Below are 57445 nucleotides of genomic sequence, written 5' to 3'. Positions count from 1 at the left end.
TCACCAGCTCGAAGGGCGCCGGCAGCGTGACCCCCTCGCCGAACTTGCCTGCCGTGAGCGTTCGGTAGACGTCCCCCCTGGGCTCGCCGTACAGAGTGAAGGTGGGCCCGCCGGGCGCCCACCGGTCGATCAACAAATAAAGCGGTACGCCCGCCTGCGCGTACCCGGCGGCCTTCGTGATGCGGTCGTGGCTCGCGTTGGACTGCGAGGTGATCTCGACCACCAATTCGACGGCTTCGGCAGGGATGAAGTTGCTGCCGCCGGACAACGCGTCCCGGGGAACCACCGCCAGGTCCGGGATGTACATCCCCCGCCGGGACGGGACCGCGACCGCAAGCGTCTGGTAGATACCCCAGTCCGCGGGGATCACGGAATAGAGCTGCCGCTGCACGGTGTCAGCGATGTCGTTGTGATCGTTCGATGGCGTTGGTGACAAGGTGACGATCCCCTCGATGATCTCCACCTTGCAGCCCTCGGGTGCGTCCGTCTCCTCCCAGAGACGGACGAGGTCGTCCCAGCCCTGACCGGGCTCGTGGCCAACCGTGAGTGCGCTCATGGCGGTCTCCCTACGTCGGTTCGTCACGCAGTCCAGCATGCCGAACGGGACCGGCGGAGGTCCACCGGTCCCGTTCACCCATACGAGGGCGTCGCCCAAAAGCGCAGGTCAGGCGATACGTTCCCGCACGATCGGCGTCGCCGAGAACGCCGTCCCGGCCGGCGCCACGTCGTAGGAGGCGGCCAGCGACTCCAGCGCGTACGCGAACTTCTCCGGCGTGTCCGTGTGCAGGGTCAGCAGGGGCTGGCCCGCGGTCACCGTGTCGCCGGGCTTGGCGTGGAGCTCGACGCCCGCGCCCGCCTGCACCGGGTCCTCCTTGCGGGCGCGGCCCGCGCCGAGGCGCCAGGCGGCAACGCCGATGTCGTACGCGTCGAGGCGGGTCAGGACGCCCGAGGAGGGGGCGGTGATGACGTGCTGCTCGCGGGCGACCGGCAGGGCCGCGTCCGGGTCGCCGCCCTGCGCCGCGATCATCCGGCGCCACACGTCCATCGCGGAGCCGTCCGCGAGGGCCTTCGCCGGGTCGGCGTCCTTGATGGCCGCCGCGTCCAGCATCTCGCGGGCCAGCGCGATGGTGAGCTCGACGACGTCGGAGGGGCCGCCGCCCGCCAACACCTCGACGGATTCCCGGACTTCGAGGGCGTTGCCGGCGGTCAGGCCGAGCGGGGTGGACATGTCGGTGAGCAGCGCCACCGTCTTCACGCCGCTGTCCGTGCCCAACGCGACCATCGTGGACGCCAGTTCACGCGCGTCCTCGATGTTCTTCATGAACGCGCCGGTGCCGACCTTCACGTCCAGGACGAGGGAGCCGGTGCCCTCGGCGATCTTCTTCGACATGATGGACGAGGCGATCAGGGGGATCGCCTCCACCGTGCCGGTCACGTCGCGCAGCGCGTACAGCTTCTTGTCGGCGGGGGCCAGGCCGTCGCCCGCCGCGCAGATGACCGCGCCGGTGGTGTCGAGGACGTTCAGCATCTCCTCGTTGGAGAGCAGCGCGCGCCAGCCGGGGATGGACTCCAGCTTGTCCAGGGTGCCGCCGGTGTGGCCGAGGCCCCGGCCCGAGAGCTGCGGCACGGCCGCGCCGCACGCGGCGACCAGCGGGGCGAGCGGCAGGGTGATCTTGTCGCCGACGCCGCCGGTGGAGTGCTTGTCGGCGGTCGGGCGGGAGAGCGCGTCGAAGTTCATGCGCTCGCCGGAGGCGATCATGGCGGCGGTCCAGCGGGCGATCTCCGTGCGGTTCATGCCGTTGAGGAGGATCGCCATGGCGAGGGCGGACATCTGCTCGTCGGCGACCACGCCGCGCGTGTACGCGTCGATGACCCAGTCGATCTGCTCGGGAGACAGCTCGCCCCGGTCTCGCTTGGTGCGGATGACGGAGATGACGTCCATGGCATTCCTTCCGGCTTGGTGCACGTTACGTGCGCGACTCTACGCGCATAGAGAGGTGAGGACAGTGCGGCCCCCGCACCGGGGTGCGGGGGCCGGAGAGGTTACTTCAGGTGGTCCGGGCCGAAGGCCTGGGGCAGCATCTCGGACAGCGTGAGGATGCCCGCCGGGGTCTCCAACAGGAGCTCGGGGCCGCCGAATTCGAAGAGCAGCTGACGGCAGCGCCCGCACGGCACGAGCACGTCGCCGTGGCCGTCGACGCAGGTGAAGTGCGTCAGGCGGCCGCCGCCGGAGAGCTGGAGCGCCGAGACGAGCCCGCACTCGGCGCACAGGCCGATGCCGTACGAGGCGTTCTCGACGTTGCAGCCGGTCACCGTGCGGCCGTCGTCGACCAGGGCGGCCGCGCCGACCGGGTAGCCCGAGTACGGCGCGTACGCGCGGGACATGGCCTCGCGCGCGGCCGTGCGCAGGGCGTCCCAGTCGAGTGTCGGCGTCACTTGCCCTGGCCCTTCCGGTAGCGCATGCCGTCCGCCTTGGGCATCCGCAGCCGCTGGGCGGAGAGCGAGAGGACAAGGAGCGTCACGACGTACGGGGTCGCGCCGACGAAGTCGCCGGGCACGTCGTCGGTGACCAGGTACCAGACCAGGATGAGCACGGCCATCACCGCGCTGACCGCGGCCTGGATCATCGCCTTCTTGTACGCCTTCCAGCCGGCCAGCGCCGCGAGGAGCACGACGAGCAGGAGCAGCAGGGCGTGCACGGTGGTGCCGCCGTTGCGCAGCTGGAGGGCGTCGGAGAAGCCGAACAGGCCCGCGCCCATGGCGAGTCCGCCCGGACGCCAGTTGCCGAAGATCATCGCGGCGAGGCCGATGTAGCCGCGGCCGCCGGTCTGGTTCTCCAGGTAGATGTGCGAGGTGACCAGCGCGAGGAACGCGCCGCCGAGGCCCGCGAGGCCACCGGAGACGGCGACCGCCGCGTACTTGTAGGAGTAGACGTTGACGCCCAGCGACTCGGCCGCGATCGGGTTCTCGCCGCAGGAACGCAGGCGCAGTCCGAAGGCGGTCTTCCACAGCAGCCACCAGGTGCCGACGAACAGCGCCACGACGATGACGGTGACCCAGGAGACCTCGGTGACCAGGCCGCCGATGATGCCCGCGACGTCGGAGATCAGGAACCAGTGGTGGTTCTGGATCGATTCGAGGCCCGAGGACAGGCCCGGGATGCTGAAGCTGGGCAGCGGGTCGGCGGGCGGCGACTGCTTGGGGTTGCCGCCCTTGACCTGGGCCTCGCCGCCGTTGAAGAACAGCTTGGCGAGGTACTGCGTGACGCCGAGCGCGAGCAGGTTGACCGCGACACCGGAGACGATGTGGTCGACGCCGAAGGTGATGGTGGCGACGGCGTGGATCAGGCCGCCGAGTACACCGAAGCCGATGCCCGCGAGCAGGCCGAGCCAGGGGCTGGACTGCCAGCCGACCCAGCCGGCGCCGAAGGTGCCGAGGATCATCATGCCTTCGAGGCCGATGTTGACCACGCCGGCCCGCTCGGACCACAGACCGGCCAGGCCCGCGAGCCCGATCGGCACGGCGAGGCCGAGCGCGGCGCTGATCTGGCCCTCGCTGGTGAGCTGGTCGGCGCCGGTGATGATGCGTACGGCGGAGACGAGGATCAGCGCACCCGCGATGATCATCAGGACCTGTGCGAGGGAGAACTTGCGCGTGGCGTTGCCCCGCTTGACTCCGGCCGGAGGCGGTGGGGTCGTGGTCGTATCGGTCGTGACGCTCATGCCGTCACCTCCGTCTCGGTCTTGGCGGCCAGCGCCGCGAGCTCGGCGCCGACACGCTGCTGCTGGCGCTTGAGGCCGTAACGGCGGACGAGTTCGTAGGCGATCACGACGCACAGGACGATGACGCCCTGGATCACGCCGAGGATCTCCTTGTCGTAGCCGATCACTTCGAAGTGTCCTGTGGTGCGCTCCAGGTAGCCCCAGAGCAGCGCGGCGAGCGCGACGCCCACCGGGTGGTTGCGGCCGAGCAGCGCGATCGCGATGCCCGTGAAGCCGAGGCCGAGCGGGAAGCTGTTGTCGAACTGGTGGCTGTCGTTGAGCAGCGTCGGCATGCCGACGAGGCCGGCCACCGCACCCGAGATGATCATGCTGGTGACGATCATCTTCTTGACGTTGGCACCGCTCGCCGCGGCCGCCGACTCGGACTGGCCGACGGCCCGCAGGTCGAAGCCGAAGCGGGTGCGGCCGAGCGTGAACCAGTACGCCACGCCGACCAGGACCGCGACGACGATGAAGCCCCACAGCTGTCCTGCCGGGCCCATGTCCAGGGTGAAGAACCACGACGAGCTGGGCAGCGGCTTGGTGGAGACCAACGTGCCGGCCTCGTCGAGCTGGCCGAGCCGGTCGGGCTGGAGGAGGTAGGCGATGATCGCGGTCGCGATGGCGTTCAGCATGATGGTCGAGATGACCTCGCTGACGCCCCGGGTGACCTTCAGGATGCCCGCGACCGCCGACCACATCGCGCCGACCAGCATGGCGACGATGATGATGACCGGGATCTGCACGATGCCCGGCAGGCTCATCGCGCCGCCGACGACGGCCGCGAGGAACGCCGCGAGGCGGTACTGGCCGTCGACGCCGATGTTGAAGAGGTTCATGCGGAAGCCGATGGCCACCGCGATGCCCGCGAGGTAGTACGTCGTCGCCTTGTTGAGGATGTAGACCTGGCTGTCGCTCGCCGAGCCGTACGACAGCATGTCGTTGAAGGCCGGGAACGGGTTCTTGCCGGTGGCCAGGATGATCAGGGCGGTGACGACAAGGGCCGCGACGAGCGCGAGCACGGGGGCCGCGATCGCGAGGAGCAGCTTCTCCTTGTCGATCCGGGAGGTGAGCTTCTTCATCGGTCCTCTCCCCCAGTGTTCTGCTGGTGCTCCAGGTGGCCGCTGGCGGCACCGGTCATGGCGGAGCCCAGTTCCTCGGGGGTGATCGTGGCGGGGTCGGCGTCGGCGACCAGTCGGCCCCGGTACATCACCCGCAGGGTGTCGGACAGGCCGATCAGCTCGTCCAGGTCGGCGGAGATCAGGAGCACGGCGAGGCCCTCACGGCGGGCCTCGCGGATCTGGTCCCAGATCTGCGCCTGGGCGCCGACGTCCACACCCCGGGTGGGGTGCGCGGCGATCAGCAGCTTGGGGTTGTGGCTCATCTCGCGGCCGACGATCAGCTTCTGCTGGTTGCCGCCGGACAGGGACGCCGCGGTGACCTCGATGCCGGGGGTGCGCACGTCGTACTCGCGCACGATCCGCTCGGTGTCCTTGCGGGCCGCCCCGTTGTCGAGGAGGGCGCCCTTGGAGTTGGGCTTCTCGGTGACGTGGCCGAGGATGCGGTTCTCCCACAGCGGCGCTTCCAGGAGCAGGCCGTGGCGGTGGCGGTCCTCGGGGATGTAGCCGATGCCGCCCTCGCGGCGCTTGCGCGTCGGGGCGGTCGAGATGTCGCTGGTGTCCAGGGTGATGACGCCGCCGTCGGGCAGGCGCATGCCCATGATGGCCTCGACCAGTTCGGCCTGGCCGTTGCCCTCGACGCCCGCGATGCCGAGCACTTCGCCCTTGTGGATGGTGAAGGACACCGAGGACAGCACCTCGCGCACCACACCGTCGGGGTCGGTGGCCGCCAGGCGCAGGTCGGCGACCTGGAGCATGGGGACCGTGGTGACCGTCGACTCGCGGGTCTCGGGCGAGGGCAGCTCGCTGCCCACCATCAGCTCGGCGAGCTGCTTGGTGGTGGTGGTGCGGGGGTCGGCGGTGCCGACGGTGGTGCCGCGCCGGATCACCGTGATCTCGTCGGCGACCGACAGCACCTCGCCGAGCTTGTGCGAGATGAAGATGACGGTCAGGCCCTCGGCCTTGAGCTCGCGCAGGTTGTCGAAGAGGGCTTCGACCTCCTGGGGGACCAGGACCGCGGTCGGCTCGTCGAGGATGAGGGTGCGTGCGCCGCGGTAGAGGACCTTCAGGATCTCCACGCGCTGGCGGTCGGCGACGCCCAGGTCCTCGACGAGGGCGTCGGGGCGCACCCCGAGGCCGTACGCGTCCGAGATCTCCTGGATCTTGTTGCGGGCCTTGGCGCCGATGCCGTACAGCTTCTCGCCGCCGAGGACGACGTTCTCCAGGACGGTCAGGTTGTCGGCCAGCATGAAGTGCTGGTGGACCATGCCGATGCCGAGCGCGATGGCGTCCGCGGGGCTGGAGAAGGAGGCCTCGGTGCCGTCGATGGTGATGGTGCCCTCGTCCGGCTTCTGCATGCCGTAGAGGATCTTCATCAGGGTCGACTTGCCGGCGCCGTTCTCACCGCACAGGGCGTGCACGGTGCCCATGCGTACGGTGATGTCGATGTCCTTGTTGGCGACGACACCGGGGAATCGTTTGGTGATGCCGCGCAGTTCGACGGCGGGAGGGCTGGACGCGTTGATGGCGCACTCTCCTCGTGGGCAGGAGCAGGGGGGCGGGGAGCTTCCGGGGAAGCCGGGAAGCGTACTGATGTGCCAAGCCGGGCTCCCGGCTGAGTAGTTCAGCACACTCACGGCGCGCCAACTTCGGCCTACGCGCGTAGAGTTGACACTTCGTTACGGCCCGGTGAGCAGGGTGGTCCCTGCTCACCGGGCCGAGGTACGACAGGGCGGTCAGTGACCGCCACGGGTCACGGGGTCGTCTTGACCTTGATGGTGCCGTCGACGATCTTCTTCTGGGCCGCGTCGAGCTGCGGCTTCAGGTCGTCGATGAAGCCACCGCTGGTGGCGAGCGAAACGCCGCCCTTGGCCAGCGGGTAGCTGTTGGTGCCGACCAGCGGCTTGCCGTCCTTGATCGACTTGATCAGGTCGTAGACGCCGATGTCGACGTTCTTGACGACCGAGGTCAGGATCGAGTTCTTGTACTTGGACAGCGAGGCCTGCTGGTACTGGTCGGAGTCGACACCGATCGCCCAGGCGCCCTTCTTGCCCGCGACGGCCTCGATCGCACCGGTGCCGGAGGAGCCAGCCGCCGTGTAGATGACATCGGCGCCGTTGTCGAGCATGCCCTGCGCGGCTTCCTTGCCCTTGTCGGGGCTGGCGAAGCCGGAGGTGTCCGAGCCGTGCGACAGGTACTGGTTGTCGATCTTGACGTCGGGCTTGGTGTCCTTGACGCCCTGGTTGAAGCCCGCCTCGAACTTCTTGATGAGGGGGACGTCGACGCCGCCGATGAAGCCGACGTGGCCGGACTTGGTCTTCAGCGCCGCGGCGACACCCGCGAGGTAGGAGCCCTGCTCCTCGGTGAAGACGATGTTGTCGATGTTCTTGGGGCCCTCGACCACGGAGTCGACGATGCCGAAGGTGACGTTCGGGTACTTGCCCGCCACCTTCTTCATCGAGTTCGCGTAGGCGTAGCCGATGCCGATGACCGGGTTGTAGCCCGCGCCCGCGAGGTCGGTCAGACGCTGCTCGCGGTCCGCCTCGGTGTCGGTGGTCTTGGCCGTCAGCTCCTTGACGGAGCCGCCGAACTCGGACTTGGCCTTGTCGATGCCGCGCGCGGCGGAGTCGTTGAACGAGTGGTCACCACGGCCACCGACGTCGTACGCGACACCGATCTTGACGCCCTTGCCGCCCGCGGAGGACGACGAAGAGGTGCCCGAGTCCTTCTGGGAGGACGTGGAGCCACAGGCGGTGGCGGAAAGCGCGAGCGCGGCGGTGGCGATACCTGCCGCAGCGATCTTGGATACCCGGCGCAAGAGGAGGTCCCTTCAAACCTGAACCGAGGCGCCCCTACCGGCGCTGGTTTCGCGTCGGATCGTAACGCGCGTAGATGTCGCGTAAAGCCCTGTTCGGAAGCCGTTATCGAATCGCCGCGAACAGGGGATGAAGTGTCCGGTTACGCGCGGTTGCCATCGAGCAGCGCAGCGGCGGTGAAGAGCTCCACGCCCACCTTGATGGCCGCCTCGTCCGCGTCGAAATCACCCCGATGGAGGTCAAGCCGGGCGTTCGAGCCGGGCGTGCGCACCCCGAGGCGGGCCATCGCCCCTGGTACGTGCTCCAGGTACCACGAAAAGTCCTCGCCACCCAGTGACTGCTCCGTGTCCTCGACGGCGAACGGGCCCCGGCGCGCCGCCATCGCGTCGCGCAGCAGCTCGGTCACGGCCGGATCGTTGACGACCGGGGGCACCCCGCGCACGTAGTTGATCTCCGATTTGGCCCCGTGCAGGGTGGCCACTTCGTCGATCGCGGCGTGTACGAGGTCGGGCGCGTCGCGCCAGGCGTCGAGGTCGAGGCAGCGCACGGTTCCAGCCAGCTCGGCGTGCATCGGGATCACGTTGCATGCGTGGCCCGACTCGATGCGGCCCCAGGTGAGGGCGAGCCCGGCGCGGGCGTCGATGCGGCGGGCGAGGAGCGCCGGCACGTCGGAGGCGACGCGCGCGACGGCCGTCACCAGGTCGGTGGTCAGGTGCGGGCGCGCGGTGTGGCCGCCGGGGCCGTCGAGGGCGACTTCGAGGCGGTCGCAGGCGGAGGTGATGGCGCCGGGGCGAAGACCGATCCGGCCCGCGTCGACGCGCGGGTCGCAGTGGACCGCGATGATCCGTCCCACGCCGTCCAGGACGCCCGCCACGATCGCGTCCGCCGCGCCGCCGGGCAGGACTTCCTCCGCGGGCTGGAAGAGCAGCCGTACGGGAGCGGGGAGCAGGCCCTCGCGGTGCAGCGCGGCCAGGACGAGGCCGGCGCCGAGGACGGTGGTGGTGTGCACGTCGTGCCCGCAGGCGTGCGCGCGGTCCGGCACGGTGGAGCGGTAGGGGACGCCCGCCTTCGCGTCGGGGATGGGCAGTGCGTCGATGTCCGCGCGCAGGGCGAGCATCGCGCGGGCGCCGGCCCGCCGCCCGCCGCTCCTGGCCGCGCTCCGCTCCCCCGCCGGTGCCCCGATGTCGCAGATGAGCCCGGTGCCGCCCGGCAGGACGCGCGGTTCGAGGCCGGCCGCTTCGAGCCGGGCTCTGATCGCGGCGGTGGTCCTGAACTCCTGATTGCCCAGCTCCGGGTGCATGTGCAAGTCCCGCCGGAAGGCGATGAGTTCGGCACACAGGGCCTCGCTCAGCTCGCCGGGCAGCGGTGCGTCACCGGGCAGATCGGCTTCGGACGAGTCACGGGACATCAACTGGTTCACTCGTTGAGGGTAGGCCTTTTTGAGGCTCAACTCGCTCGCGATCAACAAAAGTTCAGCCGCATAGGGGAAAGAAAGCTGGTCGCCTGGCGCATGTCGATCGCGTCGGCTGGGTAAAGTATTTCGTCCTTCTGCCCGATGTGGTGGAACGGGCGTTCCCCCGCGGGAGGAGGCGCCGCGCTTCAGGGAGCGGGCTCGGGCCCGCTAGGGGGTGTCTGGTGGATCAGGGTCGGTCAGGGTGCGGCGCCTGGTGCGGTGCATCGCAAGGCGCCGGAACGTCGTGATAGCGGAGCTATCGGGGCGTTTCGGCAACGCCGCGAGGTGCCGTGCCAGGCGCCGCACCCCCGGCCATGATCCACCAGACACCCCCTAGGCGGCCACCGTCGCGAGCCCGTGGGCCTTGCGGGCCGTCCCGGTCACCCCGTCGAGGAAGCCCTGCGCACGGGGGGAAGCCCGCTCGGTGAGCCACCGCGGGTCGATGTCGCACACCACCACGGACACGCCCGTGCCCGCGAGCGCGAGCGGGAGCGTGTGGACGACGGTGGAGGGGAAACTCAGGACCGTGCGGCCCACCGGCCCGCGCCGCGCGATGAGTTCGAGCGGCAGATCGGGCCGGACGATCTCCAGGCCGGTACGGGCGTGCAGGGTGTGCAGTTTGTCCGCCGACTCGCGGCGGTGCGCGAAATAGCGGGTCACACCGTGCGTACGGGCGAGGACGCCGACCGCTTCGAGGTAGCTGACGGGATCGACGACACCGGTCTCGACCAGCGAGGTCCCCACCAGGTCGGCGCCCTTGGTCAGCCGGGGAGGGCCGAAGCGCGCCCGGGTCCAGCCGAAGGTGTTGGGGGCGACCATGACGCCCTCGGGTGCCTCGATGGGCATCGCGCTGAACACGGTCACCGCGCGGCGCCGCGCGGGGCTGAGCCGGCGGCGGGCCGCGGCGGAGACCGGCGCGAACAGGAGCTCGCGCGCCCCGGCCCTGCTGCCGCGCCGGTGCCAGCGCACCAGCCGTTCCCCGCGCGCGAGTTGGGAGACGAACTCCATGGTCGCGGTGCCGTCGTCCACGACCACCAGATCACGCGCGCGGGCCGCGGTCAGGAGCAGCTGTACGTAGCGCGAGAACGGGTCGCCGATGACGATCCGCTCCGCCCGCCGCAGCATCGGGGCGAGCCCGCCCACCGTCTGGAGCGGGGCCGTGAGCCCGGCCCGTGCCTCCTCCCACCGCACCTTCGCCCCCGCGTCACGGGCGAGTTCGGCCATCCGGCGCAGCTGGCCGCGCGACATGGGGTCGGTCGGCGAGAGCACCACGACGGTCAGGTCCGACAGGTCCGGCGTCTCGGCGCGCTGCTGTGCGGGCACGCCGTCGAGCAGCGGGCCGGGCGCGTGCGCCCACTCCAGGACGTTGAGCAGCTGGACCGGGCTCTCCACGAACGCGACGGTGGCGCGGGGGTCCCGAGGCACGGCGGGCACGCCCTCTCAGACCGTGGCCGCGGTGCGGTCCCCGGCGGCGCGGCCGGCGTGGCCCGCGCCGGTGTCCGCTTCCGCCTGGGCGACGACTCCGGCGACGCGGCGGAGCTTCTTCATCGGCGCGAGCTCGGATTCGTAGACCTTCTTGACGCCGTCGCCGAGCGCCGCCTCGATGGTGCGGATGTCGCGGACCAGGCGGACCAGGCCGCCGGGCTCGACGGACGCGGCCTGGTCGGAGCCCCACATGGCGCGGTCGAGGGTGATGTGGCGTTCGACGAAGGCGGCGCCGAGCGCGACGGCGGCGAGCGTGGTCTGGAGCCCGGTCTCGTGGCCGCTGTAGCCGATGGGCACGTTCGGGTACTCGGCCATCAGGCTGTTGATCACCCGCAGGTTGAGCTCTTCGGCCTTGGCCGGGTACGTCGAAGTGGCGTGGCAGAGAAGGATGTTGGCGCTGCCCAGCACCTCCACCGCGTGCCGGATCTGGTGCGGCGTGGACATGCCGGTGGAGAGGATGACCGTCCGTCCGGTGGCGCGCAGGGCGCGCAGCAGCTCGTCGTCGGTGAGCGAGGCGGAGGCCACCTTGTGGGCCGGCACGTCGAACTTCTCCAGGAAGGCGACGGCCTCGGTGTCCCACGGGGAGGCGAACCAGTCGATGCCGCGGCGCGTGCAGTGGGCGTCGATGGCACGGTACTCGTCCTCGCCGAACTCCACGCGGTGGCGGTAGTCGATGTACGTCATCCGGCCCCACGGGGTGTCCCGCTCGATGTCCCACTGGTCGCGCGGGGTGCAGATCTCGGGGGTGCGCTTTTGGAACTTGACCGCGTCGCAGCCGGCGTCGGCCGCGGCGTCGATCAGGGCGAGCGCCGTGTCGAGGTCGCCGTTGTGGTTGATGCCGATCTCGCCGGTGACGTACACGGGACGGCCCGGGCCTGCGGTGCGGCTGCCGAGGGTGCGCAGACGGTTGCTCATGAGGAGGTTCCTTCGTGTGCGGGGGTGTGGTGGGGCTGGGGGGTGGGGTGGGGCCGGGAGGTGTGGTGGGGCCGGGTCGGTGGGGTGCGGTCGAGTCCGGGTCCGAGGAGCCAGGCGGCGATCTCGCGGACCGCTCCTTCGCCGCCGGGGGTGCTGGTGACGGCGCGCGCGGCGGCGCGCACCGTGTCGTGGGCGCTCGCGACGGCGACGGGCCAGCCGGCGAGCGCGAAGCAGGGCAGGTCGTTGACGTCGTTGCCGGCGTAGAGCACGCGCTGGGGGTCGACGCCCTCGTCCTCGCACCACTGCTTGAGGGCGAGGTCCTTGCGGTCGATGCCGTGCAGCACGGGGATCTTGAGCTTGCGTGCGCGGGCGGCGACGACCGGGTTCTGTTCGGTGGACAGGACGAGCAGCTTCAGTCCTGCCCGGCGCAGGGCGGCGATGCCGAGGCCGTCACCCCGGTGCACGGCGACGAGTTCGCGGCCCTCGGAGTCGATGAGCACCTTGTCGTCGGTCTGGGTGCCGTCGAAGTCGAGGACGACCGCGTCGATGTCGTCGAGGGTGGGGAGCGCCGGGCGGTCCATGAGGGGGGCGAGCGCGCGGGCGCGTTCCAGGTCGTGCGGCTCGTCGATCTCCAGGACCCGGGCCGGGTCGGTGCGCACGAGCGCGGTGCGGCCGAAGAAGCGGTGCCGGTGGGTGCGGAAGCCCGCCGCGTCCATGGCGTAGGCGGCGCCCGTCTCCAGGAAGTCCTGGGGCCGGTCCTGACGGCGCGGCCGGACCGCCTTGTCGTGGCCCATGCCCTGGCCGTGAGCCGCCCCGTCCTCGATGGACTCGCGCCACAGGAATCCGTGGAAGGGGGCGACGGTGACGGCCGTGTCGGCGCCGTCCTCGATCACCGCCGCCGCCACCCCCTCGATGTCCTCGCGGGTCAGGAACGGGCTGGTGCACTGGACGAGCAGCACCGCGTCGGTGTCCGGGTACGCGTCCAGGGCGTGCAGCACGGCGGCCTCGCTGGTGGCGGTGTCGCCCGCGATGGCGGCCGGGCGGGTCACCACGTCGGCGCCGGCGGCGCGGGCCGCCGCGGCGATCGCGGGGTCGTCGGTGGAGACGGCGACATCGCTCACGTGGCGCGCGGCCCGGCAGGCGAGCACGGCCCGGACGACGAGCGGCACTCCGGCGATGCTGGCGAGGTTCTTGCCGGGTACGCCCTTGGAGCCGCCCCGGGCGGGGATCACCGCGAGGACTTTCCTCACGGGGGCGGCCTTCGCTGTGCTCATCAGAGTTCTCCCATCCGGCGGATCACGGGCGCGATCCGCTGTACGCCGTGGCGGTAGGCGCCCCGCGCCGCGTCGCGCACGGCGTCCCTGAGCACGCGGCGCAGCCCGGACGGCTCGCGCGCGGGGGCCGCGCCGGGCAGCGGGGCGCCGTCGGGGGCCAGGTGGTGGCGGGCGAGGATGCCCGGCAGATAGCCCGGCGCGGTGGTGGCGGTGTAGTACGGCGTGATCGGCGGCAGCGCCTCCCGCGCGAGCAGGTCGCCCAGGCGCTCGCGTACGTGGTCGAAGGCGCGGTGGTGGGCCGCGCCCGGCGCGATGCCCTGGGCGGCGAGCCACGCGGGGTCGGGCGCGGGACGGTGTCCGGCGTCGAGCCGGTCCCAGGAGGTGAGGCAGCCGGAACCGATGAAGTGGTGGTTGCCCAGGACTTCGCGTACACCGAGGTCGGTCAGGACGGCGGTGGGGACCGAACGGTGCAGGGATTCCAGGGCGGCGGTCGAGGAGACGGTCACCAGGAGGTCGGCGTGGTCCAGGACATCGCCCATGTTCCCGTACGCCATACGGAAGTTGGGCGGCGTGTCCAGGCCGCGGGCGAGTCGCTGGAAGGGGTGTTCCTCGATGTGCGTGGTGTGTTCGCCCGGCTTGGAGCGGAGCTTGAGCACGACCTCGCGCCCGGGGTGGCGCCCGGCGTGCCCGATCAGACGCCGCAGCAGGTACTCCCGGTCGGCGCGGCTCTCCGGGACGGAGGGCTGGGCGGCGAAGACGACCGTGTCGCGACCGGGTTCCACCCGGTGGGCGGCGCCGCCGAGGAAGGGCAGCGCCGCCTGAGTGACCGCCCGGGCGTCCGCGCCCACCCCCTCGTACACCGCGCGGAAGCGCTCGGCGTCGTGGCGGGAGTTGGCGAGCACGATGTCCGCGCCGTGCCGCAGGAGCAGGCCGTCGGCGAGCTTCTCGTAGACCACGCCGACGTAGCCGGTGACGACCACGGGCCGCCGGGCGCGCCCACGCCAGCGGGCGGCGAGCCCGTGCAGCGCCGCCTGGGCGGCGCCGCCGACGAGCGCGAGCACGATCACGTCGTACGCCGCCCGGCGCGTTCCGTCCGTCGCCCCTTCCTCCGTGGCGGCGAGGAACTGCGCCAGCGTCACCTCCCGTGCGGTGTCGGTCGCGATCCCGGCCTCGTCGAGCTGACGGGGCGTGGGGGTGGCGCGGCCGCGCAGCAGGAAGCCGTCGGGGGCGGGGGCGGCGGTCCTGGGCTCGGCGGGCTCGGTCCCGGACGCCTGCTCGGCGAGGCGGCGCGCGGTGAGCGCGCCCCATTTCCACCGGGTGTCCGAATCCGCGAGAACCGCGATCCGAAGCCGCGAATCGGTACGTGATGGCACGCCGTAGAAACTAGGAAGCCCGGCGGATTCGCGGCCCAACTCGGCTGCAACAAAGGGTTAACAGCGTGACTACGGACGGCGTGCGGGGCGGCGGGGCGGGCCGGTTAACGGTCCCGCCGTGCGTCGTTCATCCGGCATCCCCGCGCCGGACAGGACGAAGGACACGCGGCGCCCTAGCGTCGGGGCCGTGGTCAAGCTCTCCGTCATCGTGCCGTTCTACAACGTGCGCGCCTACGCACCCGACACCCTGCGAAGTCTGCGCGCGAACGCCCGCGACGACTTCGAGTTCCTGCTCGTCGACGACTGTTCGTCGGACGGCACGGCCGACCTGCTCGACCGTGCCAGGCGCGAGCTGCCCGGGGCGGTGGTGCTGAGACACGCACGCAACGGCGGCCTCGCGACGGCCCGCAACACCGGTCTGGACGCGGCGCGCGGCACCTATCTGACGTTCCTGGACGGCGACGACTGGACGGCCCCCGGCCACTTCGCCCAACTCCTGGCCTCCATGGAGGAGTTGGGGTGCGATTTCATCCGCACCGACCACGTCCAGGTGACCGGCCAGGAACGCACGGTGCACCGTGTGCCGCACGGCCGGCGCGGCGAGGTGATGTCGCCACGGGACGCCATCCTGCCCGCGACCCGCTCCACCTCGGTGGACTACGCGTACGCCTGGGCCGGGATGTACCACCGCAGGCTCGCCGACCGCGGCCTTCTGCACTTCACCGACGGCCTGCGCACCGCCGAGGACCGGCCGTGGATATGGCGGCTGCACCGCGAGGCGGAGTCGTTCGCCGTGACGGGGCAGCTGGGCGTCTTCTACCGGCGCGGCGTGGCCTCCTCGCTGACCCAGATCGGCGATGTGCGGCAACTCGACTTCCTCCGCGCGTTCGACCAGGTGATCGAGGAGACGGCGCGGGACCGGGACGCCGCCGCCCTGCTCCCGAAGGCGGTACGGACGTACTGCGCGATCATTTCCCACCACCTGAGCAGCATCGAAAGGTTCGAACCTGCCGTGGCCAGAAAATTGCGGACCCTGAGCGCGAGCGCCCTGCGGCGGCTGCCGCAGGACCACCTCAGGGACGCGCTGGACTCGATGGACGCCCGCCGCGCCTCCCGGCTGCGCCGGCTGTACCGCCGCCCGGCCCGGTCCTCGGCGGGGGCGGTCGCCTGATGCGTACGGCACCGGCTCCGCGCACCACACAGATCTTCGCCGCGTCCACGCTGTACGGGGTGGCCACGCTGGCCGCCGCGCTCGACAGCGGCTGCTTCCCCGCGGCGGACCGGCGACTGCTGCTCATCAGCGACAACGCGCCCGCGCCGGAGACCTCGGCGCCGCTCGACACCATGCCGGGCTTCGAGCGACTGCGGGGACGCTTCGACGGGGTGCTCTCCTGGAACGACACCATCGCCCCGTTCCATCCCGGCGGCTGGTCCCCGCGCCCGGACGATGTCCCGTTGTGGGAACGGCAGTTGAGGACGGTGTGGGGACTCGGCGACGACCGGATCGAGCTCGCCGTCGAATCCATCCAGGTGAACCCCGCGCAGGCGGTGGCCCAGCTCTTCCCCGACGCGCCGATCACGGTGTACGCGGACGGCCTGATGACGTACGGCCCGACCCGCAACAAACTCGACCCGCTCATCGGCACACGGATACGCAGGGTGCTCCACCTCGACCTGGTACCGGGCCTCAAGCCTCTGCTCCTCGGCGAGTTCGGGGTGCCGTGCGAGCCGGTGGCGACGGAGGACTTCCGCAAGACGGTCAACGAACTGGCGCTCGCAGAGAGCGAGTTGAGGATCACCGACGATCTCGCCGACGACACCGAGCCGGTGGCGATCCTGCTCGGCCAGTATCTGTCCGCGCTGTCCATCCTCACCGTGCAGCAGGAGGAGGAGCTGCATCTGCGGATGCTGCGGGGCGCGGCGGCGCGCGGGCATCGTCGCATCGTGTTCAAGCCGCACCCCTCGGCGCCGGACGCCGCATCGCAGCGGCTCCTGAGCGAGGCGGCGAAGCTGGGCGTCCACCTGACCGTCGTCGACCGGCCGTTGCTCGCCGAGGTGCTGTACGAACGACTCTCCCCCGCGCTCGTGGTGGGCTGCTTCTCGACGGCGTTGCTCACGGCGTCGTCCTTCTACGGCATTCCGGTCGCCCGGGTCGGCACCGAGCTGCTGCTTGACCGGCTCGCGCCCTACCAGAACAGCAACCGGGTGCCGGTGACCATCGCGGACGCACTGCTCCCACCCCTGGAGCGCGGCCCGCTCGCGCCGCCCGTCGACCTTCCGGGGCTGCTGAGCGCGGTGGGGTACGCGATGCGGTCCGAGCTGCGGCCGGATCTGCGCGACGCGGCCGAGCGGTACCTCGCGGGGTCGCTCGACGCGTACACCTGGCGCTACTTCAAGCGGCGGCGGCTGACCTCGCTGGGACTGCCGGGCGCGGTCCCGGCCCGGCTCGGCTTCGTGCCGCGCAACGCGACGGTCCGCCGCATCGCCCGCCGCGCCCGCGCCCTGGCCCGCGCCCGCGGCCTGGCCCGCAGCCGCGCCCTGGTCCGCACACTGGCCCGCCGCTGAGGCGACCCGCGAGACCCCGCTTTCGCCTGCGGACGGCGCGCTGGCTGCTCGCGCAGTTCGTTTCGGGAGGCGCGGGGGTGCCTCCCCGGGTCTGGGGCGGAGCCCCGGCGGGGTCGGCTTTCGACTACAGGCCGTGCTGGGCCACCGGCGCAGTTCCCCGCGCCCCTGGCGGGGCCGATCTTGGCAGAATGCCCGGCGTCGGCATCTCCGGCCCGCCATGGGGCCCCTGGCCCCCAAGGCCTCGGGGTGATTGAGGAAGAGCGTTCTTGAGGCGCGGGGCGGGGTGGGGTACCCCCCGGGGTCTGGGGCGGAGCCCCGGCGGGGTCGGCTTTCGACTACAGGCCGTGCTGGGTCACCGGCGCAGTTCCCCGCGCCCCTGGCGGGGCCGATCTTGGCAGAATGCCCGGCGTCGGCATCCCCGGCCCGCCATGGGGCCCCTGGCCCCCAAGGCCTCGGGGTGATTGAGGAAGAGCGTTCTTGAGGCGCGGAGCGGGGTGGGGTACCCCCCGGGGTCCGGGGTGGAGCCCCGGCGGGTCGGCTTTCGACTACAGGCCGTGCTGGGCCACCGGCGCAGTTCCCCGCGCCCCCAGTAGGGCACCCATCTCGGTGGAGCCGCGCCCGTGTCACCGCACGGCCCGAAGGGAGCGGGACGCGCGCGGTTCAGGCGCCGGGCCGCCGGTAGGTGGCCTCGATGCCGGCGACCAGGACGGTCAGGCCCTCCTCGAAGCGCTCGTCGTACGAGGCGAAGATCTCCGGGCCCGCGGCCGCCGCGAGCGGATGGGCGGCGAGGCGCCGCGCGCGGGCGGCGATGTCGAAGGGCGCGTCCTTCTCGTCGGGCCGGGGCGCGCTGCCCTGCTCCTCGGCGACAAAGCCCATCGTGTAGGCGTAGACCAGCGTGCCCGCCCGTACCGCGTCGCGCAGGTTCCAGCCCTCCTGGCACATCCGGCCGAGGTAGACCTCAAGGGACTCGGCGTGGTCGGTGCCGGTGAAGCGGGCGCCGCCGTACACCTTCGCGCCGTCGCGGTAGCTGAGCAGCATCGAGCGCAGCGCGCGGTTGACGGCGCGCAGCTGGTCCTGCCAGGTGGGCTCGTCGGCGCCGGGCGGCCCGTCGGCGGCCATCCGCCGGTACATCACGGTCGCCATCTCGTCGAGCAGCGCCTGCTTGTTCTTGAAGTGCCAGTACAGCGCGGGCGCCTGGACGCCGAGCTCCTTGGCGATCGCGCGCAGGGTGAGGCCGTCGAGGCCCACGTCGTTCAGGAGCCGCAGCGCGGTGTCGGCGACCTGCGCCCGGTCGATCTTCGTCGTAGCCACCCCGTCAATTTATCGTCGCCCCCACCTTGACAACTTAACACCGTTAAGCGCACGCTTCCGAGCATGGAACTTAACGCCGTTAAGGAAACCGTCCCGGCTGTGCCTCCGGCCACCGACGTCCTCATCGTCGGCGCGGGCCCCACCGGTCTCGTGCTCGCCATCGACCTGGCGCGCCGAGGCATCACCGCCCTGCTCGTGGAGAAGTCCGACCGCCTCTTCCCCGGCTCGCGCGGCAAGGGAATCCAGCCCCGCACCCTGGAAGTGCTCGACGACCTCGGCCTCGTCGGCGCCGTGCAGCGGGCCGGCCGCGACTATCCCCGGATGCTCAGCTGGGAGGGCCAGGACGGCACCGTGCGCGGTCGCGAGTGGGACATGGTCGAGCGCTCCGAACCCACCGAGCAGGAGCCCTACGCCAACGCCCTGCTCATCGGCCAGTCCCGCTTCCAGGACGTGCTCCACGCCCACCTGCGCGGTCTCGGCGGCGAGGTCGCCTTCGGCTGCGAGGTGAGCGGGATCGCCCAGGACCCCGAGGGCGTGACCGCCACGTTCACCGACGGGCGCACCGTCCGCGCGCGTCACGTCGTCGCCGCCGACGGCGGCCGCTCCGCGATCCGGCGCGCACTCGGCATCACCATGGAGGGCGAGAGCGTCGACCCCAGACCGCTGCTCGTCGCGGACGTCCTGCTCACCCCCGACGTGATCATCGACGACCGCAACTGGCACGTGTGGCAGGGCCGCGGGGACGGCGGCGCCGTGCTCTGCCCGCTGCCGGGCGAGCCCGGTCTCTTCCAGCTGATCGTCCGGTTCGACGAGGAGCACGCGGTCCCCGACACCAGCCACGCCGGCGTCGTGGACCGCCTCACCTCGCTCACCCCGATCACCGACGACCAGATCACCAAGGTCCTCTGGGCCTCCGATTTCAGACCGCGCGCGGCGCTCGCCACCCGCTACCGCGACGGCCGGGTCTTCCTCGCGGGCGACGCCGCGCACATCCACTCGCCGGCCGGCGCCCAGGGGCTCAACACCAGCGTCCAGGACGCCTACAACCTCGGCTGGAAGCTCGCCCAGGTGCTGCGCCACGGCGCGCCCGCCGCGCTCCTCGACACGTACGAGGACGAGCGGCGTCCCATCGCGGCGGGCGTGCTCGGCATGTCCACCCGGCTGCACCGCCATCGCATACTCGGCGAGAGGAGCCCGGCCCAGGGCGAGACCCGCCAACTGGACCTCGGCTACCACGGCGGCCCCCTCGCCCGCGGCCGCGCGGGAGCTCTGGAGGCGGGCATGCGCGCCCCCGACGGCCCGCTCCCCGACGGCAGGATCTTCGACCTGCTGCGCGGCCCGCACTTCACCCTCCTCGCCTTCGCCACCGCTGCTCCCGCCATCGCCTGCGAGCAGGTCCGGGTGCACGAGCTCGGCGCGTACGACGCGTATGGGCGCGGGCTGTTCCTGGTGCGCCCCGACGGCTACATCGGCTGGGCGGGCGAGAACACCACCGGGCTCGACGACTACCTCACCGCGCTGGGAGTGCGTCAACAGCACTGATTACAGGTGGGGTTGGGCCCTCGGGCTCCCATCGGGCCCCCGCGCCCGCATCCGCGTCCGGCCCCACCCGCGCCCCCACCCTCGCCCCGCCCTCACTCCCGCCGCGCCGAAATCGACGCCCGGGCGAACCCGTCGCGGCGGGAGATGAACATGCCGCGTCGAGCGGGGGAACTCCGGCGCCGCGGGCTCTCTTGCGCCCCGCCGCGGACCTACTCTGTCGACGCCGAGGGCCCGCCGGGCCGCAGCGGAGCCGCCGGAAGAGGATGCCGTGACGAACACCCTGCCGCGTGTACGAGGACCCGTGGAGCGGCAGCCGGATGCGCCGCGGCGCGACCCCGTGCCGGCCCCGGTCTCCCGGCTCCGCGCGCTGGACGGGCTGCGGCTCGTCGCCGCCCTGATGGTCGCGCTCTACCACTACGGCGGGCGCTCCGGCGACATCAGCCGGGGCTGGGGCGCCTCACCCAAGAAGCTGTTCCCCGGGGCCCACGAGTGGTTCTCCTACGGCTGCCTCGGGGTGCAGATCTTCTTCGTCATCAGCGGCTTCGTCATCTGCATGAGCGGCTGGGGCCGTCCGCTGCGGTCCTTCTTCGCCTCGCGCGTCTCCCGGCTCTACCCGGCGTACTGGGCGGCGCTGATCATCGTCACCGCGGTGTTCGCGCTGCCCTGGGTGGTCTACAGGACGGTCACGCCCAGCGAGTTCGTGGTGAACCTGACCATGCTCCAGATGCCGGTCGGCGCCCCCCGGGTGCTCGGGGTGTGCTGGACGCTCTGGGCCGAGCTGCGCTTCTACGCGCTTTTCGCCCTCTGTGTCGTGCTGCCCGGCACGACCCGGCGCCGGGTCGTGCTGTTCTGCGCCGGGTGGACCCTGGCGGCCGCGATCACGGCGACGGCCCACCAGCCGTTCCTGGACGCCGTGTTCATGCCCCAGTACGCCCCGTTCTTCATCGGCGGCATGGGCCTGTACCTGCTGCACCGCGACCGGCGCGACGTCACGGCCTGGGGCATCGTCGCCGTCAGCTGGGCCATCGGCCAGCACTGGGCGGTCGTGGGCCTGTGGCACAAGCCGAACCCGGCGGCCTTCTCCAACCGGCACGCCTCGGTGATCATCCTCATCATCACGCTGGGCTTCCTGCTGGTCGGCGCGATCGCGCTCGGCCACCTGCGCTGGGCGAACTGGCGCTGGCTCACCGTGGCGGGCGCCCTCACCTACCCGTTCTACCTGGTGCACGAGCACCTGGGCTGGGTGGTGGTCGGCGTACTGCACCGGGGCCTGCACATCCCGGCCCCGGCCACGTTCGTCCTCACCATCGCGGCGATGCTGGGGCTCGCCTGGCTGCTCCATCGGTACGTGGAGCGCTGGGCCACGCCGCTGCTGCGCCGGGCACTGACCAACCGGCCCGTCACACCCCGCTGAGCGACAGCTTCACCGCGAAGCCGAGGAAGAGCACGCCCGCCGCCGAGGAGGCGCCCGCCGAGAGCCGCTTGCGGCGACGGAACGCGGCCGCCAGGCGCGTGCCGCTGAATATCAGCGTCGACAGGTACAGGAAGCTGCCGATCTGGAGCAGGGTGCCGAGCACCAGGAACGACAAGGCGGGATAGGCGTAGTCGGGCCGCACGAACTGCACGAAGAAGGAGATCATGAACAGGATCGCCTTCGGGTTGAACAGGCTGAGCATGAGCGCCCGCCGGTAGGGGCGCTCGGCCGTCGCCTCCGGCGCCGTCGCCCGCTCCTCGGCCTGCTCGTTCCGCGCGCGCCACATGGCCACCGCTTGGCGCAGCATGCCGATCGCCATCCAGGTCAGATAGCCGGCGCCCGCGTACTTGACGGCCGCGAACAGCACCGGCGTCGTCTGGAGCAGCGAGGCCGCTCCGACCGCGGACAGCGTCATGAGCACCGTGTCGCCGGTGAAGACTCCGGCGGCGGCCGCATAGCCGGGGCGCACCCCGCGCCGGGCCGCGACGGACAGCACGTACAGCGAATTGGGCCCCGGCAGCAGAATGATCAGCACGAGGCCGGCGAGATAGGTCGGAAGATCGGTCACACCCAGCATGCGGCCGAGTGTCGCACGCGGGTACGACACCGGGCACCCGCGTTTCAGAGAGCGGAACAGCCCGTTCCGCCGGGCCCAGGACGTGCCGGCCCGGCCTGGCCGTCCGGGCCGGCCGGCACGCCTGCGGCGAGAACCGTCAGAACGCGTCCGTCGGCACGTACGTCCCCCACACCTCGCGCAGCGCGTTGCACACCTCGCCCACCGTGGCGCGGGCCTTCAGCGCGTCCTTCATCGGGTACAGGACGTTGTCCTCGCCCGCGGCCGCCTTCCTCAGCTCGGACAGGGCCGCGTCCACCGCCGCCTGGTCGCGTTCGGCGCGCAGGGTGGCGAGGCGGGCGGCCTGCTGGGCCTCGATCGCCGGGTCGACGCGCAGCGGCTCGTACGGGTCCTCGGTCTCGACCTGGAAGCGGTTGACCCCGACCACGACGCGCTCGCCCGAGTCGGTCTCCTGGGCGATGCGGTAGGCGGAGCGCTCGATCTCGCCCTTCTGGAAGCCGTGCTCGATCGCGCTGACCGCGCCCCCCAAGTCCTCGACGCGCTCCATGAGTCGGAGGGCGGCAGCCTCCACCTCGTCGGTCATCCTCTCGACCACGTACGACCCGGCGAAGGGGTCGACGGTGGCGGTCACGTCGGTCTCGTACGCGAGGACCTGCTGGGTGCGCAGGGCGAGCCGGGCGCTCTTGTCCGTCGGCAGGGCGATCGCCTCGTCGAAGGAGTTGGTGTGCAGCGACTGGGTGCCGCCGAGCACGGCCGCGAGGCCCTGGACGGCGACGCGCACCAGATTGACCTCGGGCTGCTGGGCGGTGAGCTGCACACCCGCGGTCTGGGTGTGGAAGCGCAGCATCAGCGACTTGGGGTTCTTCGCGCCGAACTCGTCCCGCATCACCCGGGCCCAAATGCGGCGCGCGGCACGGAACTTGGCGACCTCTTCGAGGATCGTCGTACGGGAGACGAAGAAGAAGGACAGGCGCGGCGCGAAGTCGTCGACGTCCATCCCGGCCGCGACCGCGGTGCGTACGTACTCGATGCCGTCGGCCAGCGTGAACGCGACCTCCTGCGCGGGCGATGCGCCGGCCTCGGCCATGTGGTAGCCGGAGATCGAGATGGTGTTCCACTTGGGGATCTCGGCCCTGCAGTACCTGAAGATGTCCGCGATCAGCCGCAGCGAGGGCTTCGGCGGGAAGATGTAGGTGCCGCGCGCGATGTACTCCTTCAGGACGTCGTTCTGGATCGTGCCGGTGAGCCGGTCGGCGCTCACCCCCTGCTCCTCGCCCACCAGTTGGTACATCAGGAGCAGCAGCGCGGCCGGGGCGTTGATCGTCATGGACGTCGACACCTTGTCGAGCGGGATGCCGTCGAACAGGATGCGCATGTCGTCGACCGAGTCGATGGCGACGCCCACCTTGCCGACCTCGCCCGAGGCGATCGCGGCGTCGGAGTCGTGGCCCATCTGGGTCGGCAGGTCGAAGGCGACCGAGAGACCCATGGTGCCGTTGGCGATGAGCTGCTTGTAGCGCGCGTTGGACTCGACGGCGGTGCCGAAGCCGGCGTACTGCCGCATGGTCCAGGGGCGGCCGGTGTACATCGACGGATACACGCCACGGGTGAACGGGTACGCGCCGGGCTCGCCGAGTTTTTCGGCGGGATCCCATCCGGCGAGGGTGTCCGGGCCGTAGACCGGCTCGATGGGCAGACCGGATTCAGACTCGCGCGCCATGTGCTGTGCCTCCCGTTGAAGCTCTGTTACTCGCTGGTACCCAACCCTCGCGACGGACTGTAGCGGCGAGCGTGCGGCGGGTGGACAGGCGCGCGCTGGGAGCTTGCTCACAACGTCCGCGATGCGATTGCCTGCTTTTGCAACCGTTCGGCGCGGGAATCTGTCTTGGGGGACACCAGAGAATCAGGGGGCGACCGATGCGCCGGAACCACCGCACCACTCTCATAGCCAACACCCTCGCCGTGACCGCCGTCATCGCCGTGGCCGCGGGGTGCGGTCCGCAGAGCGGCAAGGCCGGCGCGGGCGCTCCGGCCGCTCCCGGCTCGCCCTCGGCCTCATCATCGACGGCCCCCTCGCCATCCGCATCCGGGGCCACGCGTCCCTCCGCGCCCGCCGCCGCGTCCGCATCCGCCGCCGACGACAAGCCGGGCGGCGCGCCCGCCGCGTCCAGGGCGTCGGCCACTCCGGCCGCCAAGCCCGCGCCGAAGGTCTTGATGGCGAACGGGTCCAAGGGCGACCGGGTCAAGGAGCTCCAGGCCAGGCTCGCCCAGATCGGCTGGTTCGACGACACCCCGACGGGCACGTACGGGGCCGTCACCACCGCGGCCGTCAAGGGCTTCCAGGGCAGGCGCGGGCTCCCTGCGACGGGCGCCACGGACAGCGTGACCTGGGACCGGCTGCTCGGCATGACGTCCAAGCCGACGGCTCAGGAACTGGCGGGCAGGGGCGTCAACAAGCCGGCCGCCAAGCTCGACGCCCGCTGCATGACGGGCCGCGCGATGTGCATCGACAAGACGAGCCGCACGCTGTCCTGGGTGGTCAACGGCACGGTGCAGTCGACGATGGACGTGCGCTTCGGGTCGCAGTACACGCCGACTCGCGAGGGTGTCTTCAAGGTCTTCGAGAAGAGCCGCGACCACGTCTCGACGATCTACCACACGGCCATGCCCTACGCGATGTTCTTCAGCGGCGGTCAGGCCGTGCACTACTCGTCGGACTTCGCCGCCCGCGGCTACAACGGCGCTTCGCACGGCTGTGTCAACGTCCGGGACAAGGCCAAGGTGGCGGCCCTCTTCGACCAGGTGCACATCGGCGACAAGGTCGTCGTCTACTGGTGAGGCCCCGCGGCCGGGCGGCCGCACGGGAAGGGGGGCGCGGGCGGGACCGGGGGAACGTGTCCCGCCCGCGCCATTCGCGCAGAGCCGTAGGTACGGGGGGAACCCCGGCTCATCTGCGCCGCCGATGACCAGTCGGCTCACTCAGTACTGCGCCGCCGTCTCAAAAAACGTTACTGCCCGTTCCGAGCAGCGCCGGGACGAGCCGTTTTTGGGGTCGCTCAGGAGGTCGCGGGCGTGCTGGACGCGCCGGGCCTGAGCCAGTCGAGTATCCGGTCGGGCCGGGTCACCGAGTTCGGCTTGCCACCGCCGCCGGTCTTGTTCCCTGCGCCGTCACCCTTGCCCTTGCCCGCGCCGCCACCCGCGCCGCCGCCGTCCGAGCCGCCGGGCTTTCCGCCCTTGCCACCGGCTCCGCCGCTGCCGCCCTTGCCGTCGAGCAGCAGGTCGCAGAACGTCTTCACGGCGGCCGGCCCGTGGGCGGCGGACTCCAGGCTGCGGCGCTTGTCCTGGTCGAGCCGGCCCGCGCGGTAGTCACGGCAGTCGTCGGCCGTCTTCGCGAACCACTGGGCGCTGCCCGCGCCCTCGGTACCGCCGGACGGACCGCCCTGCCGGGTGCCGTCATTCGCCCCGGGGCCCGTGCCGGTGCCGGCGGTCGGGCCGCCCGAGGCGGCCGGGCGCGACGGGTCGCCGCCGGACGGGGTCGCGTCGGCGGACGGCTCGGACCGGCCGGGCGTCGGGGAGCCGGGCGGCAGCGACTGCGAGGGCGAGGTGACGACGGGACCCGGGGTCATGTCGGCGGAGACGGTCGATGCGGGCGTGGGGTCCTCCTGGTCGGAGGCGAACGGACCCGGCAGCACGCCGGTGCCCGCGGCCACGGCCACCCCGCCGAGCGCACAGCAGGCCAGCGCGGCGGCCAGGCCGAGCCGCACCGGCGCGAAGCGGCGGCGCCGGGGGGCAGCGGGCACGTCGGCGACGCGTCCGACCCGTACGACGCCGAGGGCTTCGCCTGCGGCCGCGGTCTCGGCGCGCGCCGCGCGGAAGGCGGCGAGGGCGGCCGCCTCGCCGGGGAGTTCGGTGGTGGCGGGCCCGGTGGCGAGCCCGGCGGCGGGTTCGGTGGCGGCGAGGGAACGCAGCAGGGCGGCGAGCTCTGCGGCTTCGGCGCGGGCCCGCTCGTCACCGGGCTCGATGCCGTCGCCGCGCAGCAGTCGCTCGGCGGCATCCCCGTCAAGCCACTCGTGCCGCTCGTCAGCCATCACATGTCCTTCTGCGTCCGGGCGCGCGATTGCGTCACACCGCGTTCCGGCGCACGCTGCGACGGCACGGCGCCCAGCTCCTCCGCATCCTGGGCCACGTCCCCCTGGGGGCCGTCCGCGCCGAGCAGTTCAGCAAGCCGCTTCAGGCCCCGGTGCGCGGCGGTCCGCACCGCGCCGGGCCGTTTGCCCAGGGTCTGCGCCGCGCTCTTCGCGTCGAGGCCGACCACCACGCGCAACACCACGGCCTCGGCCTGGTCCTGCGGGAGCTGGGCTATGAGCGCCATCGTACGTCCGGTGCCGAGCGCCTCGATCGCCTCGTCGGCGGTGTCCGCATCGGCGGGGCGGGCCACCAGCTCGCTCTCGTCGCCGCCGGTGGCGGGCCTGCGGCCGCGCATCCGGATGTGGTCGAGCGCCCGGTTGCGGGCTATGCGGGCGGCCCAGCCGCGGAACCGGTCGGCGTCCCCGGTGAAACGTCCGAGGTCGCGCGCGATCTGGAGCCAGGCCTCGGAGGCCACGTCCTCGGTGTCGGGCTCGCCGACCAGCGTGCGGATGTAGCCGAGCAGGCGTGGGTGCACGGCGCGGTAGACAGCACGGAAGGCCTCCTCGTCCCCGTCCTGCGCCTTGAGCACCGCGGCGGTCAGCTCCGCGTCGTCCCCCAGCAATCCCTGCACCCTGTCCTGGCTGACTGTCTCGATGTCACCGCTGGTCATCACGGCCGCATCCCCGTACGGGAATCTGCACGCTACGGCCTCGGTGCCCCATAAGTCCACGGCTTGTACAACCTGCAACAACCTCTTGACGCAGCGCGGTGTGACACAAAACGCACGCCCGGCGCTGAAGAGAGTACGGGGCCGCCACAACGGCCCCGCCGGACGACGACCGGGGCCTCTCCTGTGGGGGGTGGCGGCCCCGGTCGTCCTCTGGGATTACCTGCTCTGACCTGGGGCGATGCGTGGCAGTGGTGACCAACGCGGCCAACGCGTGACCAACCGGCCAGGCAACTCAGGCGATCCCGTTCAGCACCGAACCGAGTCGCCCGTGGCGTCGACCGGCCCTCGTCGACTTTGCGCTTACCAGGCCGGGCCGTGATGCGCCGTCGAGCGGTGACCTCACATTGGCCGAGTCCTCCGAGGGATCCCCCCGCTGTCCCGCGCGCCGTGGCACCACCGGGCACTGGCCCGGTTCACCGCATGGAATCAGCGGGAGACGTACGCCGCCTATCTGGCAGCAGTCACCACTCAGGTTCGAGTCCAAGGGGGCTGTAGCTCCGGGTGAGCCGCATCAGGGGCATGCTCATCGTCAACTTCAATGTTTCCTGAGTGTCCGTCAGCTTGCTGTAGTGAATCCAGTCGGCCTGCCCCGGTAGCAGCGATCTGTGTCGACGCGGCTCGAATCGAGCCACCACGGCCTGGTCCAATACAGGCCGCCGCCAGCCACCCAGTACAACGCCTGGCTCGAAGCCTGGCCGCGGCGTCAGCCACCGTAGAGGGTGGGCAGATCGACCAGAAGGAGGTCGTCGCGACGGCCCGACAGTTCGATCAGGTCGGGGTAGAACCCGTGCAGGGAGTACAGGGCCAGAGTGGTGGCAGCGGTGTCGTACCCCTGGTCTGCGAGCAGGGCACGAATGCGCTCCAAGCGCTCCAGGTCACCGGTCCCCCGGCGGGCGGCGGTCGCCTTGGCCTCGCCCAGGAGCGCGATCCTCGCGCGGGGAGCCTGCGGGCGCTCGCCGGCGGCCAGGGCGATGACGTCGACCTCGTGCTTCGTCCGGGCGGCCTGGTCGGCGACCTCGGTGGTGCCGACCGGGCCGGGCAGTCCCCCCGGCAACAGGGGATGGGCGTACCGACGGGTGAAGTCGCGGGCCAGGTCCTCGAAGTGCGGCCCGAGGATCTTGGAGTTGAAGGTCGGAGCTGCCTGCTGCCATACCTGCTCGGCGAAGCCTTGCTCCACGGCGGCGGCCTGCGGGATGGTGATGAGCTGGTTGAAGCGGATGACGGGATCGGCGAGGGTGATGACGGGGTGCCGGGAGCGGAGGATGTCCTGTTCCCGCCGGATGTAGCCGGTGGATTCCAGCACTCTGAGCGGGTGGGCGACGGCGTTGCGCGGGCGCTCCAGGGCGGCACCGATCTTGCTGGGGGTGGTGGCGCCCTGCGCGATCGCGGTGAGGATGTCGTAGTACAGCGTGTGTTGCGTGATCCTCGGGTCCTCACGCAGCAGGTATTCGGTCTCGGTACGGGAGTACACCGCCCGGCCCGGGTCGAGCAGCGTCCGGCTGAGCCAGGTGTCGAAGCCGTCGTCCGGGTGCGGCCGGGCAGCCACCGGTCGGTAGCCCGGGGCGCCACCCAGAACCGCGTGCACCTTCAGCGCGGTCAGGGGATCGGCAATCCCCCAGAAGGCCCGGCTGTTCCGGTAGTCGAAGGCGCCCAGCCGCAGATCCACCACGGCGCGTCCCCGCAGCGGCTTGGTCCCCGAGAGCAGTTCGTGCATGACACTCATCGCGGAGCCGCACAGGATCAGCCGCGGTCCAGGCCCGGCACCGGGGCGGGCGCCCCGCTGGCGTTCGTCGTAGAGCTGTTGCAGCAGCCCCGGGATCTCGGGCGAGTGCTGGAGCAGGTAGGGCAACTCGTCGATCACCAGGAGCGGATGCGCCGAGCGGGCCGTCACATCAAGGGCATTGGACAACACGTCACGCCAGTCGGTCAGGCGCAGACTGCCCGGCCTCAGACCGGCATGCGCGGCGACCGCGTCACTGAACCGCTGGATCGCGGGCAGTCGCCCCTCCTCCCGGACGGCTGTGACGTACAGGCCGCCGACCTGCTCGGACAGCGCCTGCAGAAGATAGGACTTCCCATGCCGCCGCCGCCCCGACACGATGCCGAGCCGCATCGCCGGATCCGGATCAGTGAGGAACTCCGCGAGCAGATCCCACTCCGGGTCCCGGTCGATCACATCGCCCGGCTTGGCCAGCAGGCCCTTCTTCACTCGCCCTCCCACACATCGGCTGCGACGAAACTCGTCTAAGTCTACTTCGACAGAAAATGTCGCACTGGACTTTACGCCTCGGGCTGCGGCATCCGGATTTAAAAGATCAGCCACCCGCCCCACCCCGTGATGGCAACTTCCAGCACGACAGCCCGCAGAGGCCGATCCGATGTTGGCCACATGGCCAACGCGTGACCAACAGCGGCCAGGAACAGTCAGAAACACCTGGATGGGGGCCGATCCGGGCGGTAAACGAGAACCTGCACCCGGATACCAAAGCGCCAGGTCAGAGGCCCTTTATGGCTCGGCCGGACCGGGGGTGGCGGCCCCGGTCGTCCTCCGTACGTGTGCCACGGGGCCGGGCAGGGTTCCTCCCCGTTCGCCCCAAGCTCACCTTCACCCCAGCCGGTCCGCCAGCGACTTGAACTCTTCCCAGGCCATGGCCGGGGTCCGCGCGTCCCACAGTTTCTGGGCCGTCGCGCGCAGTGGCAGCCGGATGCCGCGCGCCACCTGCTCCTCGGTCTGGGCGCCCGGGATGTCCGACCAGACGGCGAAGCGCCCGCCGAGGATCTGCCCGGCGTACTTGGCGTCCACCGGCTTGGTGGAGCGCAGCACCAGCGGCGTCCACTCCTCGTAGATGCGCTTGCCCGTCGGGTACTTGAAGGTGCCGGGCTGGCCGAGCACGTAGTACAGGTACTCGTCGTTGAGGTTGACCACCTGGCGGCCCTCGGCGAGATAGTCCTCGGGCGGGCGCGCCCCGATCTCCTTGCCCGTCCAGTACTCGACCTCGCGGCCCGGGTCGGCGGCCACCTCGCCCCCGGCGAAGAAGCCGTCGTTCCAGGCCTTGAAGGTCAGGCCCGCGTTCTGCGCCCGCAGCACATCGGCGCGGTCGTTGAGCCAGCCCGTCGCCAGGTCCTTGATGTCCGCCTTGGCCCCGTACTTGACGTGCGCGGCGTCCGCGAGGCCCGGAAAGGTGGATTCGGGGGTGGCCGGGGCCTTCACCACCAGCGCCTGGTACTCGTCGCCGCCCAGGTGCCAGTACGGCCCGGGGAACAGGTCGGCGTACTCGCGCAGCAGGTCGTCGACGATGCGCGCGGAGTCGGGGTTGGCGATGTCGATGGCGCCCTTGACCGCGTTGCCGTCCTTGTCGCGCAGCTGGAGGTCGGGGTGGGCGGCGATCACCGCCCCGAGGTGTCCCGGCGAGTCGATCTCGGGGATCACCGTGATGTGCAGCTTGGTGGCGAGCTCCACGATCCGCTGGACGTCGCGCTTGGTGAGGTGGTCGCGCGAGACGATCTCGGGGTGGCTCTCCGATTCGATGCGGAAGGCCTGGTCGTCGGAGAAGTGCAGGCCGAGCTGGTTCAGCTTCAGGTCGGCCATCTGCCGCAGCTGGCCCTCGATCCACGTCTCGCTGTACGGCTTGCGCGCGATGTCGAGGTTGAGCCCGCGCTGCGGCTTGTCCGGCCGGTCGTTCACGACGCCTTCCGGCATCACCCCGCCGCCCTTGAGCGCCTGCTTGAGCGTGCGGGTGCCGTAGAAGACCCCGGCGTCGTCGGGCCCGGTGATCGACACCCGGCGGTCGCGGGTGGTGAGCGTGTACGACTCGGGCACGGCCTGGCGGCCCGCGGGCGGCGGGCTCAGGGCCAGCGTGATGTCGCCCGCACGGGGCTGCCCGCCCAGGGCGTACGTCGCGCCGATCTCCTGCGCGAACAGCTTCCCCTCGTCGGCCAGGCTCTCGCTGCCGACGGCCACGATCACCCGGGTCGAGCCGCCCGGCCTGAAACCGGGCCCGCGGGCGGGCCGGTGTTCGCGCACGGAGGGAATCGTGCGGGGCGGCGACGAGATCGGGTAAATGGGTGAAGGGGAGACCGACGCGGATACGGCGCGCCCGCTGTCGGCCGGGCCACCGTGACCGCCGTCGGTGTCGTCGTCCGGCCAGACCGCGATGATCAGCGCCAGTACCGCCAGACAGGGCAGGGCGACCTTGAGGACCAGGGCCGGCCGGCCGCGCGGCCTGTGCAGCCAGGCGGGGCGTGACCACGGCGTGCGGAACCAGGGGCCTTGCGCCCCGGACGACGGCGAGGACGGCCCGTCGGACTTGCCGGACCACGGCAGCCGGGCCCGTGACATCCTGAAACGCGACATCACTCAGTACCTCCCGTCCGTCCTGCAAGGGTAAGGGCGGATCCGGTTCTCCCGCGTGCCGTCCGGGCTGCCGGGCAGCGATGCGGCGACGTACCCGGGAGTCCGTCCATCACGCGTGCCCCGGCTCTCACGTCCGGGTGAAATTCGCGCAACAGTCGGGCGCCCTTCATCCCACGTGGATAGCGTGGCGGCACTCCCACCTCTTCTGCCACTCCAGTCTCCGTGCTCCGCAGCCCGTCCGTCCCGCACTGCACCGTCCCGCGCGGTGTTTCGAGGAGCCCACGCTGTCCAGCGATTCCCACGCCGGCCCCCGGAAGCGACCGCCGACACTCCATCACACTCCTCGTGCCCAGGGGCGGGCGGCCATACCGAATCAGGCCCGGGGCACATCCGTTCCGCAGGGCCCGCAGCGGCCCGGCGGGCTCGACCGGTTCAACGCCGCCTCCGACGGCGCCGCCCAGGCCGCCCTGCTCGCCTGCTGCGCCAGCCGCCGCTGGGCGCTGCGGATCGCCGCCCACCGCCCCTACCCCGATCTGGGCTCGCTGCTCGCCGCGGCAGACGAGGCCAGCTACGACCTGAGCGTCGGCGACCTCGCCGAGGCGCTGGCCGCCGAGTCCTCGCCCGGCCTGCACGACAGTGCTCCCCGGGCCGCCCACACGGCGCTGGCCGCCGCCCACGCGGCGTACGAGAGCAGCTTCCGGCACGCCTTCGTGATCTGCCTCGACGGGGTCGACCCGGCCGAGCACCTGGACCGGGTGCTGACCGGGATCCGGGTGCGGATGACCAACGAGGCCGACGAGGAGCGGTCGATCGCCGCCGACGAGCTGCGCAGGCTCGCCCGCGCCCGGCTCGCCCATCTCGTGGCAACCCGTACCGAACCCGACGCGTGGAGCGCCGCACCCCGGGTTCTCTAGGCCGTACGAGGCTGTTTGATTGCCTGTTTGATCACACCTATGGACCCGGCGCGAGGGAACCGACATCGCGTCGCTACGATGACCGGGGCCGGTGGACCGTACCCGGCCGGGTCAGACCGACACTGAAGCCGGCCGGCCCTCGCACACCGCTCCCGGAGGGTTCTTCCGTGCCGGCTGGAACGCTGTACCGCGGCCGGGAAGGAATGTGGTCCTGGGTGGCTCATCGAGTCACCGGCGTCCTCATTTTCTTCTTCCTGTTCGTCCACGTCCTCGACACCGCTCTCGTGCGTGTCTCCCCCGAGGCGTACGACAAGGTCGTGGCCACCTACAAGACGCCCATCGTCGCGTGTCTGGAATACGGCCTCGTAGCCGCGATCCTGTTCCACGCGCTGAACGGCCTGCGCATCATCGCCGTCGACTTCTGGGCCAAGGGCCCGCGCTACCAGAAGCAGATGCTCTGGACCGTCGTCGGCGTCTGGGTCGTGCTGATGGTGGGCGCGCTCTACCCGGTGCTCGGCCACGCCGTCCGTGAACTGTTCGGGAGCTGAGGACTGAGATGTCTGCCGAAACCTCTTCCGCCGCGATCGGCGAAGTCGAGGGCGCGAGCCTGTACGACACCGATCACCCGGCCCCGCTCATCGAGGCCCCGCGCCGGCGCACCAGGAAGACCCCGAAGTCGACCCGTACGAACTTCGAGCTGTACGGCTGGATGTTCATGCGGCTGTCCGGCATCGTGCTGGTCGTCCTCGTGCTTGGCCACCTGCTGATCCAGCTCATCCTCGACGGTGGCGTCACCAAGATCGGCTTCGCCTTCGTGGCGGGCCGCTGGGCGTCCCCGTTCTGGCAGGTCTGGGACCTGACCATGCTGTGGCTGGCCATGCTGCACGGCGCCAACGGCCTGCGCACCGTCATCAACGACTACGCGCAGCGGGACAACACCCGCTTCTGGCTGAAGATGCTGCTCTACACCGCCACGGTGTTCACCGTCCTGCTGGGCACGCTGGTGATCTTCACCTTCGACCCGAACATCCGCTAGGCCACGGGCTGAGGGACTGAGGAATTCTCTGATGAAGATCCACAAGTACGACACCGTCATCGTCGGCGCCGGCGGCGCCGGCATGCGCGCGGCCATCGAGTCGACCAAGCGCAGCCGCACCGCCGTGCTGACCAAGCTCTACCCCACTCGCTCCCACACGGGCGCGGCGCAGGGCGGCATGGCCGCAGCGCTCGCCAACGTGGAGGAGGACAACTGGGAGTGGCACACCTTCGACACGATCAAGGGCGGCGACTACCTGGTCGACCAGGACGCCGCCGAGATCCTGGCGAAGGAGGCCATCGACGCCGTCCTCGACCTGGAGAAGATGGGCCTGCCCTTCGGCCGTACGCCCAAGGGTGAGATCGACCAGCGCCGGTTCGGCGGTCACTCCCGCAACCACGGCGAGGCCCCGGTCCGCCGTGCCTGCTACTCGGGCGACCGCACCGGCCACATGATCCTCCAGACCCTCTACCAGAACTGCATCAAGGAGGGCGTGGAGTTCTTCAACGAGTTCTACGTGCTCGATCAGCTCCTGGTCGAGGAGGACGGCGTCAAGAAGTCCGCGGGCGTCGTCGCCTACGAGCTGGCCACCGGCGAGATCCACGTCTTCCAGGCGAAGTCGGTCATCTACGCCTCCGGCGGCACCGGCAAGTTCTTCAAGGTGACGTCCAACGCGCACACCCTGACCGGTGACGGCCAGGCCGCGTGCTACCGCCGCGGGCTGCCCCTGGAGGACATGGAGTTCTTCCAGTTCCACCCGACGGGCATCTGGCGCATGGGCATCCTGCTGACGGAGGGCGCCCGCGGTGAGGGCGGCATCCTGCGCAACAAGGACGGCGAGCGCTTCATGGAGAAGTACGCGCCGGTCATGAAGGACCTCGCGTCCCGTGACGTCGTCTCGCGCTCCATCTACACGGAGATCCGTGAGGGCCGCGGCTGCGGTCCCGAGGGCGACCACGTCTACCTCGACCTCACGCACCTGCCGCCGGAGCAGCTGGACGCCAAGCTCCCGGACATCACGGAGTTCGCGCGCACCTACCTGGGCATCGAGCCGTACACGGACCCGATCCCGATCCAGCCCACCGCGCACTACGCCATGGGCGGCATCCCGACCAACGTCCAGGGTGAGGTCCTCAGCGACAACACCACGGTCGTGCCGGGTCTGTACGCGGCCGGCGAGGTCGCCTGTGTCTCCGTGCACGGCGCCAACCGTCTGGGCACCAACTCGCTCCTGGACATCAACGTGTTCGGCAAGCGCGCGGGCATCGCCGCCGCCGACTACGCGCACACCACGGAGTTCGCCGAGCTCCCGGAGAACCCGGCGGCCATGGTCGAGGCGCAGGTCGCGAACCTGCTGTCGGCGACCGGCACCGAGCGGGTCGCGGTCATCCGCAAGGAGCTCCAGGAGACCATGGACGCCAACGTCATGGTCTTCCGCACCGAGCAGACGATCAAGACGGCGGTCGAGAAGATCGCCGAGCTGCGCGAGCGCTACAAGAACGTGTCCGTCCAGGACAAGGGCAAGCGGTTCAACACCGACCTCCTTGAGGCCATCGAGCTGGGCAACCTGCTCGACCTGGCCGAGGTCATGGCCGTCTCGGCCCTGGCGCGCAAGGAGTCCCGCGGCGGTCACTACCGCGAGGACTACCCCAACCGCGACGACGTCAACTTCATGCGCCACACCATGGCGTACCGCGAGGTCGCGGACGGCGGCAAGGACTCGATCCGCCTCGACTACAAGCCCGTCGTCCAGACCCGCTACCAGCCGATGGAGCGTAAGTACTGATGGCAACCCCGACGATGGACAAGCCCGGCACGGCCGGAGCGCCGGAGCCCGGCTTCGCCGACTCGCCGTACATCACCGTCACCTTCCGCATCCGCCGCTTCAACCCGGAGATCTCCGAGGAAGCGACGTGGGAGGACTTCCAGCTGGAGATCGACCCGAAGGAGCGTGTGCTCGACGGTCTCCACAAGATCAAGTGGGAGCTGGACGGTTCGCTGACCTTCCGTCGCTCCTGCGCCCACGGCATCTGCGGTTCCGACGCCATGCGCATCAACGGCAAGAACCGGCTCGCCTGCAAGACGCTGATCAAGGACATCAACCCCTCCAAGCCCATCACCATCGAGGCCATCAAGGGCCTCACGGTCCAGAAGGACCTGGTTGTGGACATGGAGCCGTTCTTCCAGGCGTACCGCGACGTGATGCCCTTCCTCATCACGAAGGGCAACGAGCCGACGCGTGAGCGTCTTCAGTCCCCCGAGGACCGCGAGCGCTTCGACGACACCACCAAGTGCATCCTGTGCGCGGCGTGCACGTCGTCCTGCCCGGTCTTCTGGAACGACGGCCAGTACTTCGGCCCGGCCGCGATCGTGAACGCGCACCGCTTCATCTTCGACAGCCGTGACGAGGCGGGCGAGCAGCGCCTGGAGATCCTGAACGACAAGGACGGCGTGTGGCGTTGCCGCACCACGTTCAACTGCACCGACGCATGCCCCCGTGGCATCGAGGTCACCAAGGCCATCCAGGAAGTGAAGCGCGCCCTGATCACGCGCCGCTTCTGATCCCTGTACGCCCCGACGAGGGCCCCGCACCCGGAACTTCGCTTCCGGGGGCGGGGCCCTCGCCCGTTCCGGTGAAGGCGCGATGGACCCCGCCGGGGCGCGCCCGCCCCACAGCCGTGCGCACGTCCGAGCCGCGGGAGCCGCAGAAGCCGCAGAAGCCGCAGCCGCTCAGCGGACCGCAGGACCCGGCTACGCCTCGACGACAGCCGTCGGCGAGACCGGGCGCTCGAAGAACGTTTCCAGGGACACCGTCGCATGCGTGCCGCTCACGCCGTCGATGGCGTACAGGCGGCGCAGCACGTCCTGGAGTTGTTCCGTCGTCGCCGTGCGCACCTTCACCAGGACCGAGGCGCTGCCCGCGATCACGTGGGCCTCCTGGATCTCGGGTATCGCCGCGAAGGCGGCCGCCGCGTCGCCCATCCACGCCGTGGAGTCGACCGTCACGAAGGCCAGGACGCCCTGGCCGAGCGCCGCGGGGTCCACCTCGACCGTCGTGCGCCTGATCACCCCGCGCTCGCGCAGCTTGCGCACCCGCTCGTGCGCGGCGCCGGCCGACAGGCCCACTTCCCTGCCCAGCGCCGCGTATGCGGTGCTCGCGTCCTGCTGCAGCAGCGCGATCAGCTTCCGGTCAACCTCATCCACATTCCCCATGGCCGAACCATATCTCGTTCTGGCATAGTCACCATTGATCGAATGTGGTTCGGCTTCACTGCATCAAGGGGAGATTGTGTCCGATCAGCTGCGTACTCCGTTGTACGAGATCCTGGACGAGCGGTTCCGTGACGGGCGCTGTGCCGCCGGGGACGACCGGCTGGAGGTGCTGCACGACGGGTGCCGGTGGGCCGAGGGCCCGCTCTACCTGCCCGCCTGGCGCCAGCTCATCTGGAGCGACATCCCCAACGACCGCATGCTGCGGTGGGACGAGGCGACCGGCGCGGTCTCCCTCTTCCGCTCCCCCGCCGGGCACCCCAACGGCAACACGCTCGACCGTGAGGGCCGGCTCATCAGCTGCGAGCAGGGCAACCGCCGCGTCACCCGTACCGAGCCCGACGGGCGGATCACCGTGATCGCCGACCACTTCGGCGGCAAGCGGTTCAACAGCCCCAACGACGCGGTCGTCCACTCGGACGGGTCCGTCTGGTTCTCCGACCCGGACTTCGGGATCACCAGCGACTACGAGGGTGTCCGTGCCGACCCCGAGATCGACGGCTGCCATGTCTACCGTGCCGACCCCTCGACCGGGGAGGTGCGGCTGGTCGCGGACGGATTCGAGGCGCCCAACGGGCTCGTCCTCTCCCCCGACGAGTCCCGGTTGTACGTGTCGGACACGCGCGGCGGCGTCATCCGCCGCTTCGACGTGCGGGCCGACGGGACGCTCGGCGAGGGCGAGGTCTTCGCCGAGGTCCGCGACGACATCAGCCGGTTCGACAACATCCGCTTCGACGACGGCGGGCGCCTGTGGGTGGCCGCCATGTCGGGCGGGGTGCACTGCTACGACCCCGACGGCACGCTCATCGGCCGGCTCCTCGTGCCCGAGCCCGTCTCCAACATCACCTTCGGCGGGCCCAAGAACAACCGCCTCTTCATCACCGCCAACACCTCCCTGTATTCAGCGGTGATGAGCGTCACCGGGCTGCCCCGCGTCCGGTGCTGAACGCCGGACACCGTCCGCCCTCGCGCCGGGGCCGCAGCCCTGCCGACTCCGCCGGCGCCGGTCCGATTAGGCTCGTGCCGTGCCAGCACAGAACGCGCCCGAAGAGACGGCCCCCGGTCCGGCCGGGTCCCGTCCCGCCAAGGGCGAGCAGACCCGCACCCTGATCCTGGAGACCGCGATGCGGCTCTTCCAGGAGCGGGGGTACGACAAGACCACGATGCGGACCATCGCACAGGAGGCCGGGGTCTCGGTCGGCAACGCGTACTACTACTTCGCCGGCAAGGAACACCTCATCCAGGGCTTCTACGACCGGATCGCGGCCGAGCACCATGCCGCGGTCCGCGACGTCCTGGACACCGAGACCGATCTGGAGTCCCGGCTCGCCGGGGTGCTGCGGGTCTGGCTGGACATCGCCTCGCCGTACCACGAGTTCGCGGCACAGTTCTTCAAGAACGCGGCGGATCCGGACAGCCCGCTCAGCCCGTTCTCCACGGAGTCGCAGCACGCCCGCGAGGCCGCGATCGCCGTGCACCGCGAGGTACTGGCGGGCACGAGGACGAAGGTTCCGGCCGAACTCGTCGAAGTGCTGCCGGAGTTGATGTGGCTGTCGCAGATGGGCCTTGTCCTGTACTGGGTGTTCGACCGCTCCCCCGGGCGCGAACGGAGCTACCGGCTCGCGGCGCGGGGCGCGAAGCTCACCACCCGCGGGGTCGCGCTGGCCCGCTTCCGGGCGCTGCGACCGCTGGTGCACGAGGTGCACGAGCTGTTCACCGACTTCCTTCCCGGCATGTCCCAGGCGGCGGCGTCCCGCAAGAAGCGCTAGCCAGCGCCGCGGGCCGGGGGTCACAGTCCCAGCGCCCGCGCCACCTCCCCGGCCACCTGCACGATGTCCCCCGTGGGCTCCGTCGCGAACGCCGGGTGGGTGCGCACCCAGGTGTCCTCCAGGGCGTACCAGTCGACCGGGACCGGCACACGGCCCGACGTCAGGGACGTCGTCAGGGCGTCGAAGCAGGTGCGCCAGCGCAGCGCGTAGAGGCCGCCCACCAGACCGGACCACTCCCGGTTCGCGTAGTCCCGCAGATGACCGTCGTCCGCCGCCGCCCGGGGGCCCCACACCGTGAGCAGCGACAACGCGTCCTGTGCGAGACGGTCCTTCTCCTGCTCCGTCGTGCCCCACGCGCGCGCGTCCGCGATCCAGCGGCCCACGAGATGGCCCCGGTCCGTCGCCACGACTCGCTCAAGCAGGGCCATGTCGCGCAGCCACTCGTCCGTCAGGCGGGTCAACTCCGCGGCGTCCTTGGCCGTGTAGGCGGCGCTGATGCGCGGGAGCAGCAGCCGGGACCGGTTGGAGAGGACCTGGCGGGTCACGTCGAGCAGGTCGTAGCGGTAGGCCGTCGAGGCCCGCAGGGCCGGGGCGACGGCCAGCAGGGCGGGAAGTGCCCGGGCGAACTCATCGGCGTCGTAGCGGATCCGGTGCGGCGACCAGTACGAGGCCGACAGCGCGTTCAGATCGGGGCGGGCCCCGAACAGGCCGTCCGCGCCCTCGCTCCAGGAGTCGGCGCGGGTGGTGCCGTACGCGGTGCGGCGCAGCACGTCCCATGCCGCGGCCGCGTGCGGGTCGTCGGCGCCGTACCGGTAGCGGGGCCACTGGCGGAACCAGTCCGTCAGGTCGAGGGGGCCCTCGGTCCAGGGCAGGTCGGAGAAGAGGGCGAACGCGGCCGGGTTGTTGTCCGCGCCCTCCGGCATGAGCGCGATGCCGTCGAGCGCGCTGTCCTCCTTGGTGCGCCAACTCTCGTACAGCGACGCCCAGTCGGGGGTGTTGGCGCCCATCACCGTGTGTCCGCCGAAGTTCCAGATGGAGCCGAAGGCGTACGGCGTGCCCTGCCAGGTCTCTTCGCGGTCGGTGACGGAGGCGAAGCGGTCGGAGAGGCCGTCGACGATGAAAAGCCGGTCCTTCTCGACGGCTTCGACGATCTCGCGGTGCGGGTTGTTCTGCCAGCCCAGGATGGCCCAGAGCGCTTCGGGGCGGGCGGTGTGCAGTGCCGTCTCGACGGCTTCCGCGGCTTCGCCGACCGGGACGTCACCGGGTGTTCCGCCTTCGTGCAGCAGGTCCATCTTGTACAGGGGCGCGGCGCCGAGCAGTTCGCCCTGTACGCGGTAGAAAGTCGCCGCTACACGGCCGAAGGCGGCCGAGCGCGGGTCGAGCCAGTCGGGCCGGGCGAACCCGCTCCAGCTGCCCTGCGGTACCACGCGCGCCCCGGGTTCGCGGTCGGCGAAGCCGGGCGGGACGGTCCCGAAGTAGCCCGGCAGTACCGGGTTCATGCCGAGTTCGCGCAGTCGGCCGACGACACGGACCGCCAACTCGGCTCGCGCCGCCAGGAGTTGTGGGGAGAGGGGGCCGCCGAAGCCGGACATGTTCTGGAGCAGCCACCACGGCTGGTGGGCGGGCCCGGGGATCCAGGCGCGCAACTCCTCGTCCGTGTAGCCGTGTTGGAGGAAGGTGCGGTGGTGGACGGTGTCCGCGCCGAGGTAGACCAGCACCTCGTTGTAGCCGTGCAGGGCCAGCACGTCGAGCTCGCGCTCCCAGTACGTCCAGTCGTGGTAGGGGCCGGTGTAGCCGTCGTTGGTGTCGTTGAGGGCGAAGCGGTGGGTGACGCCGGCGGTCTTCTCGATGGGCGTGGGCACGGACGGGAGTGTGGCGGGCAGGTCGGTCTGTTCGCCCGCCCAGGAGATGTGGGCGTGGGCCTCATGCCGCAAGTACCAGTGGAATCCGGCGAGTTGGACGGCCGGTGTGGTGCCCTCGACGAGGATCCGGCCGGCTCCGCCCGAGACACGGAAGCCGTCGCCCTCGCCCGCGCGGGCGAGGGCGCGGAAGGTGACCTGGCCCGCGTGGCGGGGCAGCAGCCGGGCGAGGGCCCGCGCGGCGGGCTCGGGTGCGGCGGGTTCCCCGGCGCCGGGGTCGGGCGCGGCAGGGTCCCCGGCGGCGTGCCCGGTCCCGGCGCCCGCCCCGATGGCGAGGGCCGATCCGGCGAGCGAACTCAGGAGCGTACGGCGGGAGAGGCGCATCCTTCGACGGAAGCAGCGACTCCGGGCGCGGTCAATGGAGCAGAACCGGTGGCGGCTTGGACAGAAGCCCTTTGGGTGAACCCCGCCGGTTCACCTGTGCCGCACCGGCCCCCGCCCGGTAAGCGACCGGCGTGCGGCCGGCGCGTGCCCGGCGTGCGGCCGGCGCGTGCCCGGCGTGCGGCCGGCGCGTGCCCGGCGTGCGACCGGCGGCTCAGATCCAGCCCAGCTCCCACAGCCGCCACACGCCGGTGCCGTCCGAGAGGTACTGCGAGCCGCTGACGTCCTTGCTGCCGAGCACGTAGTTCTTGCCCTGCCACAGCGGGATCAGCGGAACGTCCTCGGCGACCTTCTCCTGGAGCGCCTTGAAGTCGTCGGCGGTGCGGCCGCGGTCGGTGTACTCCTGCGTCTGACGGATCAGGTCGTCGACCGTCTTGTCGGAGTAGTTGTTGTGGAGGCTGTTGCCGGTGCCGACGAGGGGCTGGCTGAAGTTGTCCGGGTCGGGGAAGTCGGCGAGCCAGCCCGCCGTGTACGCGTCGTACTTGCCCTCGGCGTAGTTCTGCTGCATCTTCGGCCAGTCGGCCTCCGCGATCAGGTTGACCTTGAAGAGGCCGTCCTTTTCGAGCTGCTTCTTGATCTCTTCGGCCTCCGCGCCGTTCGCGCCGAGCTTGCGGTAGGCCATGTCGAAGTGGACCGGAAGCTGCTCGCCCTTCAGGAGCGCCTTCGCCCTGACCGGGTCGGGCTGCGGGTAGGCGTCGAAGAACGCGGTGCTGTGACCGGTGAAGCCCTGCGGGATCACCGAGTACAGGGGGTCGACGGTGCCGCTGTAGACGGCGTTGACGAGCGCGCCCCGGTCGATGAGCGAGGCGGCGGCCTCACGGACCTTGGTCTTGGAGACCGGGCTCGACGACTTGAGGTTGAAGTTGATCGTCCGGATGTCGTACCCGGGTGAGGTGGTGATCCGCAGGTCCGGGCTGGGCGACAGTTTCGCGAGGACGGACGGCGGCATCTCGCGGTGGGTCACGTCGACCTGCTTGGCCTGCCAGGCGTCGTTGAGCTGGTCGGCCTCGGCGAAGTAGCGCACCGTGACCGGCAGCCCCGCCTTGGACACCGCGCCGTGGTAGTGGGGGTTGGGCTCCAGGCTCGCGCTGACCGGGCGCCCGTCGGCGTCCTTGGAGTACCCCTTCAGGAGGTACGGTCCCGAGCCGGTCACGGAGTCGCCCTTGCGCAGCGCGTCCGCCGGGTACTGGGTGCTGTCGACGATGGAGCCGGCGCCCGTAGCGAGCTTCGAGGGGAAGGTGGCGTCCTTCGTCTTCAGGTTGAAGGTGACCGTGTCCCCCTCGGCCTTCACCGAGGCGATCATCGAGAAGAGCGGCTCGGGACCGACGTCGGAGTTGATCTTGACGATGCGGTCGAAGGAGAACTTCACGTCCTCTGCGGTGACCTTGCGGCCCCCGGAGAAGGTGAGGTCGTCACGGAGCACGCACTGGTACGTCTGGAGCTTCTGCCCGATGAACGTACAGCTCTTGGCGGCGTCGGGGACCGGCGTCGAGCTGCCCTCGCGGAAGGTGAGCAGCGACTGGTAGACGTTGTTGTAGATCGCCCAGGACCCGGCGTCGTAGGCACCCGCCGGGTCGAGCGAGGTGATCACGTCGGTCGTGCCGATGGCGATCGGGTCCTTCTTCGCCTGGTCGGACGGCAGCAGCTGCCAGCCGCCGACACCGGCGACCACCACTGCCGCACCAATCGCCACCATCCGCATACGGATCGACCGCATCGCCGTGCTCTCCTCGGAACGCCCCACCCTTGCCGGACGCGCGGAGTCGGCACGCTGCGCCCGTGATGACGCTCACCCAATCACACGACCTTCACATTGTGGAAGGGACAACCTTTTCCTCACAGGTACTCGTTAGCCGAGCGTGACGGAACTCTCCGTAGCCGGCTGTTCACGCCAGAGCTTGCCCAAAGCCCCCGCCGAACGGGCCCGGCAAGGCCGGCTCGATACTGGCAGTGAACGCCACGCCCACCCCGAAGGACTCCCCCATGAAGCTCAGCCGTCGCGTCTCCTGGTTCCTGCTCGCGTTCGGCGCCTGGTCTTGGGTGGTCTGGGTGACTTTCGCCAAGAACCTGTGGGCCGACGCCAGCGGGCTTGCTTTCGACCACGGCCGGCCCACGGCGTACTTCTGGGTCCACCTGACGCTTGCCATCGTCTCGTTCATCCTCGGGACGATCATCGGCGTCATCGGGCTTCGGGGGGTTCGGGCGAACAAGTCCCGGCCCCTCCGCCATGGGGAGGCGGAAGAGCCGGGGCCGGCTTGATCCCTCAGTGTCCCCGTGGTCGGTACGGGAGCTGTGTGGCTCGGCCCTTCCACGGTTGTGGCCCCGGGCACGGCGGGGGCGGCGGAGGAGCGATCGGCTCGCCGCACGGCAGACAGAACGCCCAGCCCGTTTCCGGGTCTGTCTCGCTGTCCCTTCGCCATGCGAACGGGGAAACGGTCCCCGCGCCGTGGTACCAACCCGTGCCCCGTTGGTCGTTTTGATCCGTAGCCGAGAATCTGAACGGCCAACGGGGCCGAGAGCTTCAGAGGCGGCCGACTATGGCCGCGATGGTTGTCATCCACAGGGCCGCGCCGAGCGTGACGGCCAGAGCCTGGAGCTTCACGTGGGGTCCTGGCCGGCGGGGAGGTCCCGCTTCGTCCGGTGCTCCCTGACGCCAGGCACGCCTACAACGTTGATGCTGGTCCCCACGGTGGGGAAGAAGACGTGGTCAGTCTCCAGGGCGTGGTCCTCCAAGGCGCGGTGAACCGCGAAGGGGCCTGCGGAGAGATCGTGCCTCCACTTGCAATCGCCCCTCACGCACTCCGCGCTGTAACCGGAGCCTTGGCCGTCGGGGTTCTCAGCCATGCGGGTCAACGCAGCATCGAGTAACGGATGTTGGGTCATGGCGTCCCGCCGGTCTGCGCCCGGGCCGCCTTGGCGGCATTGCTTCGCATGAGGGCGTCACACCGGAGTGCCGCCGCCCGGCGGACCAGCCGTAGTGGCGGCGGGACGGGTTCTTCGTCTCGGCGCTCCCACAGGATGCCGGGCGGAATGGCCCACATCAGCGTGCCCCCAGCGGAGTTGAGAGCATGAGAGCTTGGCCCAGCTCCCGGGGCGTCGGGTCCCTCAACTTGTCCGGGCGAACAGCCCACTCCCTCCCGCCGCCCGGCGGCCGAAGGTAGACGCTCCCCAGGTAGGAACCGACCACCTCCCCGACGTTGCCGGACGGGTCAACCTTGTAGCGCGCGCCCCGTGCTTGATCCTCCTGGGCCATGACTCTCGCCGTCCCCTCGAACGTGCCGATCAGTGCACTGCCTCTGGAAAGGTAGGGGCCGCGAACGTGGCGTGGACGGGCTGATTCGCCGTGATTCGAGCGTGGACAAGCATGTTTCCCGGTGATTCTCAGAAGGCCCCGAGTGCCCGTCTGGCACGCATGATCAAGCGGTGGGCGTCGGCTCCGTAGGCAGCCGAATCGGAAAGGGCCTGCCAGACCCGCTGGTACACACCTATGGTCTCGGCATCGTTGAGCCACAGTTCCGCGTGCCAGTCCTCCGCGATGGCCAAGCGGTCGTCGTACAGCCAGAACCCGTTGGCTGGTGGGAGCTTGAGTGTGGCGTCGAACGGAACGATGCCCAGGACGACGGTGTCGATTCCCAGGACCCCACTGAGCCGGTCGAGCTGTGCGGCCAGCACCGAGGGCGGGCATACCCGAGCGCGCAAGGCTGCTTCCCACATGACGATGTGGAACGTCTTGCCCGGCGCGTACAGCATCTCCTGGCGCTTTACGCGGGCCCGTACGGCTTTCTCCACGTCGCGGACCGATTGGTGCAGCTCCACGTACTGGGTGAACACGTGGCGGGCGTACTCGGGGGTCTGGAGCATGCCGACGACCATGGAGCCCTGCCAGGCTCGGAGCACCGTGGAGTGTTCGTACTCGGCTGTGAGGGCGTCCTGAACCGGTTTGTGTCCGGCTGAGAGCTGCCGCCGCCAGGACCGAGACCGCGACTCCAGATTCTGCAACCGGGCGGTTGGCTCCTCGGCCGCCTCCGGGGTACTCGTGCCCCGTGCCCATGCGCGCAGGTCGTCGGCCGTTGCGGTCTGGCGCCCCGTCTCCAGCTTGCTGACCTTGGACTGAGGCCATCCCAGTTCACGAGCCAACTCCCGTCCCGTGAGGCCCCGTTGGGTGCGCAGCTCACGGAGCCGTGCACCCAGGGCAGCTCTGGCTTGCTGAAAATCGGTCGTCACTCGGCGGACGGTACCTGGCCCACAAAGGCGTCGTACGGTACGGCGTGGTGCCAAGCAGCGTCGCGGACCTGGCAGGCGCGCAGGACTTCCACGGGTCCGTGACGAGTTCGACGCCGGTCATCCGGTCACCGTCATCGAACCCGAGCCTCGCGATCACGCGCGAGTCGAACAACCAGAAGTCCTCTTCAGGGAGCCGCAGCCGCTCCGCGTCGCTCCTCCACAGGTTGCGGATGTCTTCCCCCACGGCACTATTGCGGCGGGCGTTGTCCAGTAGGTACCGCTGGCCCACGGTCGGCGGATCGTCCACGACTCGCACCCGCTCGAATCGCTTGCCCAGGGCCGACTGTTCCCGCCGGGAGATGCACCACGGATCGTCAAGGTCCCATCCGGCATCCTCCCCCCGGACGAACCGGTGATAGGTCTCGGTCTCCTCGTCCGACTGGTACCGGCGGCGGGACTCAAGACGCCACGCGGTGTGCTCGAAGCTGCGGAACATCCCGCCGAATTCCTCGAAGCTGATCACCTGAGGCACCCTGTCCACCTCCCTCGGGACGAAGTCGGCCAGGAGTACGCGCGGCACCAAGACGAACCCCTCCCCGGGCTTGACGTTGCGGAGCTGGGCCACGTCCTCGGGGTCGGTCACGGCGTCGCCCTGAACGAGTACCTCCCCAGTGTCCATGTCCTCGTAGAGCGTCGGGCAGCCGTCGTTCCCGGAGTTGGTGCCGATGAAGCGAAGTCGCCGGGCCATCGTCGTTCTCCTCTCGGTGGAGCCTGAACAGACCGCGACCAGGATGGGTCCGCCCCGCGCTTCCTGTCCGGCGTGATTCTCGAATATTCACGAATCACAGCACGCCAAATGCCTCACCCTCGGCGCCCAGCTCCATGCGCCGAAGGCGAGCAGGAACCAGGAGAGGGGGCGGCTGAGTCTCATGGGTCCGGCATCGGCGCCCGCCGTCGCGCACGTCCGGGCGGGTGGGAGCTGTCGGCGGGTCATCGTTACGATCATCGGATCGGTGGCCGCAGCCTGTACGTTCTCGAACGTGTCTCCCCTGAACGTGAACCGAAGCGCCCCGCGTCCGCACGTCCCGAAGGCGCGTCCGCGCGCGCCGAAGCGGGCCGCCGGGCTCGCCCTGTCCGTCGCCGTGACCTGCGCCGCCGCGTGGCCGGCCGTGGCCGCGGTGCCCGCCGCCGCGCTGCCCCGGGACGACAAGCCGACCACGTCCGCCGACGCCGCCGGCAAGCGCGACGACACACCGCCCGCCGGCATGTCGAAGGTCGGCGGCGACCAGCTGGGCGAGCCCGGCACCCAGGTGCGGCTCGGCGCCGGCGTGCCCGTCCTGCCCAAGGACGTGACCGGGCGGTCCTGGATCGTCGCGGACGCCGAGAGCGGCCAGGTGCTCGCCTCGCACAACGCGCACTGGCGGCTGCCGCCCGCCTCCACCCTGAAGATGCTCTTCGCGGACACCGTGCTGCCCAAGTTCAACAGGGACGAGCAGCACACGGTCGTCGCCAAGGACCTCGCGGGGCTGGGCGCGGGCAGCAGCCTGGTGGGCGTGAAGGAGAACCTGACGTACTCGGTGCACGATCTGTGGCTCGGGGTCTTTCTGCGCTCGGGCAACGACGCCGTGCACGTGCTGTCCTCGATGAACGGCGGCGTGGCCCAGACCGTCCAGGACATGCAGACCCAGGCCGATGACCTCCAGGCCCTGGACACCCGGGTCGTCTCACCCGACGGCTACGACATGCCGGGCCAGGTCTCCAGCGCCTACGACCTGACGCTGTTCGCGCGCGCCGGTCTGCAGAACAAGGACTTCCGCGAGTACTGCTCGACGGCGACCGCGAAGTTCCCCGGCGCCGCGGGCAAGGACAACAAGCGCGAGATGTTCGAGATCCAGAACACCAACCGGCTGCTCACCGGCGACTTCGGGCTCAACCCGTACAAGGGCATCGCGGGCGTCAAGAACGGCAACACCACCAACGCGGGCGCCACCTTCACCGGCGTCGCCGAGCGGGACGGCAAGGTGCTCCTGGTCACCGTCATGAACCCGGAGTCCAGGGAGAGCCAGGCCGTCTACAAGGAGGCGGCCCGCCTGCTCGACTGGGGGTTCGCGGCGAAGGGGAAGGTCACCCCGGTCGGCGAGCTGATCGCGCCGAAGTCCGCGACGGCCAGGACGGGCACCGGCACCGGCACCAGCACCGGAACCGGCACCAGGACGGACGCGGGCAGTGCGCAGGACGCCGCGAAGAAGCGTCCGGGACAGGCCGCCGCCACCGCTGACGGCGAGAGCGGTGGGGCAGGCATCGCGCTCGGGATCGCGGGCGGCGTGCTGGTCTTCGTGGCGGGCGCGGTCTTCCTGATCAACCGTCGCTGGCCGCTCCGGAGGCGGTGACGTCGGGGCCGCCGTCCTTCTCGGCGAGCGGTGGGCCGTCCTTGTCGGCGAGGGTCGGGGCGTCCTCCGCCGCGAGCGCCGGGTCGTCCTTGTCGGCGAGCGCCGGGGCGCCCTCCGCCGCGAGCGCCGGGTCGTCCTCCTTGGACGGGGTGGCCGTCCACGCGGCGCAGAACAGGAGCAGCTTCGCCGTGAAGTTGATCCACAGCAGCAGCGCGATGGGCACCCCGAAGGCCCCGTACATGCTCTTGGCGGCGACGCCCTTCATATAGCCGCCGAGCAGCATCTTGAGGAGTTCGAAGCCGACCGCGAAGACCAGCGCGGCCACCATCAGGCGGCGGCGCGGCGGGCTCACGCCGGGCAGCAGCGTCAGGACGTACAGCAGGAGCAGGAAGTCGGCGAGGACGGCGACGGCGATCGCCGCGACGCGCAGCAGCACCCCGCCCGCGCCGCCCTGGTCGATGCCGAGCCGGTCGGCGGTCCAGCCGATCGCGGTGGAGCCGATGGAGGACGCGGCCCAGGACGCGAGCCCGGCGCCGCCGAGGCCGAGCAGGATGCCGCCGTCCTTGAGCTTGCGCAGGACCGGGTTCTCCTCGGCGTCGGTGTCCTCCATCTCCCACACCACACGCAGGCAGCCGCGCATCTGGGAGACCCAGCCGATGCCGGTGAACAGCAGCAGGGCGCCCGCGACCACGCCGACGGTGCCCGCGTTGTCGATCAGCGCCTGGAGGTCCAGCTGGTCGGAGATGCCGGGGACCTGTTCGGCGATGGTGTTCTGGAGCTGGTGCACCTGGCCGGTGGACAGCAGCGCGGCCGCGACGGCGGCGCCCACGGTGAGCAGCGGGAACAGGGCGAGGAAACTGATGAACGTGATGGCGGCGGCCAGCCTGGACCAGTAGACCCGGTCGAGCCGTTCATAGGAACGCCAGGCGTGCGTCCGCATGAGGCGGGCGATCCACGGCCCGACGACGGGAAGTTTCTTCAGCCAGTCCATGACGTACGACTACCCTCTCCGGGCCGGCCGTGTCCTGCCGGCCGGGGGCGTGTCGTGAGGTGTCCCTGCCTTCCGGGCCCCGCCGAAGACCAGCGTTCTGGTCCCCCAGAACCGCAGGCAGGTCGCGAGGGCCATCCCGAAGACGGCTCCCGAGAGGGTGTCGGCGCGCGGCGAGGTGAGACCGAGGCCGTAGTGCGATACGGCGATGCACAGCAACTGGACGAGGGCGCCCGCGACGTTCACGGCGATGAACACGGCGTACGCGCGCCGGCCGGCCCTGCGCCCCCGGTAGGTGCCGAACGCGTTGCCGAGGTAGGCGACCGTGCAACCGGCAACGAAGGAAAGGGACTTGGCGGTCACGGGGTCCCAGCCGAGCCCGGACCTCAGCCACACGAAGAGCCCGAGGTCGACGGCGTAGGCGCAGACTCCGGCGAGGGCGAACCCGGCCACCTCGGCCCGGGTGACGCTCACAGGTCGGCCACGGCGAGCGCGTACAGGGCGACCCAGACCACGCCGATGACCGCGAGCGCCCGGTCGTGCAGGACGACGTCCTCGGGCGCCCCCGCGCTCCCCCGGTCGGCGAACACGGCGTACCGCAGGATCGCCCCGATGAAGGGGACCATCGACAGCTGCCGCCAGGGCAGCAGCGCCCCGTTGGCCACCCCGCCGGCCTCAAGGGCCCACATGCAGTAGGCCAGCACGGCGACCCCGGCCGCGAGTTGCCACACGAAGCGCAGATAGCCGGTGGTGTACGCGTCGAGGAGCGCCCGGGTCGCCGCTCCCCGGCCCTCCATCTGGAGAGCTTCGGAGTAGCGCTTGGCCGCGACCATGAACAGCGCGCCGAACCCGGCGGTGATCAGGAACCAGCGGGACAGCACGATGCCGAGCGCGACCCCGCCGGTCATCGCGCGCATCAGGAACCCGCTGGTGACCACGACGAGGTCGACGACGAGGACGTGCTTGAGCTTGACGCAGTAGGCCAGCTGCATGACCACGTATCCGGAGAGGATCGTGGCCGTCATCGCGTTGCAGGTCAGTGCGGCGGCCAGCGGCGCGAGCACGGCGAGGACGCCGCCCGTCGCGTACGCGACGGCCACCGGCACCTGCCCTGCGGCGACGGGACGGTGGCATTTGTCGGGGTGGGCGCGGTCGGCCTCGGCGTCGCGGGCGTCGTTGATGAGGTAGACGGCTGCGGCCGCCGCCGTGAACAGGCAGAAGACCAGAGCGAGTTGGGCCACCACATGGGGGCTGCTCAGGCGGCCCGCGGCGGCGGGCGCGGCCACCACGAGCACGTTCTTGATCCACTGGCGGGGCCGCGCGGTGCGCACGAGCGCTCCGGGCAGCGCGAGCAGGCGCCGCGGAGCGGGGGCCGCCCCCGCCTCGTCGAGGACCACCAGGCCGGGCTCGGTCATCGGCGCCTGCCTTCGAGCGGTCCGCGCATCCAGGCGGCGCCGGCCCGCGCGGTGACACCGCCGAGCAGCGCGCCCGCCGCGATGTCGCTCGGGTAGTGCACCCCGGCGACCATGCGGGACACGCACATCGCGGCGGCCAGCGGCGGCACGAGGTGTGCCCCCACGGGGCGCAGCGCCCCGTACGCGACGGCGGCGGCCGCGGCCGAGCTGGCGTGCGAGCTGGGGAAGGAGTGCCGCCCGGCGGTACGCACCAGCGGGCCGCCCTTCACAAAGGGCGGGCGTGGCCTGCGCACCACGCGTTTGACGCCCATGCTGGCCAGGTGGGCGGCGGCCACCAGAGCGGCGGCGCGCAGCCAGGCGCCGCGCCGCTCCCGGTCGGCGGCGGCCCCGGCGAGCCCGGCCGCGAGCCACAGCGCTCCGTGTTCACCGGCGAAGGACAGCGCCCGGGCGGCCGCGGCCACCCGTGGATCTCCGGCGCAGTCGCGCAGTGCGGCCAGGAGCCGTTGGTCGGCGTCGGCGCACGACGGCTTCTGCATCTGCCACCCCATTTCCGTGACGTCGGCCCGCCAACCGGCCGCAGGCCACCGGCGACTCTCCTGCGCCGGGCAGCACGAAGAGCGGACAAAAGAGACTGACACCCTGATAATCACCCATTTCGGTGAGTGATTATCAGGATGAGGGACTGAAGGGCCGCATGCGGCCCGGACCGGGGCGCGCGACCGGGACGCCGCGCGACCACGACCGACCCAAGACCGCGCGTGACTAAGACAAAGGGGACGAGAGAGGCGATACGGTCACATTCATGTCTGCCGACACGTCACCCGACACCGCGCCCGCGCCGCCCGGCCCGCCGACGCCCGGCCCGCCGGCATCCGGCCCGCCGGCGTCCGGCCCGCCGACGTCCGGCCCGCCGACGTCCGGCCCGCCGACGTCCGTGAGCGGCTGGGGCCGCACCGCCCCCACCACCGCCCGGCTGCTACGCCCCCGCAGTTACGAGGAGGCCGCGGACGCCGTCCGGGCATGCGGGGCGCGCGGCACGATCGCCCGAGGACTCGGCCGGGCGTACGGGGACGCCGCGCAGAACGCGGGCGGCGCGGTCCTGGACATGACCGGCCTGGACCGCATCCACTCCGTGGACGTCGAGGCCGGCGTCGTCGTCTGCGACGCGGGGGTGAGCCTGCACCGCCTGATGGAGGTGCTGCTGCCGCTCGGCTGGTTCGTGCCGGTGACCCCCGGCACGCGCTACGTCACGGTCGGCGGCGCGATCGGCGCCGACATCCACGGCAAGAACCACCACGTCTCGGGCTCCTTCACCCGCCATGTCCGCACCCTTGACCTCCTCACGGCGGACGGCACCGTACGGACCGTCACCGCGGACAGCGACCTGTTCGACGCGACGGCGGGCGGCATGGGCCTGACCGGAGTGATCCTGCACGCGACCGTTCAACTCCTGCCGGTGCGCACCTCGTTGATGACGGTCGACACCGAACGTGCCAGTGACCTCGACGACTTGATGACGCGGCTCGAAACGGGCGACCACCGCTACCGCTACTCGGTGGCGTGGATCGACCTGCTCGCGCGGGGCGCCAGGACCGGCCGGTCGGTGCTGACCCGCGGTGACCACGCGCCGCTGGACATGCTGCCGCCCCGCGCCCGCCGCGCCCCGCTCGCCTTCCGACCCCGCCGGCTGCCCGCCGCCCCCTCCTTCCTGCCCGAGGGGCTGCTCGGCCGCGCCTCCGTCTCGGCGTTCAACGAGCTCTGGTACCGCAGAGCGCCCAGGCACCGCACCGGCGAACTCCAGCGCATCTCGACGTTCTTCCACCCCCTGGACGGGGTGCCGCACTGGAACCGCGTCTACGGACGCGGTGGCTTCGTGCAGTACCAGTTCGTCGTCGGGTACGGCCACGAGGACACCCTGCGTACCATCGTGCGCCGCATCTCGCGGCACGGCTGCCCCTCCTTCCTCGCCGTACTCAAACGCTTCGGTGAGGCCGACCCCGGCTGGCTGTCCTTCCCGCTCCCCGGCTGGACCCTGGCCCTCGACATCCCCGCGAACCTGCCGGGCCTCGGCGCCCTCCTGGACGAACTGGACGAGGACGTCGCGGGCGCGGGCGGCCGGGTCTACCTGGCGAAGGACGCGCGGCTGCGTCCGGAACTGGTGGCACGCATGTATCCGATGCTGCCCCAATTCCGGGCGCTGCGCGCCGAGTTGGACCCGCGCGGCGTCTTCACCTCGGACATGAGCCGGCGCCTGGCCCTGTGAGCCCGACGTGACCTCTGCGCGAGGCCGCGGGAGTCCGCGTGAGGTCTGCCCACCCCCGTCGCCCCCGTCGCCGCCGCCCTCCCCCACGTCCATCCTCTTCAAGCACGTCCATCCTCTTCAAGGAGCCCCGATGAAGGACGCGTTCGGCACCCCGCAGTCGCTGCTCGTGCTCGGCGGTACGTCCGAGATCGCGCTGGCCACGGCCCGCCGCCTGGTGGCCCGCCGCACCCGTACCGTCTGGCTCGCGGGACGCGCCTCGCCCGCCCTGGAAGCGGCGGCGGCCGGCCTGCGCGAGCTCGGCCCCGACGTCCACACGCTCGCCTTCGACGCGCTCGACTCCGCCGCGCACGAGGTCGCACTCGGCAAGGTCTTCGCCGAGGGCGACATCGACATGGTGCTGCTCGCGTTCGGGGTGCTCGGCGACCAGACGCGCGACGAGGGCGAACCACTCGCCGCGGTGCGGGTCGCGCAGACCAACTACACCGGCGCGGTCTCGGCGGGGCTCGTCTGCGCGAAGGCGCTCCAGGCGCAGGGCCACGGTTCGCTCGTCGTGCTGTCGTCGGTGGCCGGCGAACGCGCCCGGCGCAGCAACTTCATCTACGGTTCGAGCAAGGCCGGGCTCGACGCCTTCGCGCAGGGGCTCGGCGACGCGCTGCACGGCAGCGGGGTGCACGTCATGGTCGTACGCCCCGGATTCGTCCGTACGAAGATGACGGCCGGGCTGCCCGATGCGCCGCTGGCCACGACGCCCGATGCGGTGGCCCTGGCCATCGAGGCGGGGCTTCGGCGGCGCGCGGAGCTGGTGTGGGTGCCGGGGGCGCTGCGAGTGGTGATGTCGGCGCTGCGGCACGTGCCGCGCGGGGTGTTCCGCCGGCTGCCGGTGTAGCTAGCGCAGGGAGGGGTGGTCCAGCGAGGCGCCCTGGGCGGGCAGGCCGAGCGACCCGACGCCGAAGGGATAGTCGTGCAGCTTGCGCCACACCCCGTCGGCGCCCTGCTCGTACAGGGCGAACCCGCCGCACGTCCAGGACGCGGAGAACCCGGCGAGGGAGTCGTGCGCCAGGTCCATCGCCTCGTCGGAGATGCCGTGGGCCACGGTGACGTGGGGGTGGTAGGGGAACTGGAGCTCGCGCACCAGCGGTCCTGCCTCGTCCCGCACCCGCTGCTGGAGCCACGCGCACTCGCCGGCGCCCTCCACCACCTTGACGTAGACGACCGGGGACAGCGGACGGAACGTCCCCGTGCCGCCCAGACGCATCGTGAACGAACGCCCGGCCGCGGCGACCGATGCCAGGTGCGCCTCGATCTCCGGCAGGCACCCCCGCTCGACCTCGTGCGGAGGCATCAGCGTGACGTGGGTGGGGATGCCGAGGGCGGCGGGGTCACCGAAGCCCGCGCGCCGCTCCTGGAGCAGGCTGCCGTAGGGCTCCGGGACCGCGATCGAAACGCCGAGCGTTACGGTCCCCACGTCGTTCTCCTCCGTGCTGTGGTGGTGCTGCGGTGGTGGTGATGCAGTGCAGTGTGACGGGCCGGCCGGCCCGTGGCCAGAGGCCGGGGCGCGCTCCGGCCGGATCGCGGCGCCGGAGCGGCGGGCGCCGCACGGCCGGTGCCGTGCGGCGCGCTCGGGTCAGTGCTTGGCGGGCAGCATGCCGACCTTGTCGTACGCCGTCGCCAGCGTCTCGGCGGCGACCGCGCGGGCCTTCTCCGCGCCCTTGGCGAGCAGCGAGTCCAGCGTCTCGGGGTCGTCCAGGAACTGCTGCGTACGGGTGCGGAACGGCGTGACGAACTCCACCATCACCTCCGCGAGGTCGCCCTTGAGGGCGCCGTACATCTTGCCCTCGTACTCGGCCACCAGGGTGGCGACCGACTTCCCGGTGAGCGTCGAGTAGATCGTCAGGAGGTTGGAGATGCCCGGCTTGTTCTCGGTGTCGTACGCGATCACCGTGTCCGTGTCGGTGACCGCGCTCTTGACCTTCTTGGCCGTCGTCTTCGGCTCGTCGAGCAGGTTGATGAGGCCCTTCGGCGTCGACGCCGACTTGCTCATCTTGATCGACGGGTCCTGGAGGTCGTAGATCTTCGCCGTCTCCTTGAGGATGTACGCCTCCGGGACGGTGAACGTCTCGCCGAAGCGGCCGTTGAAGCGCTCGGCGAGGTCACGGGTGAGCTCGATGTGCTGACGCTGGTCCTCGCCGACCGGGACCTGGTTGGCCTGGTAGAGCAGGATGTCGGCGACCTGGAGGATCGGGTACGTGAACAGGCCGACCGTCGCGTTGCTCGCGCCCTGCTTGGCCGACTTGTCCTTGAACTGGGTCATCCGGCTGGCCTCGCCGAAACCGGCCAGGCAGTTCATGATCCAGGCGAGCTGGGCGTGCTCGGGCACATGGCTCTGGACGAACAGGGTGCAGCGCTCGGGGTCGACCCCGGCGGCCAGCAGCTGAGCCGCGGCGAGCCGGGTGTTGGCGCGGAGCTCCGCCGGGTCCTGCGGGACGGTGATCGCGTGGAGGTCCACCACCATGTAGAACGCGTCGTGGGACTCCTGCAACGCCACCCACTGGCGGACCGCGCCGAGGTAGTTGCCGAGGTGGAACGAGCCTGCGGTGGGCTGGATTCCGGAGAGCACACGCGGACGCTGCGGCATGGCGAAGCCATTCCCCTGGGGGTGGCGGTGGGCGACGGGCGGGCGAGTGGAGGCCATGTTCAGCATTCTCTCAGGTGCGTGTGCCGTCCCGGAAACCCCGACCTTGTGACCGGCCCCACAGCCCGCCCCCGGGGCCGGCCCCCACGACACCTTCAGCCCGCCCGCCTGCCCGGTACGGGCCCGCGTCGGCATCCTCACCCCGTCCGGCTGACTGCCCGGTGCCGGCCCGCATCGGCATCCTCACCCCGTCCGGGGACTGCCCGATGCCGGCCCGCATCGGCATCCTCAGCCCGTCCGGCGATTGAGGACGAGCGCCGTTCAGGCGCGGACGGGGTCTGGGGCGGAGCCCCAGGGGCCCCCGCCTTCCCAGTGCGGACCGTGCGTGGCCGGTCGCGCAGTTCCCCGCGCCTCTTGGCGGCACCGGTGCCGGCCCGCATGCGCATCCCCAGCCCGTCCGAGGACTGCCCGGTGCCGGCCCGCATCGGCATCCTCAGCCCGTCCGGCGATTGAGGACGAGCGCCCTCAAGGCGCGGACGGGGGCTGGGGCGGAGCCCCAGGGGGTCAGGTCAGGGGCAGGCCGGGGGCCGGGTGGGCGGAGAGGAGGTCGGCCACCTCCGCGCGGATCGCGGACAGCTCCCCCTCGTCACCGCCCCGCGCGGCAGCCACACCCCGGTCGATCCACCCCGCCACCGCCCCCATGTGCTCGACCCCAAGACCCCGCGACGTCAGGGACGGCGTACCGATGCGGATGCCGGAGGGATCGAAAGGCTTGCGGGGGTCGTAGGGGACGGTGTTGTAGTTGACGACGATCCCCGCCCGGTCGAGCGCCTTCGCCGCGATCTTGCCGGGGACGTCCTTGGGCGTCAGGTCCATCAGGATCAGGTGGTTGTCGGTGCCGCCGGACACGAGGTCGAAGCCCCGCGCCAGCAGAGCATCGGCGAGCGCCTTCGCGTTGGCCACCACCTGGTGCGCGTACGCACAGAACGCCGGCTGCGCCGCCTCGTGCAGCGCGACCGCGATCGCCGCCGTGGTCTGGTTGTGCGGCCCGCCCTGGAGCCCGGGGAAGACCGCCTTGTCGATGGCCTTCGCGTGCTCCTCGCGGGACATCAGCATCGCGCCGCGCGGACCGCGCAGGGTCTTGTGGGTGGTGGTGGAGATGACGTCCGCATACGGCGCGGGCGACGGGTGGGCGCCGCCCGCGATCAGCCCGGCGATGTGCGCGACGTCGGCGACGAGCACCGCGCCCGCCTCCTGCGCGATCTCCGCGAACGCGGCGAAGTCGATCGTGCGGGGCAGCGCCGTGCCACCGCAGAAGATCAGCTTGGGGCGCTCCTTGAGGGCCAGGTCGCGCACCTCGTCGAAGTCGATGAGCCCGGTGTCGGCGCGCACCCCGTACTGGACGCCGCGGAACCACTTGCCGGTCGCCGAGACGCCCCACCCGTGCGTGAGGTGGCCGCCCATGGGCAGGGCCATGCCCATCACCGTGTCGCCGGGCTCGGCGAACGCGAGGTACACGGCGAGGTTGGCGGGTGAGCCGGAGTACGGCTGGACGTTGGCGTGCTCGACGCCGAACAGGGCCTTGGCGCGGTCGACGGCCAGTCGCTCGACCTTGTCGATGTTCTGCTGGCCCTCGTAGTAGCGCCGGCCCGCGTAGCCCTCGCTGTACTTGTTCTGGAGCACCGTGCCCGACGCTTCGAGGACCGCCGTGGAGACGTAGTTCTCGCTGGGGATCAGGCGCAGGGTGTCCGACTGGAGCTGTTCCTCGGCGGCGACGAGCCCGGCGAGCTCGGGGTCGGTGGCGAGCAGGACGGGGTGGGAAAGGGGAAGGCTCATGGCGTCCTCCGGGGTCCGTTGACAGGTTCCCGGGGTGCCCAGGCGGGCGGCACCTCGTGCGGTGGGCCGCGCGCGGCTCCCCCGGGGTCGCTTCCCCGCTCGCCAGTCGCCGCGCGTACCGAACACCCTACCGGGGACCCCGCCCGGCAAGGTTTCCCCGTCCGGCATCCGAGCGACGATAGAAAAGGGCACCATCAACGCCCCATGCCGCATGACGATCGGAGAACCCGTGTCGACCCACGCAGCGACCGAAGACGCCATCCGTTCCGCCGAGGCACACAGTGCGCACAACTACCATCCCCTGCCCGTCGTGGTCGCCTCCGCCGAGGGCGCCTGGATGACGGACGTGGAGGGCCGGCGCTATCTCGACATGCTGGCCGGATACTCGGCGCTCAACTTCGGCCACGGCAACCGTCGTCTCATCGACGCCGCCAAGGCCCAGCTGGAGCGCGTGACCCTCACGTCGAGAGCGTTCTACCACGACCGCTTCGCCCAATTCTGTTCCGAGCTGGCCGAGTTGTGCAGCATGGACATGGTGCTGCCCATGAACACGGGGGCGGAGGCGGTGGAGACCGCAGTGAAGACCGCCCGCAAGTGGGGGTACAAGGTCAAGGGCGTGCCGGACGGGACGGCGAAGATCGTGGTGGCCCGGGACAACTTCCACGGCCGTACGACCACGATCGTCAGCTTCTCCACCGACCCGGAGGCCCGCGCGGACTACGGCCCCTACACGCCGGGCTTCGAGATCGTCCCGTACGGCGACCTCACCGCGATGCGGGCCGCGGTCACCGACAACACCGTGGCGGTGCTGCTCGAACCCATCCAGGGCGAGGCAGGGGTGCTGGTCCCGCCGGCCGGATACCTGGCGGGCGTACGGGAGTTGACGCGCGAGCGCAACGTGCTGTTCATGGCCGACGAGATCCAGTCCGGGCTCGGCCGCACGGGGAGGACCTTCGCGTGCGAGCACGAGGGCGTGGTCCCGGACGTGTACATCCTGGGCAAGGCGCTGGGCGGCGGCGTCGTCCCGGTGTCGGCGGTCGCGGCGTCGGCGGACGTGCTGGGCGTGTTCCGGCCGGGCGAGCACGGTTCGACGTTCGGCGGCAACCCGCTGGCCTGCGCGGTCGCCCTTGAGGTGATCGCGATGCTGCGGACCGGCGAGTACCAGCTGCGGGCCACCGAGCTCGGCGACCACCTGCACCACGAGCTCGGCCTGCTGACCGGCGGCGGCGCGGTCGAGACGGTGCGCGGGCGCGGCCTGTGGGCGGGCGTGGACATCCACCCCTCGTACGGGACGGGGCGCGAGATCTCGGAGAAGCTGATGGGCCGCGGGGTCCTGGTGAAGGACACCCATGGCTCGACGATCCGGATCGCCCCGCCCCTGGTCATCAGCAAGGAGGACCTGGACTGGGGGCTCGACCAGCTGCGCGCCGTGCTCGCGGAGCGCTAGGGGGTGTCTGGTGGATCAGGGTCGGTCAGGGTGCGGCGCCTGGTGCGGTGCATCGCAAGGCGCCGGAACGTCGTGATAGCGGAGCTAT

48 protein-coding genes and 1 pseudogene (1 of these 49 cut by a window edge) are annotated in these 57445 nt (G+C 71.1%); 17 read left to right on the top strand and 32 right to left on the bottom strand.

Annotated elements, in window-relative coordinates; all coding sequences use genetic code 11:
* From ACGFW5_RS03040 to ACGFW5_RS02985, 12 genes are all read right to left on the bottom strand, one after another.
* Nucleotides 1-556: the 5' portion of a Uma2 family endonuclease gene (locus ACGFW5_RS03040; RefSeq protein WP_393832400.1), read on the bottom strand. The gene continues 29 nt to the left of window position 1, outside the view; 556 of the gene's 585 nt are visible here — the first part of the coding sequence; the start codon lies at nt 554-556; its stop codon lies off the left edge, out of view.
* A gap of 108 nt (nt 557-664) precedes the next feature.
* Complete coding sequence (locus ACGFW5_RS03035) at nt 665-1942, bottom strand: thymidine phosphorylase (protein ID WP_393832399.1); 1278 nt, start codon at nt 1940-1942, stop codon at nt 665-667.
* 101 nt (nt 1943-2043) lie between these two features.
* A complete protein-coding gene (locus tag ACGFW5_RS03030; protein WP_393832398.1) occupies nt 2044-2436 on the bottom strand; it encodes a cytidine deaminase in 393 nt (130 codons plus the stop codon).
* Complete coding sequence (locus tag ACGFW5_RS03025; protein ID WP_393832397.1) at nt 2433-3722, bottom strand: ABC transporter permease; 1290 nt, start codon at nt 3720-3722, stop codon at nt 2433-2435. Before ACGFW5_RS03025 ends, ACGFW5_RS03030 begins: the two co-directional genes overlap by 4 nt.
* A complete protein-coding gene (locus ACGFW5_RS03020; RefSeq protein ID WP_393832396.1) occupies nt 3719-4843 on the bottom strand; it encodes an ABC transporter permease in 1125 nt (374 codons plus the stop codon). Before ACGFW5_RS03020 ends, ACGFW5_RS03025 begins: the two co-directional genes overlap by 4 nt.
* Nucleotides 4840-6405 (bottom strand): ABC transporter ATP-binding protein, encoded by a 1566-nt coding sequence (locus ACGFW5_RS03015; protein WP_393832721.1) that lies wholly within the window; start codon nt 6403-6405, stop codon nt 4840-4842. Before ACGFW5_RS03015 ends, ACGFW5_RS03020 begins: the two co-directional genes overlap by 4 nt.
* A gap of 227 nt (nt 6406-6632) precedes the next feature.
* The gene (locus tag ACGFW5_RS03010; protein ID WP_393832395.1) at nt 6633-7697 is read right to left on the bottom strand and encodes a BMP family protein; all 1065 of its coding nucleotides are present in this window, start codon (nt 7695-7697) and stop codon (nt 6633-6635) included.
* A gap of 140 nt (nt 7698-7837) precedes the next feature.
* The gene (locus tag ACGFW5_RS03005; protein WP_393832720.1) at nt 7838-9103 is read right to left on the bottom strand and encodes an amidohydrolase; all 1266 of its coding nucleotides are present in this window, start codon (nt 9101-9103) and stop codon (nt 7838-7840) included.
* Between the two features lie 378 nt (nt 9104-9481).
* Nucleotides 9482-10582, bottom strand: a complete 1101-nt coding sequence (locus tag ACGFW5_RS03000) for a hypothetical protein (RefSeq protein ID WP_393832394.1) — start codon at nt 10580-10582, stop codon at nt 9482-9484.
* Between the two features lie 6 nt (nt 10583-10588).
* Entirely contained in the window at nt 10589-11548 is a 960-nt protein-coding gene (locus ACGFW5_RS02995) for an N-acetylneuraminate synthase family protein (RefSeq protein WP_393832393.1), read from the bottom strand.
* Nucleotides 11545-12822: a cytidylyltransferase domain-containing protein gene (locus ACGFW5_RS02990; RefSeq protein ID WP_393832392.1), complete on the bottom strand. Its 1278-nt coding sequence runs from the start codon at nt 12820-12822 to the stop codon at nt 11545-11547. Before ACGFW5_RS02990 ends, ACGFW5_RS02995 begins: the two co-directional genes overlap by 4 nt.
* Nucleotides 12822-14195, bottom strand: a complete 1374-nt coding sequence (locus ACGFW5_RS02985; RefSeq protein ID WP_393832391.1) for a DUF6716 putative glycosyltransferase — start codon at nt 14193-14195, stop codon at nt 12822-12824. The genes ACGFW5_RS02990 and ACGFW5_RS02985 overlap by 1 nt, the downstream gene beginning before the upstream one ends.
* Nucleotides 14196-14382: 187 nt before the next feature.
* On the opposite strand from ACGFW5_RS02985, the gene ACGFW5_RS02980 reads away from it, so the two are divergent.
* On the top strand, nt 14383-15366 hold the full coding sequence (locus tag ACGFW5_RS02980) for a glycosyltransferase family 2 protein (protein WP_393832390.1): 984 nt from the start codon (nt 14383-14385) through the stop codon (nt 15364-15366).
* The gene (locus tag ACGFW5_RS02975) at nt 15366-16760 is read left to right on the top strand and encodes an alpha-2,8-polysialyltransferase family protein (protein ID WP_393832389.1); all 1395 of its coding nucleotides are present in this window, start codon (nt 15366-15368) and stop codon (nt 16758-16760) included. The genes ACGFW5_RS02980 and ACGFW5_RS02975 overlap by 1 nt, the downstream gene beginning before the upstream one ends.
* 660 nt (nt 16761-17420) lie before the next feature.
* Here the strand turns inward: ACGFW5_RS02975 and ACGFW5_RS02970 are convergent.
* Nucleotides 17421-18071: a TetR/AcrR family transcriptional regulator C-terminal domain-containing protein gene (locus ACGFW5_RS02970; protein WP_393832388.1), complete on the bottom strand. Its 651-nt coding sequence runs from the start codon at nt 18069-18071 to the stop codon at nt 17421-17423.
* Nucleotides 18072-18134: 63 nt separating this feature from the next.
* On the opposite strand from ACGFW5_RS02970, the gene ACGFW5_RS02965 reads away from it, so the two are divergent.
* Nucleotides 18135-19613 (top strand): FAD-dependent monooxygenase, encoded by a 1479-nt coding sequence (locus ACGFW5_RS02965; protein ID WP_393832387.1) that lies wholly within the window; start codon nt 18135-18137, stop codon nt 19611-19613.
* 268 nt (nt 19614-19881) lie between these two features.
* Nucleotides 19882-21027 (top strand): acyltransferase family protein, encoded by a 1146-nt coding sequence (locus ACGFW5_RS02960; RefSeq protein ID WP_393832386.1) that lies wholly within the window; start codon nt 19882-19884, stop codon nt 21025-21027.
* Here the strand turns inward: ACGFW5_RS02960 and leuE are convergent.
* On the bottom strand, nt 21014-21664 hold the full coding sequence (gene leuE / locus ACGFW5_RS02955) for a leucine efflux protein LeuE (protein ID WP_393832385.1): 651 nt from the start codon (nt 21662-21664) through the stop codon (nt 21014-21016). The two genes, ACGFW5_RS02960 and leuE, sit on opposite strands and share 14 nt — an antisense overlap.
* Before the next feature lie 136 nt (nt 21665-21800).
* Nucleotides 21801-23381: a methylmalonyl-CoA mutase gene (locus tag ACGFW5_RS02950; protein ID WP_393832384.1), complete on the bottom strand. Its 1581-nt coding sequence runs from the start codon at nt 23379-23381 to the stop codon at nt 21801-21803.
* Between the two features lie 197 nt (nt 23382-23578).
* Here ACGFW5_RS02950 and ACGFW5_RS02945 point away from each other — a divergent pair, with 197 nt between their 5' ends.
* Nucleotides 23579-24499 carry a L,D-transpeptidase family protein gene (locus ACGFW5_RS02945; RefSeq protein ID WP_393832383.1) on the top strand — a complete coding sequence of 307 codons (921 nt, stop codon included), beginning with the start codon at nt 23579-23581 and terminating at the stop codon, nt 24497-24499.
* Between the two features lie 218 nt (nt 24500-24717).
* Here ACGFW5_RS02945 and ACGFW5_RS02940 read toward each other — a convergent pair whose 3' ends face one another.
* From ACGFW5_RS02940 to ACGFW5_RS02925, 4 genes are all read right to left on the bottom strand, one after another.
* Nucleotides 24718-25749 carry a hypothetical protein gene (locus tag ACGFW5_RS02940; RefSeq protein ID WP_393832382.1) on the bottom strand — a complete coding sequence of 344 codons (1032 nt, stop codon included), beginning with the start codon at nt 25747-25749 and terminating at the stop codon, nt 24718-24720.
* Complete coding sequence (locus ACGFW5_RS02935) at nt 25749-26411, bottom strand: RNA polymerase sigma factor (RefSeq protein ID WP_393832719.1); 663 nt, start codon at nt 26409-26411, stop codon at nt 25749-25751. Before ACGFW5_RS02935 ends, ACGFW5_RS02940 begins: the two co-directional genes overlap by 1 nt.
* Nucleotides 26412-27222: 811 nt before the next feature.
* Nucleotides 27223-28728: an ATP-binding protein gene (locus ACGFW5_RS02930; RefSeq protein WP_393832381.1), complete on the bottom strand. Its 1506-nt coding sequence runs from the start codon at nt 28726-28728 to the stop codon at nt 27223-27225.
* A gap of 396 nt (nt 28729-29124) precedes the next feature.
* Nucleotides 29125-30873 (bottom strand): glycoside hydrolase family 20 protein, encoded by a 1749-nt coding sequence (locus ACGFW5_RS02925; protein WP_393832380.1) that lies wholly within the window; start codon nt 30871-30873, stop codon nt 29125-29127.
* A 137-nt stretch (nt 30874-31010) separates the two neighbouring features.
* On the opposite strand from ACGFW5_RS02925, the gene ACGFW5_RS02920 reads away from it, so the two are divergent.
* The 5 genes from ACGFW5_RS02920 to ACGFW5_RS02900 all read left to right on the top strand — a co-directional run bounded on the left by ACGFW5_RS02920 (nt 31011) and on the right by ACGFW5_RS02900 (nt 35385).
* The gene (locus ACGFW5_RS02920; protein ID WP_393832379.1) at nt 31011-31787 is read left to right on the top strand and encodes a 2-oxo-4-hydroxy-4-carboxy-5-ureidoimidazoline decarboxylase; all 777 of its coding nucleotides are present in this window, start codon (nt 31011-31013) and stop codon (nt 31785-31787) included.
* A gap of 167 nt (nt 31788-31954) precedes the next feature.
* Nucleotides 31955-32335, top strand: a complete 381-nt coding sequence (gene sdhC, locus ACGFW5_RS02915; RefSeq protein WP_100574740.1) for a succinate dehydrogenase, cytochrome b556 subunit — start codon at nt 31955-31957, stop codon at nt 32333-32335.
* A gap of 8 nt (nt 32336-32343) precedes the next feature.
* A complete protein-coding gene (locus ACGFW5_RS02910; RefSeq protein WP_393832378.1) occupies nt 32344-32823 on the top strand; it encodes a succinate dehydrogenase hydrophobic membrane anchor subunit in 480 nt (159 codons plus the stop codon).
* A gap of 31 nt (nt 32824-32854) precedes the next feature.
* On the top strand, nt 32855-34609 hold the full coding sequence (gene sdhA, locus ACGFW5_RS02905) for a succinate dehydrogenase flavoprotein subunit (RefSeq protein ID WP_393832377.1): 1755 nt from the start codon (nt 32855-32857) through the stop codon (nt 34607-34609).
* Nucleotides 34609-35385, top strand: a complete 777-nt coding sequence (locus ACGFW5_RS02900) for a succinate dehydrogenase iron-sulfur subunit (RefSeq protein WP_359003609.1) — start codon at nt 34609-34611, stop codon at nt 35383-35385. The genes sdhA and ACGFW5_RS02900 overlap by 1 nt, the downstream gene beginning before the upstream one ends.
* A 189-nt stretch (nt 35386-35574) precedes the next feature.
* Here the strand turns inward: ACGFW5_RS02900 and ACGFW5_RS02895 are convergent, their stop codons facing one another.
* Nucleotides 35575-36027, bottom strand: coding sequence for an Lrp/AsnC family transcriptional regulator (locus tag ACGFW5_RS02895; RefSeq protein ID WP_393832718.1), 453 nt, complete (start codon nt 36025-36027; stop codon nt 35575-35577).
* A gap of 85 nt (nt 36028-36112) precedes the next feature.
* On the opposite strand from ACGFW5_RS02895, the gene ACGFW5_RS02890 reads away from it, so the two are divergent.
* Together ACGFW5_RS02890 and ACGFW5_RS02885 are read left to right on the top strand one after the other, a co-directional pair.
* Nucleotides 36113-37039 (top strand): SMP-30/gluconolactonase/LRE family protein, encoded by a 927-nt coding sequence (locus ACGFW5_RS02890; protein ID WP_393832376.1) that lies wholly within the window; start codon nt 36113-36115, stop codon nt 37037-37039.
* Nucleotides 37040-37118: 79 nt separating this feature from the next.
* Nucleotides 37119-37862 (top strand): TetR family transcriptional regulator, encoded by a 744-nt coding sequence (locus tag ACGFW5_RS02885; RefSeq protein ID WP_393832375.1) that lies wholly within the window; start codon nt 37119-37121, stop codon nt 37860-37862.
* Between the two features lie 20 nt (nt 37863-37882).
* On the opposite strand, the gene ACGFW5_RS02880 is transcribed toward ACGFW5_RS02885, so the two are convergent.
* A complete protein-coding gene (locus ACGFW5_RS02880) occupies nt 37883-40105 on the bottom strand; it encodes an alpha-N-acetylglucosaminidase (protein ID WP_393832374.1) in 2223 nt (740 codons plus the stop codon).
* Between the two features lie 211 nt (nt 40106-40316).
* Nucleotides 40317-41879 (bottom strand): ABC transporter substrate-binding protein, encoded by a 1563-nt coding sequence (locus ACGFW5_RS02875; protein WP_393832373.1) that lies wholly within the window; start codon nt 41877-41879, stop codon nt 40317-40319.
* Between the two features lie 266 nt (nt 41880-42145).
* On the opposite strand from ACGFW5_RS02875, the gene ACGFW5_RS02870 reads away from it, so the two are divergent.
* Nucleotides 42146-42421, top strand: coding sequence for an SCO4848 family membrane protein (locus ACGFW5_RS02870; RefSeq protein WP_393832372.1), 276 nt, complete (start codon nt 42146-42148; stop codon nt 42419-42421).
* Nucleotides 42422-42760: 339 nt separating this feature from the next.
* On the opposite strand, the gene ACGFW5_RS02865 is transcribed toward ACGFW5_RS02870, so the two are convergent.
* From ACGFW5_RS02865 to ACGFW5_RS02855, 3 genes and pseudogenes are all read right to left on the bottom strand, one after another.
* Complete coding sequence (locus ACGFW5_RS02865) at nt 42761-43006, bottom strand: hypothetical protein (protein ID WP_393832371.1); 246 nt, start codon at nt 43004-43006, stop codon at nt 42761-42763.
* Between the two features lie 537 nt (nt 43007-43543).
* Nucleotides 43544-44386: a helix-turn-helix domain-containing protein gene (locus ACGFW5_RS02860; protein ID WP_393832370.1), complete on the bottom strand. Its 843-nt coding sequence runs from the start codon at nt 44384-44386 to the stop codon at nt 43544-43546.
* Nucleotides 44383-45134, bottom strand: a pseudogene (locus ACGFW5_RS02855) (DUF6879 family protein). Before ACGFW5_RS02855 ends, ACGFW5_RS02860 begins: the two are co-directional and overlap by 4 nt.
* Before the next feature lie 181 nt (nt 45135-45315).
* Here ACGFW5_RS02855 and ACGFW5_RS02850 point away from each other — a divergent pair.
* The gene (locus tag ACGFW5_RS02850; protein WP_393832369.1) at nt 45316-46776 is read left to right on the top strand and encodes a D-alanyl-D-alanine carboxypeptidase family protein; all 1461 of its coding nucleotides are present in this window, start codon (nt 45316-45318) and stop codon (nt 46774-46776) included.
* Here the strand turns inward: ACGFW5_RS02850 and ACGFW5_RS02845 are convergent.
* The 4 genes from ACGFW5_RS02845 to ACGFW5_RS02830 are packed head-to-tail and all read right to left on the bottom strand — an operon-like array spanning nt 46745 to nt 49715.
* Entirely contained in the window at nt 46745-47767 is a 1023-nt protein-coding gene (locus tag ACGFW5_RS02845) for a YihY/virulence factor BrkB family protein (protein WP_393832368.1), read from the bottom strand. The two genes, ACGFW5_RS02850 and ACGFW5_RS02845, sit on opposite strands and share 32 nt — an antisense overlap.
* A gap of 9 nt (nt 47768-47776) precedes the next feature.
* Nucleotides 47777-48238, bottom strand: a complete 462-nt coding sequence (locus ACGFW5_RS02840) for a GtrA family protein (RefSeq protein WP_393832367.1) — start codon at nt 48236-48238, stop codon at nt 47777-47779.
* A complete protein-coding gene (locus ACGFW5_RS02835) occupies nt 48235-49179 on the bottom strand; it encodes a decaprenyl-phosphate phosphoribosyltransferase (protein ID WP_393832366.1) in 945 nt (314 codons plus the stop codon). The genes ACGFW5_RS02840 and ACGFW5_RS02835 overlap by 4 nt, the downstream gene beginning before the upstream one ends.
* Nucleotides 49176-49715, bottom strand: coding sequence for a phosphatase PAP2 family protein (locus ACGFW5_RS02830; protein ID WP_393832365.1), 540 nt, complete (start codon nt 49713-49715; stop codon nt 49176-49178). The genes ACGFW5_RS02835 and ACGFW5_RS02830 overlap by 4 nt, the downstream gene beginning before the upstream one ends.
* A 266-nt stretch (nt 49716-49981) precedes the next feature.
* Here ACGFW5_RS02830 and ACGFW5_RS02825 point away from each other — a divergent pair, with 266 nt between their 5' ends.
* Both ACGFW5_RS02825 and ACGFW5_RS02820 read left to right on the top strand, forming a co-directional pair.
* Complete coding sequence (locus ACGFW5_RS02825; protein WP_393832364.1) at nt 49982-51442, top strand: FAD-binding protein; 1461 nt, start codon at nt 49982-49984, stop codon at nt 51440-51442.
* A 130-nt stretch (nt 51443-51572) separates the two neighbouring features.
* Nucleotides 51573-52328, top strand: coding sequence for a decaprenylphospho-beta-D-erythro-pentofuranosid-2-ulose 2-reductase (locus ACGFW5_RS02820; protein ID WP_393832363.1), 756 nt, complete (start codon nt 51573-51575; stop codon nt 52326-52328).
* On the opposite strand, the gene ACGFW5_RS02815 is transcribed toward ACGFW5_RS02820, so the two are convergent.
* The 3 genes from ACGFW5_RS02815 to glyA all read right to left on the bottom strand — a co-directional run bounded on the left by ACGFW5_RS02815 (nt 52329) and on the right by glyA (nt 55910).
* Nucleotides 52329-52907 (bottom strand): 2'-5' RNA ligase family protein, encoded by a 579-nt coding sequence (locus tag ACGFW5_RS02815; RefSeq protein WP_393832362.1) that lies wholly within the window; start codon nt 52905-52907, stop codon nt 52329-52331.
* A 159-nt stretch (nt 52908-53066) separates the two neighbouring features.
* Nucleotides 53067-54077 (bottom strand): tryptophan--tRNA ligase, encoded by a 1011-nt coding sequence (gene trpS, locus ACGFW5_RS02810; RefSeq protein ID WP_393832717.1) that lies wholly within the window; start codon nt 54075-54077, stop codon nt 53067-53069.
* Between the two features lie 561 nt (nt 54078-54638).
* Complete coding sequence (gene glyA, locus ACGFW5_RS02805) at nt 54639-55910, bottom strand: serine hydroxymethyltransferase (protein WP_393832361.1); 1272 nt, start codon at nt 55908-55910, stop codon at nt 54639-54641.
* 211 nt (nt 55911-56121) lie between these two features.
* Here glyA and rocD point away from each other — a divergent pair, with 211 nt between their 5' ends.
* Nucleotides 56122-57357 carry an ornithine--oxo-acid transaminase gene (gene rocD / locus ACGFW5_RS02800; protein ID WP_393832360.1) on the top strand — a complete coding sequence of 412 codons (1236 nt, stop codon included), beginning with the start codon at nt 56122-56124 and terminating at the stop codon, nt 57355-57357.
* Nucleotides 57358-57445 lie beyond the last annotated feature (88 nt).

This window comes from Streptomyces sp. NPDC048416 (assembly GCF_043200435.1).
Lineage (GTDB): Bacteria > Actinomycetota > Actinomycetes > Streptomycetales > Streptomycetaceae > Streptomyces.
The sequence above is the reverse complement of the archived record's forward strand: the minus strand, read 5'-3'. Positions and strand labels throughout refer to the sequence as shown.

Coding starts and splice junctions, on each gene's coding strand:
- ACGFW5_RS03035 (WP_393832399.1), bottom strand. CDS start 1,942: ATGGACGTCATCTCCGTCATCCGCACCAAGCGAGACCGGGGCGAGCTG.
- ACGFW5_RS03025 (WP_393832397.1), bottom strand. CDS start 3,722: ATGAGCGTCACGACCGATACGACCACGACCCCACCGCCTCCGGCCGGA.
- ACGFW5_RS03020 (WP_393832396.1), bottom strand. CDS start 4,843: ATGAAGAAGCTCACCTCCCGGATCGACAAGGAGAAGCTGCTCCTCGCG.
- ACGFW5_RS03005 (WP_393832720.1), bottom strand. CDS start 9,103: ATGTCCCGTGACTCGTCCGAAGCCGATCTGCCCGGTGACGCACCGCTG.
- ACGFW5_RS02995 (WP_393832393.1), bottom strand. CDS start 11,548: ATGAGCAACCGTCTGCGCACCCTCGGCAGCCGCACCGCAGGCCCGGGC.
- ACGFW5_RS02990 (WP_393832392.1), bottom strand. CDS start 12,822: ATGAGCACAGCGAAGGCCGCCCCCGTGAGGAAAGTCCTCGCGGTGATC.
- ACGFW5_RS02975 (WP_393832389.1), top strand. CDS start 15,366: ATGCGTACGGCACCGGCTCCGCGCACCACACAGATCTTCGCCGCGTCC.
- ACGFW5_RS02965 (WP_393832387.1), top strand. CDS start 18,135: ATGGAACTTAACGCCGTTAAGGAAACCGTCCCGGCTGTGCCTCCGGCC.
- leuE (WP_393832385.1), bottom strand. CDS start 21,664: ATGCTGGGTGTGACCGATCTTCCGACCTATCTCGCCGGCCTCGTGCTG.
- ACGFW5_RS02950 (WP_393832384.1), bottom strand. CDS start 23,381: ATGGCGCGCGAGTCTGAATCCGGTCTGCCCATCGAGCCGGTCTACGGC.
- ACGFW5_RS02945 (WP_393832383.1), top strand. CDS start 23,579: ATGCGCCGGAACCACCGCACCACTCTCATAGCCAACACCCTCGCCGTG.
- ACGFW5_RS02940 (WP_393832382.1), bottom strand. CDS start 25,749: ATGGCTGACGAGCGGCACGAGTGGCTTGACGGGGATGCCGCCGAGCGA.
- ACGFW5_RS02925 (WP_393832380.1), bottom strand. CDS start 30,873: ATGTCGCGTTTCAGGATGTCACGGGCCCGGCTGCCGTGGTCCGGCAAG.
- ACGFW5_RS02910 (WP_393832378.1), top strand. CDS start 32,344: ATGTCTGCCGAAACCTCTTCCGCCGCGATCGGCGAAGTCGAGGGCGCG.
- sdhA (WP_393832377.1), top strand. CDS start 32,855: ATGAAGATCCACAAGTACGACACCGTCATCGTCGGCGCCGGCGGCGCC.
- ACGFW5_RS02900 (WP_359003609.1), top strand. CDS start 34,609: ATGGCAACCCCGACGATGGACAAGCCCGGCACGGCCGGAGCGCCGGAG.
- ACGFW5_RS02880 (WP_393832374.1), bottom strand. CDS start 40,105: ATGCGCCTCTCCCGCCGTACGCTCCTGAGTTCGCTCGCCGGATCGGCC.
- ACGFW5_RS02875 (WP_393832373.1), bottom strand. CDS start 41,879: ATGCGGTCGATCCGTATGCGGATGGTGGCGATTGGTGCGGCAGTGGTG.
- ACGFW5_RS02870 (WP_393832372.1), top strand. CDS start 42,146: ATGAAGCTCAGCCGTCGCGTCTCCTGGTTCCTGCTCGCGTTCGGCGCC.
- ACGFW5_RS02865 (WP_393832371.1), bottom strand. CDS start 43,006: ATGGCTGAGAACCCCGACGGCCAAGGCTCCGGTTACAGCGCGGAGTGC.
- ACGFW5_RS02850 (WP_393832369.1), top strand. CDS start 45,316: ATGGGTCCGGCATCGGCGCCCGCCGTCGCGCACGTCCGGGCGGGTGGG.
- ACGFW5_RS02845 (WP_393832368.1), bottom strand. CDS start 47,767: ATGGACTGGCTGAAGAAACTTCCCGTCGTCGGGCCGTGGATCGCCCGC.
- ACGFW5_RS02835 (WP_393832366.1), bottom strand. CDS start 49,179: ATGACCGAGCCCGGCCTGGTGGTCCTCGACGAGGCGGGGGCGGCCCCC.
- ACGFW5_RS02830 (WP_393832365.1), bottom strand. CDS start 49,715: ATGCAGAAGCCGTCGTGCGCCGACGCCGACCAACGGCTCCTGGCCGCA.
- ACGFW5_RS02825 (WP_393832364.1), top strand. CDS start 49,982: ATGTCTGCCGACACGTCACCCGACACCGCGCCCGCGCCGCCCGGCCCG.
- ACGFW5_RS02820 (WP_393832363.1), top strand. CDS start 51,573: ATGAAGGACGCGTTCGGCACCCCGCAGTCGCTGCTCGTGCTCGGCGGT.
- trpS (WP_393832717.1), bottom strand. CDS start 54,077: ATGCCGCAGCGTCCGCGTGTGCTCTCCGGAATCCAGCCCACCGCAGGC.
- glyA (WP_393832361.1), bottom strand. CDS start 55,910: ATGAGCCTTCCCCTTTCCCACCCCGTCCTGCTCGCCACCGACCCCGAG.
- rocD (WP_393832360.1), top strand. CDS start 56,122: ATGACGATCGGAGAACCCGTGTCGACCCACGCAGCGACCGAAGACGCC.